The organism is Streptomyces sp. NPDC004609 (assembly GCF_042873655.1).
GTDB lineage: Bacteria > Actinomycetota > Actinomycetes > Streptomycetales > Streptomycetaceae > Streptomyces.
The window spans coordinates 105,940-154,965 of sequence record NZ_JBIALS010000020.1 but is presented as its reverse complement, the minus strand read 5'-3'; the positions used below and the strand labels follow the sequence as shown (position 1 = coordinate 154,965).

Annotated in this window: 42 protein-coding genes, 1 tRNA gene, 3 pseudogenes and 1 riboswitch (2 of these 47 cut by a window edge); of the genes and pseudogenes, 22 read left to right on the top strand and 24 right to left on the bottom strand. The window is 72.2% G+C overall.

Going from position 1 to position 49,026, the window contains the following annotated elements; translation table 11 throughout:
• From ACFYT4_RS21075 to ACFYT4_RS21055, 5 genes are all read left to right on the top strand, one after another.
• On the top strand, positions 1 to 270 hold a 270-nt coding region (locus ACFYT4_RS21075), incomplete at its 5' end, for a flavodoxin-dependent (E)-4-hydroxy-3-methylbut-2-enyl-diphosphate synthase (protein ID WP_389270895.1).
• Positions 271 to 299: 29 nt separating this feature from the next.
• On the top strand, positions 300 to 2,174 hold the full coding sequence (dxs, locus tag ACFYT4_RS21070; protein ID WP_389270892.1) for a 1-deoxy-D-xylulose-5-phosphate synthase: 1,875 nt from the start codon (positions 300 to 302) through the stop codon (positions 2,172 to 2,174).
• 3 nt (positions 2,175 to 2,177) lie between these two features.
• Positions 2,178 to 3,602, top strand: a complete 1,425-nt coding sequence (locus tag ACFYT4_RS21065; protein ID WP_389270889.1) for an aspartate aminotransferase family protein — start codon at positions 2,178 to 2,180, stop codon at positions 3,600 to 3,602.
• A gap of 86 nt (positions 3,603 to 3,688) precedes the next feature.
• Positions 3,689 to 4,309 (top strand): helix-turn-helix domain-containing protein, encoded by a 621-nt coding sequence (locus ACFYT4_RS21060; protein WP_389270886.1) that lies wholly within the window; start codon positions 3,689 to 3,691, stop codon positions 4,307 to 4,309.
• A gap of 151 nt (positions 4,310 to 4,460) precedes the next feature.
• Positions 4,461 to 4,643: a DUF6126 family protein gene (locus tag ACFYT4_RS21055; protein WP_389270883.1), complete on the top strand. Its 183-nt coding sequence runs from the start codon at positions 4,461 to 4,463 to the stop codon at positions 4,641 to 4,643.
• Positions 4,644 to 4,658: 15 nt separating this feature from the next.
• On the opposite strand, the gene ACFYT4_RS21050 is transcribed toward ACFYT4_RS21055, so the two are convergent.
• Positions 4,659 to 5,471: a tyrosine-protein phosphatase gene (locus ACFYT4_RS21050; RefSeq protein ID WP_389270880.1), complete on the bottom strand. Its 813-nt coding sequence runs from the start codon at positions 5,469 to 5,471 to the stop codon at positions 4,659 to 4,661.
• 1,074 nt (positions 5,472 to 6,545) lie between these two features.
• Positions 6,546 to 6,700: riboswitch (cyclic di-AMP (ydaO/yuaA leader) on the top strand.
• Between the two features lie 4 nt (positions 6,701 to 6,704).
• Here ACFYT4_RS21050 and ACFYT4_RS21045 point away from each other — a divergent pair.
• Both ACFYT4_RS21045 and ACFYT4_RS21040 read left to right on the top strand, forming a co-directional pair.
• The gene (locus tag ACFYT4_RS21045) at positions 6,705 to 7,688 is read left to right on the top strand and encodes a LysM peptidoglycan-binding domain-containing M23 family metallopeptidase (protein WP_389270877.1); all 984 of its coding nucleotides are present in this window, start codon (positions 6,705 to 6,707) and stop codon (positions 7,686 to 7,688) included.
• 163 nt (positions 7,689 to 7,851) lie between these two features.
• Entirely contained in the window at positions 7,852 to 8,685 is an 834-nt protein-coding gene (locus ACFYT4_RS21040; protein ID WP_389270874.1) for an SGNH/GDSL hydrolase family protein, read from the top strand.
• Between the two features lie 295 nt (positions 8,686 to 8,980).
• Here the strand turns inward: ACFYT4_RS21040 and ACFYT4_RS21035 are convergent, their stop codons facing one another.
• The 5 genes and pseudogenes from ACFYT4_RS21035 to ACFYT4_RS21015 form a co-directional block, all read right to left on the bottom strand.
• Positions 8,981 to 9,892, bottom strand: a complete 912-nt coding sequence (locus tag ACFYT4_RS21035) for an STM4011 family radical SAM protein (protein ID WP_389270871.1) — start codon at positions 9,890 to 9,892, stop codon at positions 8,981 to 8,983.
• A 10-nt stretch (positions 9,893 to 9,902) separates the two neighbouring features.
• Positions 9,903 to 11,345, bottom strand: coding sequence for an STM4012 family radical SAM protein (locus ACFYT4_RS21030; RefSeq protein ID WP_389270868.1), 1,443 nt, complete (start codon positions 11,343 to 11,345; stop codon positions 9,903 to 9,905).
• Positions 11,346 to 11,497: 152 nt separating this feature from the next.
• A pseudogene (locus tag ACFYT4_RS21025) lies at positions 11,498 to 12,292 on the bottom strand (STM4013/SEN3800 family hydrolase); the annotation flags it as partial.
• A 112-nt stretch (positions 12,293 to 12,404) separates the two neighbouring features.
• Positions 12,405 to 13,580, bottom strand: a complete 1,176-nt coding sequence (locus ACFYT4_RS21020; protein ID WP_389270865.1) for an STM4014 family protein — start codon at positions 13,578 to 13,580, stop codon at positions 12,405 to 12,407.
• A 4-nt stretch (positions 13,581 to 13,584) separates the two neighbouring features.
• A complete protein-coding gene (locus ACFYT4_RS21015) occupies positions 13,585 to 14,538 on the bottom strand; it encodes an STM4015 family protein (RefSeq protein WP_389270862.1) in 954 nt (317 codons plus the stop codon).
• Positions 14,539 to 14,715: 177 nt separating this feature from the next.
• Between ACFYT4_RS21015 and ACFYT4_RS21010 the strand changes: the two genes are divergently transcribed.
• Both ACFYT4_RS21010 and ACFYT4_RS21005 read left to right on the top strand, forming a co-directional pair.
• Positions 14,716 to 15,042, top strand: coding sequence for a hypothetical protein (locus ACFYT4_RS21010; protein ID WP_389270859.1), 327 nt, complete (start codon positions 14,716 to 14,718; stop codon positions 15,040 to 15,042).
• 175 nt (positions 15,043 to 15,217) lie between these two features.
• Complete coding sequence (locus ACFYT4_RS21005; RefSeq protein ID WP_389270856.1) at positions 15,218 to 16,330, top strand: DUF6745 domain-containing protein; 1,113 nt, start codon at positions 15,218 to 15,220, stop codon at positions 16,328 to 16,330.
• A 28-nt stretch (positions 16,331 to 16,358) separates the two neighbouring features.
• On the opposite strand, the gene ACFYT4_RS21000 is transcribed toward ACFYT4_RS21005, so the two are convergent.
• The 6 genes and pseudogenes from ACFYT4_RS21000 to ACFYT4_RS20975 all read right to left on the bottom strand — a co-directional run.
• Positions 16,359 to 17,240, bottom strand: a complete 882-nt coding sequence (locus ACFYT4_RS21000) for a carbohydrate kinase family protein (protein ID WP_389270921.1) — start codon at positions 17,238 to 17,240, stop codon at positions 16,359 to 16,361.
• A gap of 159 nt (positions 17,241 to 17,399) precedes the next feature.
• Complete coding sequence (locus ACFYT4_RS20995; RefSeq protein WP_389270853.1) at positions 17,400 to 18,032, bottom strand: TetR/AcrR family transcriptional regulator; 633 nt, start codon at positions 18,030 to 18,032, stop codon at positions 17,400 to 17,402.
• On the bottom strand, positions 18,029 to 18,721 hold the full coding sequence (locus ACFYT4_RS20990; RefSeq protein ID WP_389270850.1) for a DUF4166 domain-containing protein: 693 nt from the start codon (positions 18,719 to 18,721) through the stop codon (positions 18,029 to 18,031). Before ACFYT4_RS20990 ends, ACFYT4_RS20995 begins: the two co-directional genes overlap by 4 nt.
• Complete coding sequence (locus ACFYT4_RS20985) at positions 18,718 to 19,410, bottom strand: hypothetical protein (protein ID WP_389270847.1); 693 nt, start codon at positions 19,408 to 19,410, stop codon at positions 18,718 to 18,720. Before ACFYT4_RS20985 ends, ACFYT4_RS20990 begins: the two co-directional genes overlap by 4 nt.
• 563 nt (positions 19,411 to 19,973) lie before the next feature.
• Entirely contained in the window at positions 19,974 to 20,594 is a 621-nt protein-coding gene (locus ACFYT4_RS20980) for a TetR/AcrR family transcriptional regulator (RefSeq protein WP_389270844.1), read from the bottom strand.
• Between the two features lie 313 nt (positions 20,595 to 20,907).
• Positions 20,908 to 21,111: pseudogene (locus ACFYT4_RS20975) on the bottom strand (glutamate dehydrogenase); the annotation flags it as partial.
• A 1,171-nt stretch (positions 21,112 to 22,282) separates the two neighbouring features.
• Between ACFYT4_RS20975 and ACFYT4_RS20970 the strand changes: the two are divergent.
• The 8 genes from ACFYT4_RS20970 to ACFYT4_RS20935 all read left to right on the top strand — a co-directional run bounded on the left by ACFYT4_RS20970 (position 22,283) and on the right by ACFYT4_RS20935 (position 29,111).
• Entirely contained in the window at positions 22,283 to 23,518 is a 1,236-nt protein-coding gene (locus tag ACFYT4_RS20970; protein ID WP_389270841.1) for an MBL fold metallo-hydrolase, read from the top strand.
• An 812-nt stretch (positions 23,519 to 24,330) separates the two neighbouring features.
• Positions 24,331 to 26,163, top strand: a complete 1,833-nt coding sequence (locus ACFYT4_RS20965) for a sensor histidine kinase (protein ID WP_389270838.1) — start codon at positions 24,331 to 24,333, stop codon at positions 26,161 to 26,163.
• A 7-nt stretch (positions 26,164 to 26,170) separates the two neighbouring features.
• A complete protein-coding gene (locus ACFYT4_RS20960; RefSeq protein ID WP_389270835.1) occupies positions 26,171 to 26,605 on the top strand; it encodes a roadblock/LC7 domain-containing protein in 435 nt (144 codons plus the stop codon).
• A 2-nt stretch (positions 26,606 to 26,607) separates the two neighbouring features.
• Positions 26,608 to 26,979, top strand: a complete 372-nt coding sequence (locus ACFYT4_RS20955; RefSeq protein WP_389270918.1) for a DUF742 domain-containing protein — start codon at positions 26,608 to 26,610, stop codon at positions 26,977 to 26,979.
• Between the two features lie 79 nt (positions 26,980 to 27,058).
• The gene (locus ACFYT4_RS20950) at positions 27,059 to 27,745 is read left to right on the top strand and encodes an ATP/GTP-binding protein (RefSeq protein ID WP_389270915.1); all 687 of its coding nucleotides are present in this window, start codon (positions 27,059 to 27,061) and stop codon (positions 27,743 to 27,745) included.
• 10 nt (positions 27,746 to 27,755) lie between these two features.
• Complete coding sequence (locus ACFYT4_RS20945) at positions 27,756 to 28,334, top strand: GAF domain-containing protein (protein ID WP_389270832.1); 579 nt, start codon at positions 27,756 to 27,758, stop codon at positions 28,332 to 28,334.
• Between the two features lie 190 nt (positions 28,335 to 28,524).
• Positions 28,525 to 28,887 (top strand): MmcQ/YjbR family DNA-binding protein, encoded by a 363-nt coding sequence (locus tag ACFYT4_RS20940; protein WP_389270829.1) that lies wholly within the window; start codon positions 28,525 to 28,527, stop codon positions 28,885 to 28,887.
• 147 nt (positions 28,888 to 29,034) lie between these two features.
• Positions 29,035 to 29,111, top strand: a tRNA-Pro gene (locus tag ACFYT4_RS20935).
• A gap of 449 nt (positions 29,112 to 29,560) precedes the next feature.
• Here ACFYT4_RS20935 and ACFYT4_RS20930 read toward each other — a convergent pair.
• A complete protein-coding gene (locus ACFYT4_RS20930) occupies positions 29,561 to 30,322 on the bottom strand; it encodes a 3-hydroxyacyl-CoA dehydrogenase (RefSeq protein ID WP_389270912.1) in 762 nt (253 codons plus the stop codon).
• A 297-nt stretch (positions 30,323 to 30,619) separates the two neighbouring features.
• Complete coding sequence (locus ACFYT4_RS20925; protein WP_389270826.1) at positions 30,620 to 30,823, bottom strand: hypothetical protein; 204 nt, start codon at positions 30,821 to 30,823, stop codon at positions 30,620 to 30,622.
• Between ACFYT4_RS20925 and ACFYT4_RS20920 the strand changes: the two are divergent.
• Positions 30,819 to 31,613 (top strand): annotated as a pseudogene (locus ACFYT4_RS20920) (ISL3 family transposase); the annotation flags it as partial. The gene ACFYT4_RS20925 and the pseudogene ACFYT4_RS20920 sit on opposite strands and share 5 nt — an antisense overlap.
• A 137-nt stretch (positions 31,614 to 31,750) precedes the next feature.
• Here ACFYT4_RS20920 and ACFYT4_RS20915 read toward each other — a convergent pair.
• From ACFYT4_RS20915 to ACFYT4_RS20875, 9 genes are all read right to left on the bottom strand, one after another.
• On the bottom strand, positions 31,751 to 32,509 hold the full coding sequence (locus ACFYT4_RS20915; protein ID WP_389270823.1) for an ABC transporter ATP-binding protein: 759 nt from the start codon (positions 32,507 to 32,509) through the stop codon (positions 31,751 to 31,753).
• Positions 32,506 to 33,552: an iron chelate uptake ABC transporter family permease subunit gene (locus tag ACFYT4_RS20910; protein ID WP_389270820.1), complete on the bottom strand. Its 1,047-nt coding sequence runs from the start codon at positions 33,550 to 33,552 to the stop codon at positions 32,506 to 32,508. Before ACFYT4_RS20910 ends, ACFYT4_RS20915 begins: the two co-directional genes overlap by 4 nt.
• Entirely contained in the window at positions 33,545 to 34,507 is a 963-nt protein-coding gene (locus ACFYT4_RS20905; protein WP_389270818.1) for an iron chelate uptake ABC transporter family permease subunit, read from the bottom strand. The genes ACFYT4_RS20910 and ACFYT4_RS20905 overlap by 8 nt, the downstream gene beginning before the upstream one ends.
• Before the next feature lie 67 nt (positions 34,508 to 34,574).
• Positions 34,575 to 35,561, bottom strand: coding sequence for a siderophore ABC transporter substrate-binding protein (locus ACFYT4_RS20900; protein ID WP_389270815.1), 987 nt, complete (start codon positions 35,559 to 35,561; stop codon positions 34,575 to 34,577).
• A gap of 218 nt (positions 35,562 to 35,779) precedes the next feature.
• The gene (locus ACFYT4_RS20895) at positions 35,780 to 36,085 is read right to left on the bottom strand and encodes a hypothetical protein (protein ID WP_389270812.1); all 306 of its coding nucleotides are present in this window, start codon (positions 36,083 to 36,085) and stop codon (positions 35,780 to 35,782) included.
• Positions 36,086 to 36,216: 131 nt separating this feature from the next.
• Positions 36,217 to 39,078, bottom strand: coding sequence for a DUF6056 family protein (locus ACFYT4_RS20890; RefSeq protein ID WP_389270809.1), 2,862 nt, complete (start codon positions 39,076 to 39,078; stop codon positions 36,217 to 36,219).
• 740 nt (positions 39,079 to 39,818) lie between these two features.
• Positions 39,819 to 41,426 carry a gamma-glutamyltransferase family protein gene (locus ACFYT4_RS20885; RefSeq protein WP_389270806.1) on the bottom strand — a complete coding sequence of 536 codons (1,608 nt, stop codon included), beginning with the start codon at positions 41,424 to 41,426 and terminating at the stop codon, positions 39,819 to 39,821.
• Positions 41,427 to 41,723: 297 nt separating this feature from the next.
• Positions 41,724 to 42,467 carry a FadR/GntR family transcriptional regulator gene (locus tag ACFYT4_RS20880; protein ID WP_389270803.1) on the bottom strand — a complete coding sequence of 248 codons (744 nt, stop codon included), beginning with the start codon at positions 42,465 to 42,467 and terminating at the stop codon, positions 41,724 to 41,726.
• Between the two features lie 96 nt (positions 42,468 to 42,563).
• Positions 42,564 to 43,058: a RidA family protein gene (locus ACFYT4_RS20875; protein WP_389270801.1), complete on the bottom strand. Its 495-nt coding sequence runs from the start codon at positions 43,056 to 43,058 to the stop codon at positions 42,564 to 42,566.
• Between the two features lie 161 nt (positions 43,059 to 43,219).
• On the opposite strand from ACFYT4_RS20875, the gene ACFYT4_RS20870 reads away from it, so the two are divergent.
• The 4 genes from ACFYT4_RS20870 to ACFYT4_RS20855 form a co-directional block, all read left to right on the top strand.
• Positions 43,220 to 44,263 (top strand): DUF1275 family protein, encoded by a 1,044-nt coding sequence (locus ACFYT4_RS20870; RefSeq protein WP_389270798.1) that lies wholly within the window; start codon positions 43,220 to 43,222, stop codon positions 44,261 to 44,263.
• Between the two features lie 207 nt (positions 44,264 to 44,470).
• Positions 44,471 to 46,153, top strand: a complete 1,683-nt coding sequence (locus tag ACFYT4_RS20865) for a purine-cytosine permease family protein (RefSeq protein WP_389270795.1) — start codon at positions 44,471 to 44,473, stop codon at positions 46,151 to 46,153.
• 1,458 nt (positions 46,154 to 47,611) lie between these two features.
• Positions 47,612 to 48,274, top strand: a complete 663-nt coding sequence (locus ACFYT4_RS20860; protein ID WP_389270909.1) for a GntR family transcriptional regulator — start codon at positions 47,612 to 47,614, stop codon at positions 48,272 to 48,274.
• A 10-nt stretch (positions 48,275 to 48,284) separates the two neighbouring features.
• Positions 48,285 to 49,026: the 5' portion of a cobalt-precorrin-6A reductase gene (locus ACFYT4_RS20855; RefSeq protein ID WP_389270792.1), read on the top strand. The gene runs 23 nt beyond the window's last position; the window shows 742 of its 765 coding nt (coding positions 1–742); the start codon lies at positions 48,285 to 48,287; its stop codon lies off the right edge, out of view.
• Positions 49,018 to 49,026, bottom strand: the 3' end of a protein-coding gene (gene cobF / locus ACFYT4_RS20850) for a precorrin-6A synthase (deacetylating) (RefSeq protein ID WP_389270789.1). It continues 747 nt past the right edge of the window; only the last 9 of its 756 coding nucleotides appear in the window; its start codon lies beyond the right edge, outside the window — the gene reads right to left on this strand; its stop codon occupies positions 49,018 to 49,020. The genes ACFYT4_RS20855 and cobF overlap by 32 nt on opposite strands.

The following is a 49,026-nucleotide window of genomic DNA, read 5'->3' as shown; positions in this document are numbered from 1 at the left end:
GAGGTGACGGCGGGTCTGGAGGGGATGGAGGTTCCGTTGCGGGTGGCGGTGATGGGGTGTGTGGTGAACGGTCCGGGTGAGGCGCGTGAGGCGGATCTGGGTGTGGCGTCGGGGAATGGGAAGGGTCAGATTTTTGTGAAGGGTGAGGTGATCAAGACGGTGCCGGAGTCGAAGATCGTCGAGACCCTGATCGACGAGGCCATGAAGATCGCCGAACAGATGCAGAAGGACGGGGTGACATCGGGTCCGCCCGCCGTCACCGTGAGCTGAACCGCAGGGCAAGCGAAGGGGGACTGACCGTGACGATTCTGGAGACCATCCGGGGCCCGCGCGACCTCAAGGCGCTGACCGGCCCCGAACTCGGCGAACTCGCCGAGGAGATCAGACAGTTCCTGATCCACGCGGTGGCCAGGACAGGTGGCCATCTGGGCCCCAATCTGGGCGTGGTCGAGCTGACCATCGCCCTGCACCGCGCCTTCGACTCACCCGATGACCGCATCCTGTGGGACACGGGTCACCAGAGCTATGTGCACAAGCTGCTCACCGGCCGCCAGGACTTCTCCAAACTGCGGGGCAAGGGCGGGCTCTCCGGCTATCCGTCCCGTGAGGAGTCCGAGCACGACGTCATCGAGAACTCCCACGCCTCCACCGTCCTCGGCTGGGCCGACGGCATCGCCAAGGCGAACGAGGTCCTGAAGAAGGACGACCACGTCGTCGCGGTCATCGGCGACGGCGCGCTCACGGGCGGTATGGCCTGGGAGGCGCTGAACAACATCGCCGCCGCCAAGGACCGCCCGCTGGTGATCGTCGTCAACGACAACGAGCGCTCCTACGCCCCGACCATCGGCGGTCTCGCCAACCACCTCGCCACCCTGCGCACCACCGACGGCTACGAGCAGTTCCTCGCCTGGGGGAAGGACATCCTCGGCCGTACCCCCGTCGTCGGAAAGCCGCTGTACGAATCCCTCCACGGCGCGAAGAAGGGCTTCAAGGACGCCTTCGCGCCCCAGGGCATGTTCGAGGACCTGGGCCTCAAGTACGTGGGCCCGATCGACGGACACGACACCGCCGCCGTCGAGTCCGCGCTGCGCCGGGCCAAGCGGTTCCACGGCCCCGTCGTGGTCCACTGCCTCACCGAGAAGGGCCGCGGCTATCCGCCCGCCCTCCAGGACGAGGCCGACCGCTTCCACACCGTCGGGGTGATGGACCCGCTGACCTGCGCACCACTGGTCCCGGCGGGCAGCCCCTCGTGGACGGCCGTGTTCGGGGACGAGATCGCCGACATCGGAGCGGAGCGGCCCGACGTCGTCGCCATCACCGCCGCCATGCTGCACCCCGTCGGCCTCACCCGGTTCGCCGAACGCTTCCCCGACCGCGTCTGGGACGTCGGCATCGCCGAGCAGCACGCCGCGGTCTGTGCCGCCGGGCTCGCCACCGCCGGACTCCATCCGGTCGTCGCCGTCTACGCGACCTTCCTCAACCGTGCCTTCGACCAGCTGCTGATGGATGTCGCCCTCCACGGGTGCGGAGTGACCTTCGTCCTGGACCGCGCGGGCGTCACCGGCACCGACGGCGCCTCCCACAACGGCATGTGGGATATGTCGATCCTCCAGGTCGTCCCCGGGCTGCGCATCGCCGCACCGCGCGACGCCGAGCGGCTGCGCGAGGAACTGCGGGAAGCGGTCGACGTCGACGACGCGCCGACCGTGCTGCGCTTCCCCAAGGAGTCCGTGGGGCCGCCGATCGACGCCGTCGGCCGGATCGGCGGGATGGACGTCCTGCACCGCACCCCCGACCCCGAGGTCCTGCTGGTGTCGGTCGGCGCGCTGGCGCCGGTCTGCCTCCAGACCGCGGGTCTCCTGGAGGCGCGCGGAATCCGCTGCACCGTCGTCGACCCCCGCTGGGTCAAACCGGTCGACGAACAGCTTCCGCCGCTCGCCGCCCACCACCGTCTGGTCGCGGTGGTCGAGGACAACAGCCGTAACGGAGGCGTCGGTTCGGCCGTCGCCCTCGCCCTGCGCGACGCGGGCGTCGATGTGCCGCTGCGGACGTTCGGCATCCCCGAGCAGTTCCTCGCGCACGCCAAACGCGGTGAGGTGCTCGCCGACATCGGTCTCACCCCGGTGGAGATCGCGGGACGGATCAGTGCCGCCATGGCAGCCAAGGAGAACTGAGGAATGACCGAGCCGCCCCCGGACCCGTCGGGGAACCAGGAACCGCAGAAGGGCTTCGATCTGGCGGGACTGCTCGCCGCGCGCGGGGCCGAGCGCTATGAGCTGCACGCCCGGTATCTGAACCACCAGCTGCCGCGCATGCTGCACACGATCGGCTTCGACAAGGTCTACGAGCGGGCCGAGGGCGCCTACTTCTGGGACGCGGACGGCAACGATCATCTCGACATGCTCGCGGGCTTCGGGGTGATGGGCCTGGGCCGGCACCACCCCGTCGTACGCAAGGCGCTGCACGATGTCCTCGACGCCTCACTCGCCGACCTCACCCGCTTCGACTGCCAGCCCCTGCCGGGGCTGCTCGCGGAGAAGCTGCTCGCGTACAGCCCGCACCTCGACCGGGTGTTCTTCGGCAACAGCGGTACGGAAGCCGTCGAGACCGCGCTGAAGTTCGCCCGGTACGCCACCGGCAGGCCGAGGGTCCTCTACTGCGACCACGCCTTCCACGGCCTGACCACCGGATCGCTCTCCGTCAACGGCGAGCAGGGCTTCCGGGACGGGTTCGCCCCGCTGCTGCCCGACACCGCCATCGCCCTCGGCGATCTCGCGGCCCTGGAGCGGGAGCTGGGGCGCGGTGATGTGGCGGCCCTGGTGGTGGAGCCGATCCAGGGCAAGGGCGTCCACGAGTCCCCACCCGGCTTTCTGCGCGCCGCCCAGGAACTGCTGCACCGCCACAAGGCCCTGCTGATCGCCGACGAGGTGCAGACCGGCCTCGGCAGGACCGGTGACTTCTACGCGTACCAGCACGAGGACGGCGTGGAACCCGACCTGGTCTGTGTGGCGAAGGCACTGTCGGGCGGCTATGTGCCCGTGGGGGCGACCCTCGGCAGGGACTGGATCTTCAAGAAGGTCTACTCGTCCATGGACCGGGTCCTCGTCCACTCGGCGAGCTTCGGCTCCAACGCCCAGGCGATGGCCGCCGGGCTCGCGGTGCTCTCCGTGATCGAGGACGAACAGATCGTCGCCGGCGCCCGGGCGACGGGCGAGCTGCTGCGCGCCCGGCTGGCCGCACTCGTCGACCGCTACGAGTTCCTCCGCGAGGTACGGGGGCGCGGCCTGATGATCGGCATCGAGTTCGGGCGGCCCGAATCGCTCCGGCTGCGGAGCCGGTGGGCCATGCTCCAGGCCGCCCGGAAGGGACTCTTCGCGCAGATGGTCGTGGTGCCGCTGCTGGAGAAGCACCGGATCCTCACCCAGGTCTCCGGCGACCATCTGGAAGTGATCAAGCTGATTCCGCCGCTGACGATCGGTGAGCGCGAGGTGGACCGGTTCGTCTCCGCCTTCACCGCGGTCATGGACGACGCCCACGCCGGTGGCGGACTGATGTGGGACTTCGGCAGGACGCTGGTCAAACAGGCCGTCGCTCACCGCTGAGGGACCGCTGGACGGATTGCGTCCGCAAAAATTGCCTCTGGGGTAAGAAATTTGCCTCAGGGGCATTTTCCTGGCGCAATGGTCTTATGCAGAGTCCTCCCGGGGGCCACCCCCCGGACCCCCGTTCTCCTGCCGGAGAAGCGCCCGTGGAGCTGCCCGACGTGGCGCCCCGGCTGCGCGATCTGCGCCGCCGCCGCGGCCTCACGCTGGAAGCCGCCGCACTGCGCGCCGGTCTTTCACCCGCGCATCTCTCCCGGCTGGAGACCGGACGCCGGCAGCCGTCGCTGCCGATGCTGCTCAGTCTCGCCAGGATCTACGGTACGACAGTCGCCGAGCTGCTGGGCGAGCTGGCACCCGAGCACGACCCCGTGATCCGGGCCGGCAGCCGTGAGCCCTCCGAGGCGGACGGCTGGACCTACCACCAGGTCGGCGGCCCCGGCCGGGCCATGCAGGCGCTCCGGCTGATCGTCCCGTACGGCGCCCAGGGCGATCTCGTCCGGGTCCACCCCGGTGAGGAATGGCTCCACGTCCTCGACGGAAGGATCCGGCTCAGCCTGGGGGAGGCCGTGCACGAGCTCGGTCCCGGGGACAGCGCGCACTACGACTCGCTCACCCCGCACCGCATCGCGGCGGCCACGCGCGACGGCGCCGAGATGCTGTTCGTCCACACCCTGATCCAGAGCCCCGACATCCATCCGCACTTCTGACCCCGGCCCCGTCCCCATGTCCGGCCCCGCCCGCGCCGCCGGGGGAACCGTGTCCGCCGCACGGTTCCCCCGGCCGGCCGGGGGAGGTCCGGGCGCGGGCCGTCCGCCGTATCCCACAGCCGCAGACCGACGAAGGAAAGAGAGGCCGACGATGTCGGAGACACCCGCCGTATCCGAAGGATCCGCCCTGCCCGAGCAGCAGGGACAGACAGCCGCCGGGAAGGAGAACGGAAGGTTCCCCCGGGGAATCTGGGTCCGTCTCTTCGCCTATCTGATCGCGGGCCACGTGTTCGCCGGATTCCTCTACCTGCTGTTCGAGGTCGGCTCCAAGTAGCGGTCCCCCCCCGCCTCACCCCTCGTCGAGGAGGCGCGCCCGCAGCCGCTCGCGCGTCTCGGGGCCCACCCGCAGCCCGTCGGTGAGATACCGCTCGGTGGTGCCCCAGGTCGCCTCGATCGCGTCGAAGGCGGAGTGCAGATACTCCCGGCGCGCGTCGAAGAGAGGGCTCAGCAGCTCCATCACCTCGGGCGACATCCCGGCCGGGGAGTTGTCCTCGCGCCGGACGAGATAGCGGCGGTGAGGATCGTTGGACTTCAGATAGTCCGCCTCGATCGCCTCCCGCTCCACGCCGACCGCGAGCAGCGAGACGGCGATGGACAGCCCCGCGCGGTCCTTGCCCGCGGCGCAGTGCATCAGCGCCGGCACACTGTCCTCGGCCAGCGCGTGCAGAATCCGGCTGTGCTCGCCGGTGCGCTGCGTGATGATCACGCGGTACGACGCGGACATCCGGTCGGCCGCCTTCCCGTCCGCCAGGATCGACCGCAGCTGGCCGAGATCGCCCCTGCGGACCATCTTCCAGAACTCCGCGCCGTCGGCCGGATCGCTGAGCGGCAGATTCAGATTCCGTACACCCGGCAGTGCCACGTCCGGGCCCTCCAGCCGCATGTCGGCGGCATTGCGGAAGTCGAAGATCGTGTGCAGACCCAGCCCGGCGAGGAAGGACGCGTCGCTCTCCGTCGCGTGGGCGAGATGACCGCTGCGGAAGAGCCGTCCGTGCCGCACCGTCCTGCCGTCCACGGTCGGCAGCCCGCCCACATCGCGGAAATTGCGTACTCCGGTCAGTTCCGGCTCGGTCGGCGGGACCAGCGGCAGCTGCTGCGTCACGAAGGCTCCTGAGGGTCACTGCCGTCGGCGCCGCTCGCCGACTGTGGCGTGTTCTCGACGATACGACATCGATTCCTCGGGAAATCACCTTGTCCTTTCCCGGTGAGGCCGTCGCCGGGTGGCTCGCCTTCTGATGATTTATGTGTGATTTTGCTCTATTTTGTTGGCTGCCGTGCCCATGGGGAGCTGTATGAGGTCGGGGTGACGGGGTGGGCGGGCCTGCCGGAGGTGATGGGGAGGTGGTCACGGGCCCGTCCGAGCCGGCACTCCGGCGGGTGTCGCGGTGGCCGCCGGATGACCGTGCCGTCGTCGGCCGGTCAGAGGGCGGGTCGCGGCGGGGTCCGGGGCGTGTGGGTCCGGAGTGGCGGTGGACGCCCTCTCCCGAGCCCGGAGGTCTTCCCGGAATGCCCGTGGCCGGCTCATGTCCGAAGTGCCCGTACCGCCATGGGAGTTCGGATCACAGGCCGGACCGGGAGCTCCGGAAGCGGGTGAAAGGCCCCCCCGATCGGCTTCTCCGCCGGATGCGACATTGCCTTCATGTGCTTTTACGTATACGCCGGATGGCTCGGTGCCGGAAGCGTTCGCGGCGATCGCATGCGACGCCTCGACCGGAACCCGGGTCGCGACCGTCGGCGCGGTCGGAACTTCTGCGGGCGCGTTCCCCGGGCAGGGGTGGGTCATATTGTCTCGGTGAACGGCAAATGACTCGACGTCGACGATATCGCCCGAAAAGTGATGGGAAGTTGAACTGCCCGGTGCGGTATGCGTGACCTATAGGGCCTTCTGGTCTTTCTGTCCTAATTGAACCCTTAGGTATAACGTGCCCTGTCTCTAGGGGAGATGGTTCCCGCTCGTGAGCAGGATCATATTCGTGACGGTGTGTGGCCGTGCCGGAAAGAGGAATTCGGCCGCCCACCGGGAGTTGGCGGAGCCGGGTCGACGGAGGGTGACCGGGTATTCGTCGCCGGAAAGATCCGGGTCACCGATCGGGAAAAGGTCGGCTTGTTCCCCTCGGCGCGACCGGTCTACGGTCACGGCAGTTCGGACGGAACGCCTAGTCCTGCCGCCGTCCGGAATTCCCACCCACCCACGCGTGGCAGGAGCGGGGGACCCAGGTAGTACGCCGATTCCGGAGTTCCGGACGGCTTGGGGTGAAGTCGCGCTGCCGCGCGGCCGGGCATCTCCAGCCCTAACCCGACAGCTCACCTCGCAGGCGCCGGAGAGGAATGCGTCATGCCCAAAAAGGGTAAGCACCGCCGTATTACGTCCAGCCCCCTCACCCGTGGCTTCGTCGCCGCGGGTACGGGTGGCGCGGCCATCGCCCTTCCGCTGATGGGCGCGAGCGGCGCCCACGCGGCGGAGCAGTCGGCTCCCGTCACGGCCGCCTCGGCGGCCGTCCCCGCCCAGGCGGCCGCCGTCCCGGCGGCCCAGCAGCCCGCCGCCCCGGTGACCTACCGCGTCGTGGCGGGCGACTATCTGTCCAAGATCGCCGCGGACCACCACCTCAGCGGCGGCTGGCAGAAGCTCTACGCCGACAACCGCGAAGCCGTCGGCGACAACCCCTCGCTGATCCACCCCGGCCTGGAGCTGACGCTCGGCGCCAAGGCCAAGGCCAAGGGCGACGCCCCGGCCAAGGCCGAGACCCGCTCGGAGCCCCGCGCCTCGCGGGACGACGCCCGTGAGAGCGCCCCCGCCCCGGCCGCGCGGACGGAGGCCGCCCCCGACACCTCCGCGTCGGCGGGCTCGGTCGAGGCCACCGGCGACGACGCCGCGCAGAGTGCCCCCGAGCAGAGCGCTCCGCAGGCCGGCGGCGGCTACACCGCCCCGGTCGCGTCCGCCAACATCAGCACCCCGTACCGCGCTTCGGGCTCCATGTGGTCCAGCGGCTACCACACCGGTGTCGACTTCACGGCCTCCACCGGCACCAGCATCCGGTCCGTCGGCCCCGGCACCGTCGTCTCCGCCGGCTGGAGCGGCTCGTACGGCAACGAGGTCGTCATCAAGCACACCGACGGCACCTACTCCCAGTACGCCCACCTCTCCTCGCTCTCCGTCTCCTCGGGCCAGAGCGTGAGCGGCGGACAGCAGATCGGGCTCGCCGGCTCCACCGGCAACTCCACCGGTCCGCACCTGCACTTCGAGGTGCGCACCGGCCCCGGCTACGGCTCGGACATCGACCCGGTGGCGTATCTGCGCCAGCACGGTGTCTCTCTCTGACGCAACGCACAACGGCCCGTATCCCCTCGTACCGCCCCGCGGCGGCACGGGGGGATACGTCGTATTCCCGGTCCGGCGAACGGTTTCGGTGGGATGGATCACCACCCGTCAACCCTTCCCTACGGTCGCGTAAGTCACATCCGGAAGGGGAGGATGGGCCCTTGTGGGAGACGATTCGAGAAGAGAGAAAGAGAACAGGAACGGATACGGGTCGTACGCGGCGATCGGTGACAGCTTCACCGAGGGCGTGGGGGACCCCGGACCCGACGGGACCTACATCGGGTGGGCGGACCGGCTCGCGGTGCTGCTGGGCGAGCGCATGCCGGAACCCACCTTCCGCTACGCCAATCTCGCGGTACGCGGCCGGCTCCTCGACCAGATCGTCGACGAACAGGTGCCGAGGGCGAAAGAGCTCGCCCCGGATCTGGTGTCGTTCTGCGCCGGGGGCAATGACATCATCCGGCCCGGCACCGACCCCGACGATGTTGCCGAGCGCTTCGAACGTGCGGTCGCCGATCTCACCCGGGCCGTCGGCACGGTCATGGTGACCACCGGGTTCGACACCCGTGGAGTGCCCGTGCTGCGCCGGCTGCGCGGCAAGGTCGCGACGTACACCGCACATGTACGGGCCATCGCCGACCGTTACGACTGTCCGGTGCTCGACCTCTGGTCGCTCAAGTCGGTGCAGGACAGGCGTGCCTGGGATCCCGACCGGCTGCATCTGTCCCCCGAGGGACACTCCCGGGTCGCCCTGCGCGCCGCCCAGGTGCTGGGACTCGACGTGCCGTCCGACCCCGACGAGGAGTGGCCTCCGGTTCCCGTCAGGGGCGCGCTGGAGGTCCGGCGCGACGACCTCCAGTGGGCGCGGGAGTATCTGGCCCCGTGGATCGGGCGCCGCCTGCGCGGCGAGAGCTCGGGCGACCATGTCGCGGCCAAACGCCCCCACCTGCTGCCCCTGCGCGGGAGCGCGGAACCGACGGGGTGCCGGGGACGCTGAGGGCTGTCCCGCAACGGGCGGGGGCGGGGTCCGCTCACTCGTGAGCGGCTCGGGACGGCCTCCGCACCGGGAAGCCGCCCGCGCGGGGCGACCGTCAGGAACGGCGGGACCGCGTGCGCCGTGCGGCGCGACCTCGCGCGGGCCGTCGCGGTCCGGCACGACGGCGCCACCGGACACGTTTCCCCCGGTTGTCGACCGCCCGTGATCACGGGGCCGCGCCGGGCCGATCTGTACGGGGCACCCGTGTCAACGCCGACACGGCGGTGTACGGGTGCGGCCGGCGGTGTGCCTCCGGTCAGGACGGTGGCCGGGGGAGGGCCCGAGCCGTCGCGGGCCGGGTGGAGCCTGACGGCACAGTCCGAGGGCGGGTGGCGGGAACGCGTTCCAGGACGCCGCCCGCGAACACGTCGTACAGCGGAAGCGATTCCAGGTGCACATAGCCGATGTGGCAGTCGCAGACGGCGAGCGGGCAGGCGCGCGGGCGGAGTGCGGTCCGATACGAGCCGTCGTACAGGTTTCCCAGTTCGGCGGGGACGAAGTGGCAGCGGCGCACGGTCCCGTCGCCGTCCACCGACACGACCGACTCGCCCGTCCGGCAGGGGAGCCCGGTCGAGCGGTGCGGATGGCGGCTGTACGGGAAAAGGGGATCGAGCCCGGTCCACTCGGCGGCTTCCGCGTCCGTGTAGTGATGGCCCTCCGCCGCGTTCACCCAGAGGTAGACATGAGGAGGAAGGGCGGCGCGGAGCCGGCGGGCGTGCTCCAGATGCCCGGGCAGGCCGACCACTCCGACGCTGAAGCGGATTCCGAGCCGGGTCAGCTCGCGGCACTTGCCGAGGAACCTCTCGTAGGGAGTCTGCCCGGGGTGGTAGGTGCACCAGAGCGCGAGCGTCGCGGGATCGGCGTCCGCGAGCCAGTCCGTGCGGCAGCTCAGATTGGTCTGGATCGCCACCCGCCGCACCTGCGGCAGCCGGGACATTTCGACCAGGGTGCGGCGGTACCAGGAGCGGACCAGGCCCTCGCCCCAGGGGGTGAACAGCACCGAGAGCCGGTCGTCGGTCCCCGCCGACACCCATGCGGCGAACCGCTCCAGGGCCGCCCGGTCCGCGCGCAGCTGTGCGGGGGAGTCGCGCCGCTTGGCGAACGGACAGTACGGACAGTCGTAGTCGCAGGAGGCCAGCGGCCCCCGGTACAGAACGGTCAGATCCACGGTGCCGTCCTCACTTCGGCTCGTACGCGGCCATCGCGGCCCGCACGGCGGGGGAGAACAACTCCGGTCCCAGCGCGTCCGAGTACGCCAGCCCCTCGGCGCTGAGCCTCAGCATGCCGGGCGGTGCGCCCGCGTCGAGCCAGCCCAGCGCGGCGAACCGCGCGAGCTCGGGCCCGAAGTCGTCACCGGGGCCGGCGCCGAACCGCTCGCGGTAGCCCGCCGTGTCCATCCCCTCGGCCTGGAGCAGCGACTGGAGCAGATGGCGACGGCGTGCCTCGCCCTCGTCCACCGCGAGCCCGACCTCGGCGTGGCCGAAGTCCTCGGTCTGGGTGTAGGTGTCGATGATGGTGCGTATCCCGGGCATCCGGACGGCGTAGTCGAAGGAGTAGTGGAGGCGCGAGGTGTAGGAGCGGGCGCCGCAGCCGAGGCCGATCATGCCGTCGGTCTGACAGGCGTAGTCGTCGGCGCCACCGGGTCCCGCGACCGCCGACCCTCCGGTCCCGGCGACCGGCCCAGTGGTACCCGCGACCGGGGCGCCGCTCGTCGCGACCGTGCCGTCCGCACCGCCGATGCCGGTGTCCCCGATGGTACGGCGGCGGAACATCCGCATCGACACCTGCTCGTAGCCTTGGGCCAGCAGATGGTCGCGCCCCAGGCGGTACAGCCGCAGCCGCATGGCGTCCCAGGCCGCGTCACTGTCCGGTCCGGTCCGGCCGAGACCCGTCAGCGGCCGGATGTAGAGCGGGTAGAGATACAGCTCCTCTGGCTCCCAGGCCAGCGCGGCGTCCAGGGAGTACCGCCAGCTCTGTGGGGTCTGACCGTCGATCCCGTAGATCAGGTCGATGTTCAGGACGGGGATCCTCGCCGCGCGGATGCGGTCGAGGGCCGAGTCGACCTCGGACCGCCGCTGAGGGCGGACCGCCGCCTTGGCCTCGTCACCGACGAAGCTCTGCACACCGATGCTGATCCGGGTGGTGCCGCGCTCGGCGAGCACCGCGAGCCGGTCCGCCGTCGCGGTGGACGGCGAGGTCTCGACGGAGAGCGGGACGGCCGTGAGATCGGCGCCCATCCGCTTCTCGGCGATGTCGCAGAGCCGGTCGAGTTCGTCGGCCGTCAGAAAGGTGGGTGTGCCGCCGCCGAAGGCCGCCGCGGCGAAGCGCACCGGTTCGCCGTCGCCGAGCGCGTCCCGTACCGCCGTCGCCTGCCGGTCGAGCGCGTCGAGATAGCGGGTGGTCAGCTCCCCGGGCGCGCCGATCCTGGTGAAGAGATTGCAGAAACCGCAGCGGACCTCGCAGAACGGGATGTGCAGATAGAGCGAGAGCGCGTCCTTGGGCTCCGGCGCCCACAGCTCGCGCAGGGCGGGGCGCCCCGGGAGCGGACGGTAGGCCGTCTTGTGCGGGTAGGCGTAGACATAGCTCTGGTACGGGCGCGGGTGGTTCGCTGCGGTGCTCATCGGTGCGCCTCATAGGGCTCGGGTGACACAGGTGGCTGATGCTGCTGGGGCGGTGTGGTCGACGCCGGTGCTTGCTGTGGCTCGGGTGGTGGGGTTGGTCCCTCTGGCCCCTGTTGTTCGGGTGGTGCGGCGGACGCGGGTGTGCCCGCCGCCTCCAGGAAGAAGTGTGCGTACGGGACCGTCCATACGGACTCGTGGCCCAGCCGGTGACCGGTGTAGCCGTCGTCGCCGTACGCGGTGCCGTGGTCGGAGCAGACGATCGCGAAGCAGCGCCGGCGGCTGCGGGCCGCGTCGAACAGCCGCCCGATATGGCGGTCGACGTACTCCAGCGCGGCGGCATGGGTCTCCCGCGAGTCCCCGGCCTCACGGGTCGCGCCCGGGAGATGGAACCAGTTGGGCTGGTGCAGCGAGGGCACATTGACGAACAGGAACAGCCGGCGGTCGCGGGGGAGCGCGGCGACGACCTGTTCGGCGCGGGTCACCTGTGCCTCGAACGACGTGGGGGAGGTGACCCCGAACCCGGGCTCCCAGTGGCTCTCCTGGAACAGGCCCGGCAGTACGGAACCGAGCGCTCCCTGCTTGTTGAAGAAGCCCACCCCGCCGATGCACACCGTGTGGTAGCCCGCCGCCGCGAGACCCGAGACCAGATCGGGGGTGTCGAAGACGAAGGTCCGGCCCGCGGTCGTCTCGCTGCCCGCGAAGCGCGCGGCGAACAGCCTGGGATGGGGGCCCGGCGCGGCGGGCGTCGGCAGAAAGCCCGCGAAGACGGCCTGGTGGGAGGCGTAGGTGAAGCTGCCGGGCGCATGCCGCTTCTGCCAGGCGCCGCCGGGGAGACGGCGGGCGAGGTGAGGGATCCGGCCGGCCGCGGCCAGCTCGGCGGCGACGTCGTACCGCAGGGTGTCCAGCGTGACGAGCAGCAGGTCGTCGCTGCCCACGACCTCGTTCATGTCCGGGTCGTCAGCGGCGCCGGGAACACGCTCGCTCAGGTCCCGGGCATCCCGGTCGTCCCCGGTCTCCCGGTCCCGGTCGTCCCGGCCCGGGGCGGGACGGGTGAAGGTGTCAGGCGTCTGCACGGTGGTTCCCTGTTCTGTGCGGTGCGACGGCGGTGTCCTGCCCCGTGGTTCGTGCGCGTACGGCGTCGATCTGGGCCGCATAGGTGTCCCGGCCCTCCGCAGCACTGCCCGGCAGGCCGGTGAGCCCGGGCAGCAGATCGCCGAAGGCGTTGACCTCGCCGACGGCCAGGCGCCGCCAGCCGGTGCCGGGCAGCAGATCGACGCCCACCCGCAGGGATCCCGGGAAGCAGGCCGCGGCCCGCTCACAGATTCGCGGCACCTCGGCCCAGCCCACGCCCGCCGCGTCGAGCGCGCCGCGCGCCGCGGCCAGATCGCCGCGCGCACCGCCGAGATGGAGATTGGTCATGGGGGAGCGGCTCGTCCTGACGACCGCGTGGGTGGCCCGGCCTGCGGTGACCACGACACGCAGATCGGCTGTCCGTCCGCCCTGGGACGCCTTCGGCAGCCAGCGCTCGATGTGCAGACCGTCCGGGGCGAGGGTGTCCACGATCGACGCCACCTCGCGCTCGGTCGTATAGCGGCGGACCCGCAGCGAGTTGAACAGCCTGCCGTACGCGTCGCGCTCGACCGAGGTGGTCGCCTGCACCCGTCCACGGCTCGCGGTCTCGACGGCGAGCACCCCCGAGGCCGAGGAGCCGTGCGCGAGTTTGACGAACATCCGGCGCAGCCCGGTGGCCTCCTGGATCGCGCGGACGTCGTCCCAGCCGCGCACCACCGGCGCTCCGGCGCCCGACGTCGGTGAATCGGGCACCGGAACCCCGGCCCGGCGCAGCACGTCATGACAGAGCCGCTTGTCGAACAGCACCGCCAGTTCGTCCGGGTCGTCCAGCGGCACCGCCCCTGCCGCGGCGACGGCCGCCGACACCTCCCGTACGGCCGAGGTGAACCTCTCGTACCAGCGAGCCGTCCCCTCGACCCTGGCCGGATCGCCGACGCCCCGCAGCTCCCGGTCGACCTCGGGGTCCTCGCCCGGGGAGTCGAGGCGCACCCGCTCACCGGGACGGAACTCCGCCCGGCCCCGCAGCACCTCGATCCAGGGGACCACGCGCACGGCGGGCAGCCCGGCCGCGCGGGCGGCGTCCTGGAAGAGGGTGACGCGGCGGTTGGCCGGAATGCCGACCACCGCGAGTCCGGGGCCGGTGGAGGAGCGCGTCCCGGTCATGGCGTCACTCCGCCACGGCGGTGTAGCGGTGGTCCCACTCGTCGTCCGGGTCCCTCTCGCCGAGCTGCTCGTCGAGGTCGAGCTCCACGTCCGTCCCCTTGAAGGCGGCCGTCAGCCGCTCCACCATCGGCTCGCCCATGAAGTGGTGGTGCAGGTCCAGCTTCCGCAGATGCGTCAGCGGCTGCCCGTTCAGCAGTGCCTCGGCGCCCTCGTCGCTCAGGGTGCCCATCGACAGATCGAGCGTTTCGAGGCGGGCGACGACGGGCGCGCCGGAGACCGCTTCGGCGATCCGGTCCTGGATGTCGCTGTTGCACAGGCCCAGATACGTCAGACCCGGCAGCCGGGTGCCGGTCAGAATCGGCTCCAGGTCGGACACCTCGGCATCGGCGCCGTACCCCGACGAGCCCAGCCAGATGTCCAGATGCTCCAGCGCGGGCAGATCGCTCGCGGCGATACCCCGGACGACCGCGGCACCGAGCCCGCCCGTCTGGACGAGCAGGGAGCGCAGCTTCCCGTGGCGCACGGGCTCGAAGACGAGGCCCTGCCCACCGCGCACCCCGAACTCCTCCAGCTCGGGGAAGGCGTCGAGGAGCGGCGACACGAGCCCCTGGTTGATCCAGGAGATCTCGCACTCGTCGCAGGTGATGTCGCCGATGAACAGGGCCCGCAGCGCGGGCAGCCGGTCACGGGCGGCGGTGATCGCCGATACGACGGGCTCCGGCCCGTTGTCGTACGCGTCGCTCCAGGCACCGACGATCAGTGCCCGCACCCCGGAGGTGTCCACCGCGGCGAGGAAGCGGGCGAAGGCCTCCTCCCACTGCTCGTCGCTGTCGTACGACTCGACGGCGATGCGCCAGGCCACGGACGCCGGGGCGGGCAGCTCGACCGGCTTGCCGGTATCGGGAAAGTCGAACACGGGCAGGTCGCACAGCTCCTGCAGATGGTCCGAGACGGTCATGGGAGGGCTCCTGACACCGGGCGGCGTTGATCGGCTGATTGCCAGAAGTTGTACCAAGCCCCACTGACAACGCCCGCCGCGGGGCCCCGCCGGTCCGGTCGGCGCGGCGTTGTCAGACCCTCCCGTTAGCGTCGATATCAGCTCGGCGCACTCGGTGCCGGCTTCGAGGGGAGAGCTATGTACCGGCAGGGAGACGTGCTGATCGTGCCCGTCGCGGAGGAGTCCGTGCCGTCGCACATCCCGGACGCGCAGGCCGAACCGCGCGACGGCCGGGGGCGGCTGGTCCTCGCGCTCGGCGAGGTCACCGGACACGCCCACGCGGTGACGGGGCCCGGGAGGCTGGTGCGCGAGCCCGGCGCGTTCGGCCCGATGGTCCTCCACCTGCCGGCGGGCGGGCGGGTCGTCCACGAGGAGCACGCGGCCATCGACCTCCCCCGGGGCTGGTACCGGGTCGTGCGCCAGCGTGAGTATCTGCCGGGCGCGGTCCGCCTCGTCGCCGACTGACCGTGCGCCGGATCCGTCCGGTACCCGTACGGCACAGAACATGAGCCGCACACACGGCAGATGCACTGTCTGCGACACCCAGGGCACCTACGAACATCTACCGACACCGATGAGACCGAGCAGGACAACAGCCGCCACGGCCGACGGCCGGGCCGCAGGGGAGACGGGGAATCACATGCAGCACGTGGACAAGTGGCGGGCCGTCGCGGCGGCGACCGGACCGGCGGACCGGGCGGCGGCCGAGGACGGCGTACGCCAGGCCTACCGGACGGCGGGGCTCGCCGAGCCGCGGCGGATCATCTGGGCGGGCTCGCCCCGGGCGGCCGTGCTCGCCGTCCGGACGCTGGGGGAGGAGGCCGGTCCCTCGGTCCGTGAGCAGGTCCGCACCCGCCCCTGGGCTCAGGAGCGCCGACGGGTCCATGACGAACTGGGGCCCGGGGGCTGGACCGAGCTGTGGACCGCGACCGGCGCCCGGCTCTGGGACAGCACCCGGGCGCTCGCCGAGCGGATCAGAAGCGGCGTCGTGGACGATCTGTCGGGCGGCAGGACGCGGGACGAGCCGGGGACGGACGGTGTGTCCGCGACGGCCGCCCGGCTGGGGACGGCCGGTCCGGGCGCGGGGGCGGACGGGGGCCGGCCCGGTGCCGAGGCCGGGATCACGGCGTCGGAGGTCCGCCTCGTCCTGCTCGACGCGGTGCTCGGGCAGCACGACGCCGCCTGGCTCGCCGCCTTCGACGGAAGCAGCGAGCGCCTGGAGGGCCTCGCCCGTGTCGCGGCCCACGCGGGCTGGTGGTGGCCGTACGAGAACGCCGTGGTGATGTGCGAGCGCCCGGTCGAACTGCACCGCGACGAGGCCGGGCGCCTCGACAACGGCGAGGGGCCCGCCCTCGCCTTCCCCGACGGCTTCGCGCTGTACGCCTGGCGCGGTATGCCGGTTCCCGCCGAGTTCCTCAAGGAGCTGTCGTCCCTCACCGCCGAGCGCATACGCAACGAGGAGAACGCGGAACTGCGCCGCGTGATGCTGGAGTTCCACGGTTATGACCGCTACCTCGCCGAGTCCGGTGCGCGGCCCGTGCACCAGGACGAGACCGGCACGCTGTGGCGGATCGGGCTGCCCGACGACGAGGACGTGGTGATGGTCGAGGTGCTCAACTCCACCCCGGAGCCCGACGGCACCCACCGCACGTACTGGCTGCGGGTGCCGCCCGTCACCCGGACCGCGAGGGAGGGAGTGGCCTGGACCTTCGGTCTGGCGGCGGAGACGTACGCACCGCTGCGCCAGACCTGAGCGGTACGGGCCGGGCGGAAGCGGAGCGTCAGGCCCCGGTGGCCGCCAGCATCGCCGCGCGGCCGATCAGGGCCGTACTGCCCTCGCCCGTGCAGGCATGGGCCCCGGCCAGGGCTCCCAGCCGGGCACTGTCCTCCAGGTCGCGGCCGGACAGCCGGCCGTAGAGAAAGCCGCAGACATAGGCGTCACCGGCGCCGTTCGAGTCCACCACCGGGGCGGGCGGGGCGACGGCGGGGACCGGGCGCGGGGTGCTGCCCCCGTCCCGGGTGAGCAGATAGGAGCCGCCGGCGCCCGCGAAGGCGACCACCGCCTGGGCCCGCCCGTCGCGCAGGATCTCCCGCATCACCGACGCTATGCGCTCACGCGCACCCGCCGAGCTGAGGAAGACGAGGTCCGAGCGGAGGGCGAACTCGCGATGGTGTTCGTCCTGCCCGTCCCAGTCGTGGAGATCGGTGGAGACGGGGACGCCCAGGGCCTCGATGTCGTCGAGGAGGAAGCGGGCGAAGTTCACGGTCGACAGATGGACATGACGTGTCCGCCGCAGATGAGGGAGGTAGAAGTCGCGCGGCATCCGCAGCTCACCGGGATCGCCCGCCTCGTACAACGACATCCGGTGCCCCGAGGGATCGATCAGATTGACGGCGCGGCGGGTACCGGCGGGGGAGATCAGCGGTTCGAAGGCGACATCACCGGCCGCGAGCCGTTCGCGTACCTGCCGGCCGGGCCAGTCGTCGCCGATGAAGTCGAGGAGGGTGACGTTCAGCCCGAGGGCCCGGCAGCCCAGGGCGACGTTTCCCCCGGTGCGGCCCGGCCATTCACGGATCGGTCCCACACCGAGGGAGTCGGCGAGCGGGACGGGCAGCGAGTCGACACGGACCACCGTGTCCACGCCGCTGCCGCCGACAACCAGGACATCATGGGGCGGTTGGGGCGGAAGAGGGGGACGGGGTTCGGGCTGCTGCTGCGACAGGTGCGACACAGTTGCTCAGTATGGAGGCTGGGACCGCCCCGGGGGCGGGATTCGCGTGCTTGCCCCGGCCGGCCCGGGCGGGCGGCGGCCGGGACGGTGTCACCCGCTGCTCCGGCGCTTCAGGCGGTGACGCACCGCACGCCGGCCCAGCGGTCCGAGTTCGTCGAGGGCGGCCGCCAGCATCCCGAGCTGTTCCAGGGCGTTCAGGGCGCGCTCCGCGCCGTCCGTGTCCACGCCCTCGTACAGTTCCAGGCCCACGAAGGACGCGGCCACGGCACGGGCCAGCCCCGCCGGGTCGGTGAACTCCCCGATGGGCGTGCCCTTGAGGACCCGGACGAGCACCTTCTCGACCTCGTTGATCCACAGTTCCAGACCGGCGGCGGTGGCGAGCGCCAGACGGGGCTGGGTCTGTGCCCCCGCGAGCAGCTGGCCGAGGACGGCGACGTTCCCGCCCTCCCGTTCCTCGCGATGCACCTCCCGGCCCAGCGTGAGGAGTTCGACGAGGGTGGAGACCCGGTCCAGCCGTGCGCGATAGCGGGCGACGCGCTGCTCCGCACCGTAACGGCAGGCCGCCGCGAGGAGTGCGTCGACCGAGCCGAAGTGGTAGAAGACCAGCGCCTGATTGACTCCGGCCGAGGCGGCGACGGCGCGCGCCGAGGTCTTGGCGATCCCCTGCTCCGTGAGGGTGCGCAGCGCCCCCTCCAGGAGCTTGTGCCTGGTCTCCTGGCTCACGCCCGTATCTCCTCGCGTACCGGGCGCAGCCCGGCGCGCACCCCGCACGAGCGTACGTCCAGGTACTCGGCGGTGAACGACCCCTCGTACCCGAAGAGCGGTCCGAAGCGGCGGTTGGTGACCCGTACCCGGATACGGAAGCGGCCGGCCGTCTCGTCGTACCACTCGCGTACCTCGGCGTCGCCGCCGATCAGTTCCGGCACCCGGACGTCCACGGGCCCTTCCCGGAAGCGGTGTTCGCCGGAGCGGATGAGCAGTGAGCCGTCGGGCTCCGCGGTCGGATGGAGGTCGCTGGCGAGGTGCTGGTGGGTGCCGAGATAGTCGAGGACGCGGTCACCGCGGGGGCCGACGACCATCGTGGCGTCGAAGCGCCGACTCCCCTCCGGAAAGCCGAAGGTGCGCACGAAGGTGACGGTCTCTCGGCCGAAGCCGTCGGTGTAGGGAACGTTCTCGATGGTGAAGGGGATCCGGCGGCCCGTGCGCGGGACGAGGATGTTCCGGCTGCCGCCGAGCGCGAAGAAGGGCTTGAGGAGCGGTGCGGTACGGCCGTGCCCGTGCCAGATCCGGTCCATCACACCGCGTCCCACACAGGCTTCGCCGCTGTCGAGCCCGACGGAGAACCGGCGCTGCAACTGAGGATGGAGCAGGTCGAAGCTCTCCCCCATGACGGTGCGGAAGATCGAGCTCACGCCTGCTCCAGAGTGGCGAGAAGGGCGGGTTCCGCGGTCCGAGCGGGCGGACGGCGCAGACAGCGGCGGGCGGCCGGGGTCCACGGGGCGGGCGGCAGCAGCACCGCGCCGACCGCGACGGCCGGCACGACGACCGGAGTGAGCCAGAGCGCAACGGCGACGACGGCGAGCAGCCGCACGGCCACCTCGGCCAGAGCCGAGGCGAGCGTCCGCTCGGGGCTGATGTCCCTCTCGCACCACAGCCGGAGCCGGTCGAACGACCACGCCGTGGCCCAGCCCATCAGCGGCCGGAACACCAGACGGTCCGCGGCCCGGCCGAACCGTCCCCAGCGGACCCGGTAGTCATAGCCGGTGAAGAACCGGATCTCCTGCCCCGCCGGCTCGTACCGCCAGTAGCCGCTGCCCTCCGCGATCAGTGAGAGCGGATGCCGGGAGGCGAACCGGAGCGCGGACACCCGGCCGCCGTCGGCCCGGTGGCGCTCCCCCGCGGAGACACCGGTGCCGGTGACGGTCAGGAAGGGCAGCACCCGGGTCGCGTACCGGAACCGCCGCGGCTCGTCCGACTCTCCCGGCAGACGGTCGATCTCGGTGAAGCGGAGATCCCAACGCTGGTGCCGGGACGGTTCCTGCGTGCGCTCCCACAGCGTCTCGATGTCGGTGCGCACCCGTGTCTCGATGTAGAGACCCATTCCATCCCCCCCCGCCGACTGTTGTTTGAGCGACTGCTCAAACAGAAGCTAACCAGTTTTGAGCAGTCGCTCAAGAGGGGGGGTGGCCGAGGCAGGGTGATCCGCACCACGGTGAACGGAGGGGGTCGTTGAGCGGGAGGCGCGCGGTCCGGTGGTCTGCGAGGGCTGTCACCGGGTCCCGTCGAAGGCGGCGTACCCATCGGACGGGCGCGGCTGCTCCCGCCCTGCCCGCGCGGATGTCCCCCGGTCACAAGGGCGGGAGTCGGCGCGGCGCGTCGAGCCCGGACCCTGAGCCGGGCCCGGGTGGTCTCCCCCGAGGAGCCCGGGGATCGAAGCCGGGGGAGTGGACCTGAGGGAACCGTGAGGTCGGGAAGGGAGCCGGGCGACGGGTTCGGTCCACCATCCGATCCTGGGTCCGTCCGTTCCGGGATTCCCCGGCTCGGGCACTCCGCGGCTCAGGCACTGCCCGGTCCGGGCCCCTCCGCTGCGTATCCGTCCGTGCCGGCAGCCTTCCCGGGCGCCGTCCTGCGGGGCGGTTCACGGGGTCGTACGCGGTCGGAGCGTCAGGTGGTCGCGGCGGTGAGGGCCTTCCGGTCCAGGCCGAGTTCGCGGGCGAGGGCCTCCTCCGCCCACTCCAGCATCGCCGCGCGTGAGAGCGACCCCGCGTACGAGGTCATCTGCACGGCCAGCCCGTCCAGGAACGCGGTCAGCCGCCAGGCGGTGGCCGCGGGATCCACACACGGAAACTCGCCGTTGGCCGCGCCTTCGGCGATCACCTCGGTCAGCGCGGCCTTCCACTGCTGGTCGAGATCGCGGGCGACCTCCCGCAGCGCCGGTTCCCGCAGGGCGGCGGCCCACCCCTCGATCCACAGCCGCCAGCCCTTGGCCGTCCCGGTCGGGGCGTACCACCGGACGGCGGCCCGCAGCCGGCGTACGGCGGAGGTACGGCGGCCGAGCAGCTTGCGCAGATGGGCGAGATCACCGTCCGCGGCATGGGCGAACGCGGCTGCGACGAGCTTCTCCTTGGTCGAGAAGTGGTACAGGACCAGGGCGTTGCTCACCCCGAGTGCCGCGGCGACATCGGCGATCCGCACAGCCGCGACACCGCGCTGCTCGATCTGCTCGACTGCGGCCCCGAGCAGTTCCTCGCGCCGCTCCGCCACGCTCAACCGGACTCTTGCCACGGCCTCACCCTACACAGCCGATCTTGGCCGCAGGCGGGAACGGGGATTCACTCGAGCCCCACGGCTCACGGGCCGTCGCCTCTCCCGGCCGGGCGTGGCGCGCCCGCACCGGCGGCCCACGACCGGCACGGGACTCACCCGCCGAGTGCCCCGAGCACGACGAGTATCGCCGACCGGCAGGTAGCCGGGTTTCCCGCGGCCGACGGGCTGTGGGCCGTCGGCCGGCACCGCACGTTGCCGGCCGTCGTCGGCCGACCGCTGGCGCCTGCCGATGTGCGGACCGCCGGGTCCCGCTGATGTTCGCCGGTGACGGTCAGGCGTACCGGCCGAAGCGTTCGGCAATGAGCGGCAGCCGGTCGGCGACGATCGCGTGGGCGGCGGCGCGCGGCGTCGTACCGTCGGCCTCGGCCCGCGCCAGCATCCGGCCGGTCAGTTCCCGCATCGACCGGCGGGTGTGGGCGAATGCCTCGTCCGCGTCCGCTCCGATGTCGCCGAAGAGGGTCCACCACCACCGCGCGTGGGCCGCCCGCCCGAAAGTAAATCCCGGCGGTGGCGCGAGCGGGCGTCGAGTGGTGCGTACGGTGTGACGGGCTCCGGGCCCCGCGGTTCGCCACAGCCGGAATTCGCTGGGCCGGAACGCCCGCACGGCCCCGGTCGCTCCCCGGCCGCGTGCTCCGCCTGGTGTCCCAGGGGGCGGCGTCACACACGGCGTCGTCCGGAACGGGCGGCTCGCCGAGACCGGGGAGCGCGCCCGCGAGAGGGACGGCGGACATGTCGCACGCTCCTCGCCGGGATCGTGTGGGGATCCCACAGGTGCCGTCCCCGGGCGACGCGCGGAGTGCCCCGGCCGGTCGTCCTGTGCCGCATGGCCCGTTGACCCGTGGGCGGGGAGCAGTTGGCCCGGTCCGGCACAGCGCCCCGTGAACCCGGTGTCCCGGGCACGTGTCCGGTCCGGGCGGAGGCGGTGTGGGCCCCGGTTCCGCGCGTGCCGCGGATCGATGTGTTCCGGCCATCCGGGCGGAAGCCGCCGCCCCGGCGGGCCCCGGTCGCTCCGGATGACCGGGGCGGAGGGCCGTCATGGAGGGAAGCGCTGGTCGGATCAGGAGTGCCGGATGCCGCGGCGGCCGGTGCCCCGGGCTCGACGGGGAGCTCGGACATACGGCCCCCGGACACGCGGGCGGAACCATCAACTGAATCGTCGTTCAGTATCGAGATCGGGTGAACCACGTGTCAACATGATCGCCACCGTGCCCTTTTCACACGTCCGCCGACGGACCCGATTCCGGATGCCCGTGTGGTCCCTCACGGTTGCGTGCCGATGAACCGGGGGCCTCGGCGCCTCCCGCACGGAAACCGGTGACGGCACGCAGGAACATCGGTACCGGTGGGGGCGTTGTGAGGGTCATGGCGGAATCCGGCACCCGTGAAACAGACACCCGGCAGCGTGCTGCCCGCGGCGACGGTGTCCGTATCACCGGCGGTGGCCGCGAGCCCGCCGCCCGGGCGGGCGGGGCATCGGCCGTCCCGGTGATGACGAGGCCGCGGGACGGCGATGAGTCCGGGGCGGCGGCGTTGCGGGCGTCCCCGCGGGGTGGACGGGCAGGGCCCGTGTCCCGGGCGGCCGATCTTCGCCGGGCGTTGTCGTACCCCGCGCACATAATGAGAAGACCCCGACACCAGGAGGTGCCGTGACCGGAGCTGGCTCCCCCCACCCGCTGAGATCCCGGCTGCGCTCACTGCGCCCCGCGGCCTTCGGCGCAGACCCCGCCGGAGCGCGGATGGAGCGGATCCGACGCTCGCCGAATTTCTCGGACGGGTCGTTCCAGAACCCCGTGGGGGCCAGGACCAGACCCTCCGGCGCCTCCATGGTCGAATTCGCCAAGATCTACTTCCAGAAGGAGGCACGTGCCCGCCGGTCGCCGATCGGGCGTGTGCCCTTGCATCCGACCACGCTCCGCGACCTCGGCGAACCGCCCTCGTCCGGCCTCCGGCTCACCTGGATGGGGCACTCCAGCGTCCTCGCCGAGATCGACGGGCGGCGGGTGCTCTTCGACCCGGTGTGGGGCGAGCGCTGCTCGCCCTTCTCCTTTGCCGGGCCGAAGCGGCTGCACCCCGTGCCCGTGCCGCTCGCGGCCCTCGGCGCGGTCGACGCGGTCGTGATCTCCCACGATCACTACGACCACCTGGATCTGCCCACCATCAGGGCCCTGGCCTCCACGGACACGGTCTTCGCCGTCCCGCTCGGCGTCGGCGCCCATCTCGAACGGTGGGGGGTCGCTCCCGGCCGGTTGCGCGAGCTGGACTGGAACGAATCGACGGAGGTGGTCGGAATCCGGCTCACCGCCACCCCCGCCCGCCACTTCTGCGGGCGCGGGCTGCGCAATCAGCAGCACACCCTCTGGGCGTCCTGGACGGTCGTGGGTCCCGAGCACCGCGTCTTCCACAGCGGGGACACGGGCTACTTCCCCGGTTTCCGGGACATCGGCGCCGAACACGGCCCCTTCGACGCCACCATGATCCAGATCGGCGCGTACAGCGAGTACTGGCCGGACATCCATATGACCCCCGCCGAGGGCATGCTGGCCCATCTCGACCTCCAGCGAGGTGAACCGGCGGGTGTGATGATGCCGATCCACTGGGGCACGTTCAATCTCGCACCGCATCCCTGGGCCGAGCCCGGTGAGGACACGGTCACGGCGGCGCAGGAGGCGGGCGCCCGGGTCGCCCTGCCGAAACCGGGCGAGCCCTTCGAGCCGACGGCCCGGTCGGTGCCGGGCGAGCTGTGGTGGCGCTCGGTTGCGACCGCGCCCGCGGGAGGGTGGGGCACGGTGACCGCCCCGCCCGGCAGCGAGGGCTCCGGGCCCGGCGCGGACCGGGGGAAGGGCGCCGGTACGGGCAGCCCGGAGGTCGCCCCCACCGGCTGACCGGGGTGCGGGCGGACCACGGCACGGGTGGCCGGCCGGATCCGGCGCGGACCGAAACCCCCTCCGGCGGGGGTGCCTTCCCGTCGGCGCGGCCCCGCGGCTCCCGTCCCGTCGCCCGCGTCGGTTCGGGATCCGGCGCCCGTACGGCGGCCCCTGTGCGGCGCCGGGCGGTGGAACACCCCGCGCGGGGACGCGGGGGGCCCGCGGCCCCTGACGGCCCCGCGAGGGTTCCGCGCCGCCGTGCGGAGGTCATGTGATCCCGCGCCGCCGGACACGGCTCCGTTCACCCCGTACGGCCACACGCGCCCCGTATCCGGAGACCCCGTGGCCCACCGGCGTCCCGGTGCGGTGGTGCTGCGGGCCTGCCGTCCGGCATGTCGAGCGTGCCGCCGGAGTCCGGCGTGTGTCTGGTGGCCGGTGACCCGGCGCCCTCATGCGCCGGCACCCCCGCCGACGGACGGCGGTCCTACCGCCTGCGGCCCCATGACTCCGGCCTTTTCGGCCGTCCTTCCCCCGATCGCGTGCACATTCCCATGGGTTGTGCATGTACCCGGCGGTAACCCGGCCTATCGCGCAGGAGTGCGAAGCCTCATACCAGAGCGGGACGAATGGCGGGCAAGTTTGTCAACTGCCCGTCGCACGTACCTTCGTGGCGACTACCGTGTGTGGCCAGTGATCAACAACGGGCTCATCTCCCCAGTGCCGGACCGACCTCGGGCGAGGGGCCGGGCCCGGGACCGACTCGCACGCGCTGTACGCCGTACGTCATACGCCGTACGCCGAACCCGGGACCACCCGTACCAAGGACGCCGATGTCTCACCTACGCCCATCCGCCCCACGGCCGAACCGTCGTGAAGGCGGGCGGCACGGCCGGCCGGGCACCCGCCCCACCGCGCCGGCGGGCAGACCGTGCCCCGTGCCGCCGCCGGACCCACGTTTACGACCGCAACTGCTGCGCGCGACCGTCCTGCCCACCCTGGTCGTCGCGCTCAGCGGTGCCGTCGCGGTGATCTTGACCGTACGGGCGGCGGCTCCCCGGCCGTCCGCGGCCCTGTGGGCCGTGCTCACGGGGTCGGCGGCGCTGGGTGTGGCGGCCGTCGCCGCCGCCGCGATGGGCGCCGACCGGCTCGCCACCTCGGTCCTCAACCGGTGCGCCGCGCTCCGCCGTTCCAGCGAACGGGACCGGGCCGAACTGCTCGCGACGGTCGAACGGCTCCGGCGCGGCGAGGGCCCGCCCACCGCCCGTACGCCCTTCACGGCGCCACCGGACGGAGACGAATTCGACCTGCTGGCCCAGGAACTGGGGTGCTCGCACGCATCGGCGGTCACCGCCGTCGTCGAGGCGTCACGGCTCTCCAGCGCCGCCGGCGACGAGCAGAAGGTCGAGGTCTTCGTCAATCTGGCCCGGCGGCTCCAGTCGCTGGTCCACCGGGAGATCCAGCTCCTCGACGAGCTGGAGAACCAGGTCGAGGACCCCGACCTGCTCAAGGGCCTCTTCCACGTGGACCATCTCGCCACCCGTATCCGCCGCCACGCCGAGAACCTCGCCGTGCTCGGCGGCGCGGTCTCCCGGCGGCAGTGGTCCAACCCGGTCAGCATGACCGAGGTGCTGCGCTCGGCGATCGCCGAGGTCGAGCAGTACCCGAGGGTCAAACTCGTACCGCCCATCGCCGGTACCCTGCGCGGCCACGCCGTCGCCGATGTGATCCATCTGCTCGCGGAACTCGTCGAGAACGCCACCCTGTTCTCCGCCCCGCACACCCAAGTGCTGCTGCGTGCCCAGCACGTCACGGCCGGGCTCGCCGTCGAGGTCGAGGACCGCGGTCTCGGCATGCCCCTCGGCGAACAGACCAGAATGAACGCCCTGCTCGCCGACCCCGACCAGGTCAACGTCACCCAGATGCTCCAGGACGGCCGCATCGGACTCTTCGTCGTCTCGGCGCTCGCCCGCAGACACGGGATCGCGGTCCGGCTCCAGTCGAACATCTACGGCGGTGTCCAGGCCATCCTCGTACTGCCGCAGACCCTGCTCGGCACCGAGACGGGCGGATTCCAGCACGACATCACGCCCGCCTCCGGACGCACCCGCAGGGCACGGACCTCGATCGGGCAGACACCCCTCGCGCCCCCGCCCCGCACCAGGGCGCCCGCGCCGCAGCCGATACCCCGGCGGTACCAGCCGCCGCCCCAGGCCCCGCACCCCGGGCAGCAGCGGACGGCACACACGCCACAGACCACTCACACCCCGCACACCACTCACAGCACCACCGCCGCCCCGGGCCCGCTGCCCGTACGCGCCGAGCACACCGACCGCGCCCATCCGGCGCCCGCGGGCCCCGGCGGGCCGCCGCGCGCGGAGAGCCGCCCCACCGGGCACCCGCAGCCACCGGAGCCACCCACCGGGCCCGTACGAGGCCCGGCGGGCCGCCCCCAACTCCCCAGGCGACGCAGCCAGGAACACATCGTTCCGCAGCTCAGGGAACGCCCGGGTCCCCGCAGGACCGACGAGTACACGGCTCACGACCCCGGTCTGATGGCGGCCTTCCAGCGGGGTATCGGCCTGGCCGAGGCCGCCCAGCCGCGCGGGGAGACCGCCCATCCGCAACCCGAACCGCACCGCCACGACAACCCCACCGAGGAGTAAACACCCCATGGCGAGCGATGCCCCGAACGGCCATGTCCCGGACCTCGACTGGCTGCTCAGCGGCCTGGTCCAGCGCGTGCCGTACACCCGGAACGCGGTACTGCTCTCCTCCGACGGCCTGGTGAGATCCGTCCACGGCCTGGAGGCCGACGCCGCCGACCACATGGCGGCACTGGCCTCCGGGCTGTACTCGCTCGGCCGCAGCGCCGGAGCGCGCTTCGGCGACGGCGGGGAGGTGCGCCAGGTCGTCGTCGAACTGGACACCACCCTGCTGTTCGTCTCCACCGCCGGCTCCGGCACCTGTCTCGCCGTGCTGGCCGGCCGGGAAGCGGACGCCTCCGTCCTGGGCTACGAGATGGCGATGCTGGTCAAGAGCGTACGGCCGTATCTGGCCACCCCGGCCAGGCTGGGAACCGGGGCGGCGGGCGTCATGGGGCAGTGACCGTGCCGGCCTCCCTCGACGGGCCGCTGCTCGACGACGCGGCGGGCCGCCTGGTCCGCCCCTACACGGTGAGCGGCGGCCGGACCCGCCCGACGGCCGAACTGGATCTGCTCACCCTGGTGATGGCCACCGGAAGCGCGCCCCGGACGCAGCTCGGACCCGAGCACGCACATGCGCTGACGCTCTGCGCGGGGCCGACCTCGGTCGCCGAGCTCTCGGCGCATCTGAGGCTCCCCGCCGTGGTCACCAAGGTGCTGCTCTCCGACCTCCTGGACTGCGGCGCGGTCACGGCACGCGCTCCCCGCCCCCCTGACACTCCGACCGATCGCTCCCTGCTGGAGGCAGTGCTCGATGGCCTACGACGACGGCTCTGAAGACGGCGCGGACGACGCCTTCCCCGTGAACGGCACACCGGCGAGTACCCCCGTGAACGGCCCGGCGGCGATCGGTCCGATGGGCGGCGGCCCGGACGTGAACACCTCCGTGACCGGCGCTCCCGTGGTGACGGGCTCCGTGGTGAACCGCTCCCCGGCGAGCGGCCCCGCGGCGAGCGGCCCCGCGTTACGCGCCGATCCCTTTCCCACCGCGCTGAAGATCCTGATCGCCGGCGGTTTCGGCGTGGGCAAGACCACCTTCGTGGGGGCCGTCAGCGAGATCGAGCCGCTGAGCACCGAGGAGCTGCTGACCCGGGCGAGCGTGGGAACGGACCGACTGGACGGCGTCGAGTACAAGACCACCACCACGGTCGCCATGGACTTCGGCCGGATCACCCTCGACGAGCATCACGTCCTCTATCTCTTCGGCACCCCCGGACAGGAACGCTTCTGGTTCCTGTGGGACGAACTGTGCGAAGGAGCTCTCGGCGCGATCGTCCTCGCCGACACCCGGCGCCTGGAGGACTCCTTCTCCGCCGTGGACTTCTTCGAGGGGCGGGGCATCGGATTCGCCGTCGCGGTCAACGAGTTCGACGGCGCCTACCACTACGAGCCGGAGGAGGTCCGGGCGGCCATAGACCTCCGGCCCGAGGTGCCGGTGGTGCTGTGCGACGCCCGGATCGCGAGTTCCGGCATCAGAACCCTGGTCACACTCGTCCAGCATCTGCTCACCACCGCCGTGGCCCCGGCTCCGGCGCCCAGTTGAGGAGCGTCGCATGAGATACGGCCCGGCCGGCAGACTGCTGCTGACCCCTGTCGACGGGGAGGCGCCGGAGCGGGTCAGACGGCTGCGGGAACTCGGCTTCGGGGACCGCCCGGACCCCGTCTTCGACGAGTTCGCGCACCGGGCCGCCCGGGCGACCCGGGCTCCGTACGGCATGGTCAACTTCATCGACGAGAACCGGCAGTTCTTCGCGGGGCTGCACACCCCGGCCGGAACGCACAGCGGCAGCGATCTGAGCACCTCCGCCGCCGCGGCGGCGGCCCGCGGCACGGGCCGGGTCCTGAGCCGTGACCGCGGCTTCTGCCCGCATGTGATCGTGCGGCGCAAGGCGCTGGTGCTGGAGGACGTCTGCGACTATCCGCGGTTCGCCGGGAACCCGGTCGTCGACGAGATCGGCGTCCGTTCCTACCTCGGGGCGCCGCTCATCGACCGTGCGGGCATCGCACTCGGCACCATCTGCGTCGTCGACACGGAACCCCGGCCGTGGGGCAGGGCGGGCCTGGAGACCATCAAGTCGCTCGCGGGGGAACTGGTCGAGCGGATCCACCGGCGGGAGGACGGCGCCATCTGAGCTCCTTCGCACACGGCCGTCCGCCCGCCGGGAGGCCCGGACCCGTGGGCCGTGCCCTCCGGTCCCGGGCGGGAGAAAGGGCACGGATCGCGGTCACCGGCTCATCCGGACGCGGCGGTACGGCACGGGCGAGGCACCCCGTGCCGGCGGATCGCGGGCGAGTGTCAGTGCCACGTCGTACCGTCGTCCCATGGCCACCGCCGACGATGTCCGCAGACTCGCGCTCTCACTGCCCGGCGCCCTGGAGAAGCTCTCCTGGGGCATGCCCACCTTCCGTGTGGACGGCGGGCGCATCTTCGCCTCCCTCGACGACGAGGACCGGGTCATGGGGGTGAAGTGCCCCAAGGAGGAGCGTGCCGAGCTGATCGCCGCCGAGCCGGAGAAGTTCTTCCTGCGCCCCGGCCACGACGACAACTACGCCTGGCTGAGAGTCCGGCTCTCCGCCGTGGACGACGACGAGGAACTCCTCGCGATCCTCCTCGACTCCTGGCGCCAGGCGGCCCCGCGCAGGCTGCTGACGGCGCATCCCGACCTCGCGACACCGCCCGGCTGAGGCCCCGCCGCCTCTCCCTCGGCCCGGGTGCCGTCCGCCCGGGCCGCCGGTGAGCCGCGCCCGGAAAGCGGTTCGTGACCATCGCTCCGAGTGCGGTATTGTTCTTATGCGCGTTCAGCCCGGGGAAACCCCAGGTCAGACGGGCACCGGGACGTGGCGCAGCTTGGTAGCGCACTTGACTGGGGGTCAAGGGGTCGCAGGTTCAAATCCTGTCGTCCCGACCAGCGTTTTCGCAGGTCGGAGGCGGTATCGGAACAATCCGGTACCGCCTTTCCGTCGTTCTTGGGGACCAGTTGGGGACCGCCCGGTCCAGCGGCGCCTTCCGGGGACGGTCTGGACGGCGAGACTGAGGGGCGCGCCGACGGGATCGAGGTGAGCGGTCCCGGCGTTGGTGATCTGGGACATGTCGGGGTGGAGGTGACGCTGGGCGGTGAGCAGTGAGCCGTGTCCGGCGATCTTGCGGAGGACATGAGCGGAGACTCCTGCGTCGGCGAACCAGGTGAGTCCGCCGCGCGCGGGGGTGGTCCGGCGGCGGACGGTCCAGATCCAGTTCTCGGTGTCGATGTCGGCGACGCGGACGCCGGAGACCTCGCCGATACGGTCGGCGGTCGCGGCGAAGACGACGACCTCACCCCATCCCCGGTAGTAGACAGACCCCGCCGACAGAGCCGGGTCAGCGCGGTGCCATACGGATGGCGCCGTCCAGTCTGATGGTCTCGCCGTTGAGCATGGGGTTTTCCACGATGTGTGCGGCCAGCGCGGCGTATTCGGCCGGATCGCCGAGTCGGGAGGGGTGCGGGACCTGCTGTCCGAGTGATGCTTGGGCCGCTTCCGGCAGACCGGCCAGCAGTGGTGTGCTGAACAGCCCCGGTGCGATGGTGACGACGCGGATCTTCAGTTGGGCCAGGTCCCGGGCCACCGGCAGTGTCATCCCCACGATGCCCCCCTTGGACGCGGCGTAGGCGGCCTGCCCGATCTGCCCGTCAAAGGCGGCCACGGATGCGGTGTTGATGATCACGCCTCGCTCCCCTGCGATCTCCTCCGTCCGTGCGATGCGCTCCGCAGCCAGTCTGATGACGTTGAAGGTGCCGACCAGATTGACGGTCACGACCCGGGTGAAGTCCGGGAGCGGGAAGGCACCGTGCTTGCCGAGTGTTTTGACCGCGCTACCGATCCCGGCGCAGTTGACCACGACCCGCAGGGGGGCCAGCTTTTCGGCGGTATCCAGCGCCGTCGCCACCTCCTGCTCGCTCGTGACGTCAGCGGGGGCGAACACCGCTCCCTCGCCCAGTTCAGCAGCGACGGTCTCGCCTGGCGAGGTCGGCAGGTCGGCGATGACGACATGGGCTCCCAAGGCGGTCAGTCGTCCGGCGGTGGCCAACCCCAGTCCCGAGGCGCCACCCGTGACGATTGCGGAGCTACCGGTGATGTCCATGTCCAAGTCCTTTACTGTGTGTTCCGCGGGCGGAGGGTGCTCCGAATGTGGGTCAGAGGCGTTCGATGATGGTGACGTCGGCCATCCCACCGCCCTCGCACAGGGTCTGCAGGCCATGGCGACCGTCGGTGGTCTCCACGTGGTTGGCCAGGGTTGAGGTCACCACTGCTCCCTTGTATTCCGTCGCGTCAGTCCTCGGCTGCGTAGGGCCGCGTAGCGCGGCCGATCGGCACATGCGAGGGAGAGCCCGTGGGTTCAGGGTCTCGGCAACCGCCAGATCGCTGACTCAGTGGGCGGTCAGAAGGTGACGACGACCTCGCCGCCGACACCACCCTCGTCGAGCAGCCGGTACGCCTTCTCCGCCGATGCGTAGGGCAGTAGACGCCCGCGTCGGAACGACGACGGGGGTCGGCGCTGCCGACCGGGCGAAGACCATCCGGCTGCCATCACATGGCCGGGGAGGACGAAGCCGTGCGGAGCTGCTCGTTCATCCGCGATCACGGTCCTCCGGTACCGGTGCGCGGAGTGCGCTCACGTGTGGCGCCAGGACACCACCACCGCCGCCGAGGCGCGGGCGAGGATCTCCCTCGGAGGCCTGGCCTGGGCCCTGGTCGGGATCGTCTGCCAGCACGTGTCCATGGCCCGCGTCGCCGAGGGCTTGGGGGTGTCCTGGCACACCGCCGACAACGCCGTGCCGGCGGAGGGCAGGCGGGTCCTGAACGAGGACCCGGCTCGCCTCGACGGGGTGGCCGTTCTCGGGGTCGACGAACACCGCCGGCGGCACACGCGCCACGGCGACAAGTACGTCACCGTCATCATCGACCTCACCCCGGTCCGCGACGGCACCGGTCCGGCGCGGCTGCTCGACATGGCCGAAGGACGGTCGAAGAAGGCGTTCAAGACCTGGCTGGACAAGCGGGACCAGGCCTGGCGCGACGGTGTCCAGGTCGTCGCCATGGACGGGTTCGCGGGGTTCGGGACCGCCACCACCGAGGGGCTGCCCGAGGCGGTCAGCGTCATGGATCCGTTCCACGTGGTGCAGCTGGCCGGGGAGACGATGGACGACTGCCGCCGCCGGATCCAGCAGGAGACCCTCGGACACCGGGGCCACAAGGGCGCCCCCTTGTACTCCGCCCGCCGCACCCTGCACACCGGCGCCGACCTGCTCACCGACAAACAGCAGGCGCGACTGAAGGAACTCTTCGCGGCCGAGGAGCACGTCGCGGTCGAGGCGACCTGGGGCATCTGCCAGCGGATGGTCGCCGCCTACCGCGAACCCGACCGCGCGGCCCGGTTTCTTCGCCGTCGACCGCCGGGAGTTCGGCGGCCCAGGGACACGGTGCGATATCCGGGCCCGGGCCGAGGCGAGGCAGCGGGCTGCGCCCGCGGTCACCGGGTGAAGGGGCGACCCGGCGGTGTGTCCCGGCCTCACCGGTAGTAGACGGCGGTCCGCTGCCCGTCGACCTCGTGGATCTGGACGGGAGTGTCGAACACCTCGCTGAGGACCTCGGCGCGCATCATCGCCTCCACGCTGTCGGAGGCCGTGATGCGCCCGTCGCGGAGGGCGATGATCCGGTCGGAGTAGGTGGCGGCGAAGTTGATGTCGTGCACGATCAGGACGACGGTCTTGCCGAGTTCGTCGGCGGCGCGGCGCAGTTGGCTCATCATCCGGACGGAGTGCTTCATGTCGAGGTTGTTGAGGGGCTCGTCGAGCAGGACGTACCGGGTGTCCTGCGCCAGCACCATCGCCACATAGGCGCGCTGCCGCTGGCCGCCGGAGAGCTGATCGAGGAAGCGGTGCTGGAGGTCGCCGAGGTGGAGGAAGTCGAGTGCGTCGTCGACGTGGGTGATGTCCTGCCGCGTCAGCCGCCCCCGGCTGTGCGGGAAACGCCCGAAGGAGACCAGCTCGCGCACCGTCACCCGGGCGGTGAAGTGGTTCTCCTGGCGGAGGATGGACAGCGTCCGCGCCACGTCCTGCGACTTTGCCCGGTGCACATCGAGGCCGTCGACGGTCACGGTGCCCGAGGTCGGCTCGGCGAGCCGGCCGATGATGGTCAGCAGGGTGGATTTCCCGGCGCCGTTGGGGCCGACGAGCGAGGTGACGCCGCCCGCCGGAATCCGCCCGGACACCGGGCCGAGCACGGTGTCGTCGCCGTAGGCCTTGCTGACGTCGGTGAACTCGATCACAGGGTGCCCTTCCGGAGGAGGTGGACGAGGAAGACCGCCCCGCCGAGGAACTCGATGACGACGGTGAGCATGCCGGAGGCGTAGAACACGTGCTCCATGATGAACTGCCCGCCCACCAGGGTGATCAGCCCGATGAGGAACGCCATCGGCAGGACGACGACGTGCCGGTGGGTGCCGGACATCTGGTAGGCGAGCATCGCGGTGACGAACCCGAAGAAGGTCATGGGGCCCGCGAGGGCGGTCGACATCGCGATCAGCAAGGAGATCAGCAGGAGCATCACCGTCAGCTCGCGCTTGTGGGCGATGCCCAGGTTCGTGGCGGTATCCCGGCCGAGGAGCAGGGTGTCGAGGCGGTAGCGGCGCTGCCAGACGACGACGCCGACGATCAGGCACACGATGCCCGCCAGGGGCAGGTACCCCGGCTCGGCGCTGCTGAGCCGCCCGAACAGCCGTGCCGACAGCACGTCGTACTCGGCGGGTGAGAGCAACCGCTGGAGGAAGTCCGACACGCTGCGGAAGGCCAGCCCCAGCACCACACCGACCAGCAGCAGTACATGGATGCTGCCCTTGCGGCCGTTGAACAGCCAGCCGAACAGCAGCATGGTGAAGCCGGCCATCAGCAGCGTCTGGACGACGAGTTTCGGCAGCCCGTCCGTCACGGCGAGCACGCTGCCGCCGAAGACGGACACCATGAGCGTCTGCATCAGGATGTAGACGGAGTCGAACCCCATGATCGACGGGGTGAGGATCCGGTTGTGGGTGATGGTCTGGAACACCACCGTTCCCACCGCCTGGGCGAAGGCGACCACCGTCATCGTCCCCAGGACGGTCAGGCGCCGCTCGACGGCGAACTCGAAGGATCCCTCGACGAACAGGAAGAGGAAGCAGACCACGGAGACGGCGGCGAGCGCGCCCGCCACGGCGATCCGGGCGGCTGCCGGAAGCCCCCGGCGGACGGGGGTTTCCCGCACCACCGGGCCCGCGCCGTCGCCCTTCGGTACGGCGCCGGACGGGGGCGCTGCCGGCAGCTGACTCTCAGACATGGGCCTTCCCTCGCTGACGCAGGATCATCGCGACGAACACGACCGCCCCGACGGCCCCGAGCACCACCGTCGCCGGAATCTCCAGCGGGAAGACGACGAGCCGCCCGACGAGATCGCAGGCGATCATCAGGGCGGCACTGGTGAGCACGACCCACGGCAGATTCCCGCGGACGTCGTCGCCGCGCGCCATCGAGACGAGGTTCGGCACGATCAGACCCAGAAAGGGGATGAATCCGACCACGACGGTGGTCACGCCCGTGGCCAGGGCGACCATGGTGAGTCCGATGAACAGGACGCGCCGGTAGGGCAGCCCCAGACTGGTGGCCGTGTCCCGCCCGAGCCCGGCGATGGTGAAGCGGTCGGCCGCCAGATACAGCCCGGCGACGATGGCGCCCACCACCCACAGCGGCTCGTAGGTGCCGCGCACCACCGAGCTGAATCCGCCCGAACGCCAGGTGGCGAGCATCTGCAGCAGATTCGTGGTCGAGGCGATGTACAGGGTCACCGCGCTCACCATGGCGCCCAGCATGATGCCCACGATCGGCACGATGACCTGCGACTTGAGCGCGATCCGCCCGAGGACGACCAGGAAGACGAGCGCGCCGGCGAACGCGAAGGCACTGGCGGCGCCCATCTTCACCAGCGGCGACGCCGCCGGTACGAGGAGCGTGAGCAGCAGCACGCCCAGCGACGCCCACTCGCTGGTGCCCGTGGTGGTCGGCTCGACGAATCGATTCTGCACAAGCATCTGCATGATCACGCCGGAGACGGCCATCGCGGCCGCGGCGAAGACCAGGGCGAGCGTGCGCGGCACCCGGGAGATGAGGAACATGCGCCGGGCTTCGGGATCCGTGAACAGGGTGTGCAGGTCGATGTCGTATCCGCCGATGAACAGCGAGGCGGTGATCAGGGCCAGCACACAGAGTGTGGCGAGCAGGAGAGGGAGTCGGCGCATCAGGCTTCCGGGGCGGAGGTGGGGTGAGCGGCCCACGGCGAGGCCGGGGCCGCACCGGCGTGGGGTGTCAGCCGGCCGCGTTGAACGCGGTCGCCACCTTGTCGAAGGCCTCCGTGTAGGCCTGGGCGCCCTCGGTCACATAGAAGTCGCTCTGCAGGTAGACGATCTGGTCCTTCGTGCGGAACGTCGTCCTGTCCCACGCCTCCATGCCGTCCACGAGCTTCTTCGCCGCGACGGACTCCGTGCCCTCGCCACCCACGGCCGCGTCCCGGTCCATCATGATCATCCAGTCGGGGTTGAGCTTGGCGACCGTCTCGGGGGCGAGCCCCGAGTTGTCGTGCACGGAGGTGCTGTCCTCCCCCTCGGCGCCGAGTACGTTCTTCAGCTTCAGCGGCTCGATGAGCCGCCCGATCCGGCTGGCCCCGTTGTCGATCTTTCCGGCGCTGGACACCGCGAGGAACACGCTCTCGCCCTTGGTGGCGTCGACGGCCGACTGCCGGGACTTCTCCAGGGCGGCGACGATCTCCTTGGCCTTGTCCTCCTCGCCGAAGATCTTCCCGAGGGCCTCGGTCTGCGCCGTCAGCGCATTGACGTATCCGCCCTTGGCCTCGTCGGACGGGGCGACGTCGACCGTCGTGGCGATCTTGGACAGCTTGTCGTGGTGATCGGTGAACCGGTAGCCGCCGATGATCAGGTCGGGCTCACTCGCGTTGAGCGCCTCGAACTTGGGCTCGCGATGGGTGCCCACGTCCTTGATGGACGCGTCGTTCTTCCAGTCCTCGAAGCCCTGCTGCGGCAGGAGGGCCTTGGGCACCGCGACGGGCTTGACGCCGAACGCCTTGAGCGTCGCGAACGACGTGTTGTCGAGCGCGGCGACCCGGGCGGGCTTTCGCGGAACTTCGAGATCACCCTTGGCGGTCGCGACGGTGACGTTGCCCTGGCTCTTGCCCGAAGCCGAAGCCTTGCCGGATTCCCCGCAGGCGCTCAGCGCCATACCCGCGCACAGAACCGTACTGGTCACAACGATGGACTTGCGGAAGCGAACGGAACGCACGGCGGATGACTCCTAGCACTGAACGGGCAGCCGGCATCGCCGGAGCGATGGGCCGCGAAGAACCTTCAACTTTGCTTAGCCTAACCTAACTTTTGACTCGCTCATGGCCCGGCCCCGGTCGGAGGCCCGCCGCGGCCTGCGATGACAGGCGGAAGTCCCCACCGCGGGCGGGGTGGAGGCCGGGCGGGGGCACGGCCCCGCCGGACCGGCGGTCGCCGTCAGGGGGAGTGCCCGCTCCCGCTGGGCGTGCCCGTTGTCGGAGGGGCGGGCCGGGCAGGCAGGTTGACCACATGGCCGGGTGTCACGATGCGCGTGATCGCCTGGCCGAAGAGGGTGCTGGGCTCCACGTTGTCGTGCAGGATGCCCGTGTCGAGGAGGACGGCCATCGTCGCCTGTGCCTCGGGGAGACAGACGGTCGGGGACTCGTAGCCGGGCAGGGAACCGTGGTGGCCGATCCAGCGCTGGACGTTGAAGACGCCCAGACCGTAGCCCGCGCCCGGAAGGGGCGTCGGTCCGGCCCGCACCCCTCGGGCGCCGTGGGCGGAAGCCGGGCCGGATCACCGAGCCGCCTTTCAGCGGCGGTTCCCGCGCAGAACAACACCGCGGGAACCGGGCGGCGGCCGGTGTGTCCGGGCTCGTGGGCCGGGCCCCCCGGTCAGGGAAGCCGGTTCGCCCGGGTGACCTTGTCGATGTGGTAGTAGTCGGCGACGCAGTCAGCCGGCCAGCTTCCGTGTTTGCCGAACGGTTCTCCCATGCGGCTCACCGACAGCGGTTTGTACGGAAGCACGCGGGCGCCGTGCGCCGCCTGGGCGCGGAGCCACCGGTCCTGGTGGTCCCAGGCGCGGGCCCGTGTGCTCATGTCCTGCGCCAGTCGGCCGAGGGAGACCGCGAAGGCGAGGCAGCAGACGGCACAGACGGCCGCGCCCGTCACCCTCGCGGCGCCGACGGGCCCGGCGCGCAGCCGCAGCGTACGGCCGAGGAGCGCGCCGGCGCCGACGAGCAGGACGGTGTACAGCAGGAGGTAGTCGTTCCACGCCCGGGAGACCGTCGCCACCCCGGTGCCGAACACGGGGTAGGCGACCACACAGCACAGAGTGCCGGACACGAGGAAGGAGACGACGCCCGCCCCGGCGAGGAGCCGCCGGTTGGCCAGGACGACCGGTGCGGGCCGTGTTCCGGTGTGCCGGCACAGCAGGCCCAGCAGCAGCCCGGCCGCCACCGCACCCGCGTACTGCCATGTGGTGAGGAGGGTGATCAGGATGTGCCGGAAGGAGCGCAGTGAGTCGACGAGTACGTCGGGGGAGAGCATGGAGGCGTTGGCCCCGTACCGCTCACGGCGGTTCTGTGAGCCGGGCGAGGTGAGCAGCACGAGTGTCCCCGTCACCACCCCCGCGACTCCGGTGAGGCACCACCGGCGCGCGTAGGGACGCACGCGGCCGGTGAAGATCCTGCCGCTGAGCACAAGGACGCACGACACGACGACCAGGGCGACGACCGACGCCTGTTCGGACAGGGTTCCCAGGAAGCAGCCCGCCCCGAAGACCGCGACCAGGGCCGCTCTCCGTCCTTGGTCCGTTCTGGCGAGGAGGAGGGGGATGGCGGCGGCGCAGGCGAGTACGGGGGCGAGGGTGTGGGAGACGGAGGAGGCGGGCCAGTAGAACGTCTTGTAGGTGTTGGGTGTGGCGAAGAGGAAGACGGCGGTGAGCATGGACGCCACCAGGAGGGGGATTCCGCGGGGGGCTGTCAGGGTGGCTCTGCGCAGTGCGAGGGCGGTGACCGTCCACAGGACGCCCAGCATGACGAGGGCGCTGACGAGGGCGAACCACTGGTGTCCCGCGACCCCGAACCTCGCGTACAGCCCCACCAGCAGAGCGTTGGCCACCCGCCCGTTGTCCTGGAGGTAGAACTTGGCGATCATCCCGCTCACACCGTCGTCCCGCGCGGCGGGCAGGAAGCACCAGTCGTCCGCACCGGGCCGCACGTGCCGCCCGAACCAGGCCGCCGCGGCGAGCAGGCCGAGGGGCGGCAGACAGAGCGTCACCGCCCAGAGCGCCGGACGTGCGGAGGGGGCGCCGTCCCGTACCGCCCGGGGGAGCGGCGCGGCCCTACCGGAGGTGATGGCCCATCGGGCGAGCAGGAACGACAGGGGAGTGACCAGGACTCCCGCGGCCAGGGCGGCGGTGTTCTTGTCCATCCCGAGGACGCCGACACCGAGGTGGAGGAGACCTCCGGCGGCCACCAGGCCGGCCACACTCGACAGGGGATACCGGGCGAAGGAACGCCACGTCGGCGCCGTCCGGCAGGTGACGTACGAGTTCAGCAGGAACGAGCCCACCACACTCACCGTGTATCCCACGGCATGGGCCACCAGATACGGAACGCGTGTGTTGAGCGAGGCGTAGACGGCCAGATAGACCGCCGTGTTGACCACACCGACCGCCGCGAAGACCAGGAACTGGCGAAGGGGCCGCGGGCGGGCCGGACCGGCCGCCGCCGCGGGGACCGCATCCGCGCCCGGCGCGTCCGAAGGTATCCCCTCCGCGACGCTTGCCGGTCGCACGGTCGGACCGGAATCGTCGGTCTCGCGGACCACGTAGTGGGGACGGCCCTTCGTCTCGTGATGGATGCGCCCCACGTATTCGCCGATGACGCCGAGGGTGGCCAGCTGTATTCCGCTGAGTGCCACGACGGTCATCAGGAGGGTGGCGTAGCCGGGTACGACGACTCCGTACAGTACGGCGTGCAGCACCACCCAGAGGGCGTATCCGAGGGCCCCCAGAAAGAGCAGCAGCCCGGCGTGGACAGCGAGGCGCAGGGGACGGCTGTTGAAGGAGATCACTCCGTCGAGTCCCCGGTCGAGCGCTCTCCGGAGGGTCCGCGGGCCCCGTGCGCCCCGCTTCGGCAGGGCTTCCCCGCGTCGGACGCCTTCGTACGCGAAGCTCGCGGTGTCGAATCCGACCCAGGAGAAGATGCCTCGGGAGAAACGATTCCTCTCGGGCAGGGACAGCACACTGTCCACCGCACGCCGTGACAGCAGCCGGACGCCGACCGGCCCCTCGGCGATGTCGACGTCCATGCAGTGCCCGAGGGCCCGGTGGGAGGCCGCGCCGAGGGCGGCACGCAGACGGCGTCCGCCGGTGTGGTCCGGCCGCGCCACCACCTGGTCGTACCCCCGCCGGCGCAGATCCAGCATCCGGGGCAGCACCGTGCCGGGCAGGCACCGTGGACCGGCCTCCAGGAGGAACACGGCATCGCCCCGCGCCATCCGCAGTCCGGCGAGTACGGCGGCCTCGCTGCCGAAGCGACGGCTGAACGAGGTGTAGCGGACCCGGCCGTCCGCTCCGGTCAGAGCGGCCAGCCGCTCCCTGGTCCGATCGCGGCTGCCGTCGTCGACGTAGCAGATCTCGAAGGAGTGACGAGTCGACACAAGGGATTGGAGAAGCGCCACATGGAAGGCGTCGAGTGCCTCGGAGTCGTCGCGGCACGGAACGACGACCGAGATCTGGCAGGCCGTCATCTCGGCCGGCCTGCCCGAGTCCCGGCGGTGGATTCCCCGAGGGCGAGGCCGTTCATGCGCATGCTCCTTTCCGGTCCGGCGGGAGCGGTCCGCGCGGGGTGCGGGGAGATCGCGCACCTCGTTCTTCCCGGAACGGGAACGGCATACGGGAACCGGTGCCGGTGAAACGGCGGGGGAGAGGCGGGAACGCCGGAGTTCTCCCGCGCCATTGTCCTTCCCGGTCGACGCGGTCGGCCAGGTGAAAGGCGACGCGGTGCGCCGTTGGGGTGGGGGCGCGTACGCGGCTCCGGCGGACGCGGCGGCGGAAGGCATCCCCTCCCGCCGGGACCCGGACGGCCGGGGCGAAGGGGCTCATGGCGGACCGGGCTCCCCGGCTCCACAGGCCGTACCGGGGATTCCGGTACGGCCCGGGGAGCCCTTCCCGAACACCCGGTCGGATAGCGTGGAAGGCCGGCCCCCGCATGAACGCCCGGGGTCGCCGCTGTACAGGGACCCGGAGGGGGAGATCGTGGAAGAACTGGGTGGGCTCGCGTGGCGGGTCCTGCGGGGGATCGGCAGCGGTATCGGCGTGCTCCTGGATCTCGCCGATCTCCGTGACGGAACCCGGAAGGCCCGGCGCGCCGCACGACGTCGGCAGCGAAGGGCCCGCTGACACCTCCGGCCGACGAGCACCCCGGGCCCGGGGGACGCACCGGGCCGGAGGGACGACCGGGAAGGCCGGCGGCTGAGCGCCGTGGCGGTCAGAGGCCGACGGCCGTGGCCGCGCCGTCACTGCGGGGGTCGGTCGCCGCGCTGAAACCCCCTTCCGGGGTACGGCGGACGAGCTGGCCGTGGCCCACCTGTTCGTCCAGGTCGGCGCAGACCCGGGTGCGATAGCCGCCGCCGCGCAGCGCGGCCACCGCGTCACCGGGGACACTGCCCTCCACGGACGCCACTCCCGCGGGCTCGTCGACACCGAGCCCGCCGATCACCCAGCGGGGACGGGCCAGCGCGGTGGCGGGGTCGTCGCCCGCGTGGAGGCGCAGGGCCAGATGGGTGTGGATCTGCGGCTGCGCCTTGCCCCCCATCGTGCCGTGGGCGCCGGTGACGAAGCCGTCCCGGCGGGTGAGGACCGGCATCAGGGTGTGGGCGGGGCGACGGCCGCCGGCGAGCCGGTTGGGGGATCCGGGCGCGAGATCGAAGAACGAGCCGCGGTTGTGCAGGACGATGCCGCTGCCCGGGTCCAGGATGCCGGAGCCGAAGCTGTGGAACAGGCTCTGGATGAGCGAGACCGCGCAGCCGTCGTCGTCCGCGGCGACCACGGCGACGGTGTCCCCGCTGGGCCGGGCCGCACCCGCCCGGGGCGCCGGGCCCGCCTGCGGCGCGGAGCCGCGGCCTTCGAGGACCGTGGCGGCGAGCGCGTCCAGGTGGGAGTCGCCGAGGAGTTCGCCGACCGGGACGGGGACATGGCGGGGGTCCGCGAGATACCGGTCGCGGTCATGGGTGATCGCGTCGAAGATCCGGGCCGTGAGATGCGCGTCGGCGCCGAGCAGATCGGCCTGCTCCGGCATGCGCTCGATCAGCCGGAGCGCCTGGAGCAGATGGATGCCCTGGGAGTTGGGCGGCGCGGTCAGATACTCCTCACCCCGGAAGGAGGCCGACAGCGGTTCCGCGGTCTCCGTGGCGTGGGCCGCGAGGTCGTCCGGGGAGAGCGGCGAGCCGAGTCCGCGCAGCCGCTCGACGAGACCCGCGCCGAGGGACCCCGCGTACAGCGCCTTCGGCCCCTCCTCGGCGATCAGCGCCAGGGAGTCCGCGAGCGCGGGCTGGCGCAGCGGAGCCCCGGCGTCGAGGGGACGTCCCCCGGGGTAGAAGACGGCACGCATCCCCTCGTCGGCCATCAGGGCGCCGGCCTCCTCCCGCAGCGCGGTGGCGACGCCTGGCGCGGTGGGCACCCCGTCCCGGGCGAAGGCGACGGCGTCGGCGAAGAGCCGCCGCCAGGGGAGGCGGCCCGCGAGTTCCGAGAGGGTGGCCCAGCCCGCGACCACACCGGGGACCGTGACCGTGAGCGGGCCCGTCACCGGCATACGGGTGCCGGACAGGGCGCCGGGGTCGGCGGCCCGCGCGGCGGCGCCGCTGCCGTTGACGGCGACGACCCGCCCGTCCGGCAGGGCGACCAGGGCGATGAGGTCGCCGCCGACGGCGCACTGATGCGGGTAGACGACCGTGAGGGCGACGGCCGCCGCCAGGGCCGCGTCGACGGCGTTGCCTCCTTCGCGCCGTACGGCGTCACCCGCGCCGGTGGCCAGGGCGTGCGGGGTGGCCAGGCCGTAGGGCCGGGTGGTGGCGGGCGGCGGGGGTGTTGCGGGCATGGTGATGGGCTTTCCTGGGTGCGGGTGCGGGTGCGGGTGCGGGTGCGGGTGTCGGTTCCGCCGTGGAGGCGGGATGCGGGTACGGGCCGGTCACGGGCCCGTGACCGGCAGGCGGTACGGCGCCGTGGGTACGGAGGTGCGGCGGGTGTCACCGTCCGGCCGGGTGCCGCGGGGGAGCCGCGGTGGTCCGCTGCGGCGGTGTGCGTCCCGGGTTCCGCACCGCCGTCCGGTCCGTACCGGATCCGTACGGAACCCGGGCCGCGCGGGCGCTCGGACCGGGACACCGCCGTGCCCGGATCAGGACGGCTCGGCGGGGTCGTGCACCCCGCGGCCGAGGGTGTCGATGATCATGCCCTGCACCTCGCTGAGGTGGTCGGCCATCGCCTCGGCCGCGGCGTCGCTGTCGTGGCCGATGAGGGCCGCGAGGATACGGCGGTGCCCGCGCAGTGAGGCGACCAGGCGTTCGGTGGTCTGGTACTGGGGGTCCCGTGAGGGGCCGACCCACTCGTTGGTGGCTTCGAGCAGACGGGTGAGCATCGGGTTGTGGGCCGCCCTGGCGACGGCGACGTGGAACGCGCCGTCCAGCTCGATCAGCGCGGCCAGATTCTCCCGGTCCCGCTCCAGTTCGGCCTGCGACAGCAGGTCGGCGAGATGCTGGAGGTCGCTCTCGGTGGCGCGTACGGCCGCGCGGGCGGCGACCGGGGGTTCCACGGCCGAGCGGAGGTCCATCACCTCGTGCACCAGGCGCGCGGCGTCGTTCATGTCGCCGAGCTGACGGGGGTGCAGGTCCGGGCGGGTGGTGCCGGTGACGATGGTGCCCCGGCCGGGCTTGCGGTTCACGAGCCCGCGCAGTTCCAGTTCCCGCAGTGCCTCGCGTACCGAGGCACGGGAGATCCGGAGCCGCTCGGCCAGTTCGCGTTCGGCCGGGATGCGTTCGCCGGGAGCCAGCCGCCCCTCCTCGATCAGCCCTTGGAGACGCCCGGCGAGCCGGTGCGGGCCGAGGGTGGCCTCGGGAGCGAGCAGGGTCCAGTCGACGGGCACCGGATGCCTTTCCTGTCGTTCGGTTGAGCGGTGGTACCGCACCGCACGGCCGCGCGCCCGCCGGTGCGGGACGCGGCGGCCGTGGCCGCGGAGGTGTCAGTCGTCGATCTCGACGGTGAGCCAGTTCTCGAAGCAGCTGCGCCGGGCGAGGCTCATCACGCCGATGGTGGCACGGCCGCCGAGCCCCGCCTCGGGACCGAACACATCCCGGAACAGGTCGGTGGCGCCCGACGACACCTTGTGGACGTCCTCGAACTCCGGGGTGCTGACGACGAAGCACAGTGAGCGTACAAGGGAGCGCACCCGGTTGAGCGAGCCGAGGGCGAGCCGGATGCCGCCGAGGCAGTTGAGGGCGGTCAGCCGCGCGGCCTCGTAGCCCTCCTCGATGGTGACATCCGCCCCCAGCCGGCCCGGGTTGCGGACGTTGCCGTCCGCGTCGTCCGCGGTGTGGCCGCCGAGGAACAGGAGGTTGCCGGTGATGTGGTGCGGCTTCATCGACCCGTACTCGGTGCCGTAGTACGGCCGGGCGGAGAAGTCGGGGATGACGAGGCCGAGTTCACGGACGCGGGTCTCGGGATCAGTGTGAGCCATTGTGCGGTGCCTTCGGTTGATCGCGTGGGCCCTGCCGGTGGGCCAAGATAGTCAGATGGTCCGACCAAGTGGGCTTATTGTTGGTTCGCGATTTCCCCCATGTCAACCCCCGCCCCCGCGGCACCGCCGCGTGTCGGGCCCCAACGCCAAGGATCAGCGCCGTGTCCCTTCAGCCAGGTCACACCCCCGCCGCCTCCGCCGCGCCCGGCGGTACCCGTGACGGCCACGCGGCCGCGTCCCCCGCCGGACCCCGGGCCGATCCGGGTGCCGGGCGCCGATCGGGCCCCGGCTCCGGGGACGGGCCGTGCCCGGACGCCACGGCCGCTCCCGCCCCCGGGCATGCGACGCGCTCCGGCGCCAGGGGTGAACCGCGCCCGGACACCGCGGCCGGCCCCGCCCTCGGTACGGCGGCCGGGCCGGACCCCGCCGCCCCGGCTCCCGTCACCGGTGGTGAGCCGCGGCCGGGCGCCCCGTGTGACGTTCCGCCGGCCGGGCGGGACGGGACGGCGGGGACCGCCCGGCGCCCGGCCGGTGCCTCCGAGCGGCGGCTCGCCGACCTCCTCCCGCTGCTGCTCACCGTGGCCGCGGGCGCCACCGACGCCGTGGCCTACCTCGGCCTCGGGGGCGTGTTCACCGCGAACATGACCGGCAATCTCGTGCTGCTCGGCATCGCCGGGGCGCAGGGCCTCGACCTGCACATAGCCCGTGCGGCGGCGGCGACGCTGGCCTTCACCGCCGGTCTGGTCCTCGCCTTCCGGTTCACCCGCACGCTCGACACGGGCGCGGTCTGGCCCCGCCGTATCACCGGGGTCCTCGCCGTCAGCCTGGGGTGTCAGTTGGTGTTCCTCGCGGGCTGGACCGCCGTCGGCGGGCGGCCGGGCGGGGTGGCGGACGTGGCGCTCGTGTCGGTCTCGGCGCTCGCGATGGGTGTGCAGACCGCCTGCGCGCGACGGGTCGCCCTCGCCGGCATCACCACGACGTTCGTCACCGGAACGCTGACCTCCATGGCGGAGTCGGCCGCCGCCGGGTCCGCCCGCCACCTCATGCGGCGGCTCGGCGTCCTGCTCGCCCTGGTGGCCGGAGCCCTGGGCGGCGCCCTCGCGCTGAGCCGGCACCCGGCCGCCGCGGCGGCCATCGCTCCCGCCCTGGTCGCGGTGACCTTGATGCTGGCGCCCCGCCTCCATGGCGTACAACGAAATTCGTAGCTAAGTGGCCATGTCAATGATGTTTTTCGTCGTTATCAGCCAGATTTTGTGTGAGGCCGTTGACAAGCGGAGCGGTGGCACTTCAACTTGGGCCGCACGAGGCCACCGTGCCGGAAAGCCTCGGGTCGGACCAAGCCGCCCCCGCGCCGCCCTCCGTGCGACGCTCCTTCTCCGCTGTCCCCAGGCGGCCTTCACCAAGGACTCCCCGTGACTTCACCACGCCCGGATGTCTCTGCCCGCGGCCAACTAGCACCTCTGGACGTCTCCTTCTCCGACGACCCGCGCGTCGTCAAGGAGGCCGCGAACGAGGACTACTCGACGCATATCGTCCCGCTGACCTGGCGCAGCGGCCGGCTCTCGCTGACCATGACCTGGTACGCGCTCGTCAGCGGCATGTTCTACCTGGTCACGGCCGCGACCCTGGCCGTGACGGTGGGCACCGTCAACACCCTGGTCGGCATCCTGCTCGCGGTCGTCTGCTTCGGCACGGTCAACTACTTCTTCTCCGCCTACGCGGCCCGCACCGGCCTCACCGTCGCCCTGATCTCCCAGCGGGTCTTCGGCTACGTCGGCTCCGTGCTCGCCCCCCTCGTCCTGGCGGCGACGGCCATCTACTACGCCGTCTTCGAGGGCTCCGTCATCGCGCACGCCCTGCACGCGTACACCGGGGCCCTGAACATCGAGATGTGGTACGCGATCTCGATCCTCAGCAACGTCCCGATGGCGATCGGCGGCGTACGGCGCTGGCTGGACAAGTTCAACGGCGCGCTGCTCCCGCTCTACTGGACCGGCCTGATGATCGTGATCATCCTGGCTGTGCGGGAGTACGAGCCCTCCGGCTGGCTCACCCACACCCCCGATGTCACCCCTGACCTCGGCGCGCCGGGATGGCTGTACGCGTTCTTCGTCTACATGGGTGTGTTCGTGTTCATGATGTACACGATCGACTTCGGGCGCTTCGGTGCCCCGAAGGACGCCCGCTACCACGGTGTCGTCACCTTCGGCCCGGTCTTCTATCTGTTCTGCTACTTCGTCAACGGGCTCATCGGCATCTTCCTGGTCCTGGTCGCCGACACCGTGGGCGCACCGACCGAGACGGCCATCGGTGACACCGTCGTGGCGCTGATGGGGGTCTGGGGACTGGGCGTGGTCTGGCTGACGCAGTCGCGTATCAACACCGCCAACTACTACGTCGCCTCCACCAATCTGGAGGCCACGGTCGCCCGGCTGTTCCACATCCGCGTACCGCGCGTGGCCGCACTCGCGCTGGCCAGCGTCGTCACGTACCTGATCATGCTCACGGACGTGCTGAGCTATGTGCTCACCGCACTGGCGTGGCAGGGCGCGTTCGTCGTCGGCTGGGTCGGCATCATGCTCACGCATCTGATCGTGCACCGGGGCGGCGACCGCGGCGGCCTGCCGGAGTTCAGGCCCGGACGCGTCGCCACGATCGCGCCGGGGGCGGTGGTGTGGCTGATCTCCTCACTCACCGGCATCATGCTCCTCGAATTCACCGGCACCTTCGGCACCACCTGGTCCTCGCCGGTGACCTTCGCCCTCAGCGTCGTGCTCTATCTGGTGGCCCTGCGCGTCGCCGGTTCCCCGCTGCTGCGCCGGGGACACGACCCGAGGGACGAGGTCGACGACATCTGGGAGGCCCGGGTGCGCTGCCACCGCTGCGACCACTCCTACATCGCCGCGGAGATGGACCGCGATCCCTCGGCCGAGGGCAGCCCGGCGATCTGCGCCGACTGCGCGGGCCGCAGCCGTGGCTTCCGCCGCGCGGTCCTCGCCCAGGCCAGGGAGGCCGGCGGTACGCGCCCGGCCGGCGGTCCCGGTGACCCGGGCGCGTCCGGCACCACGGAACCGGCAACCGTCGGGGCGCCGTAACCCCGCGCATCGGGGCGTGTGGCGCGGTGGGGTGTGCCTCCGCCGCGACCTCCCGTGCACGGCCCCGGACGCCCGGCCCGCCCGGGCCCGCCCCCGCCCGGCCGACCGTCGGCTCCGTCTCCCCGGCGCAACGGTCCGCTCCGCCCGGTAGGTGATCCCTCCCGCGGCCCGGCGCAGCTCCCTCAGCCCGTACGCGAATCGCGCGACGGGCCCGCTCTCCGGGTTCAGCGGCCGTTCTCGACGCCCCGTCACCGATCCCCGTCCGGTCCGTCCGCAGGGCGGCCACAACGTATGCCGCTCCGGGGCGCGTCGGCACAGGGTGGTCGCGGTGGGCGTGTCCCCCGTTATCCGGCGGATCGGTGGCGGGGGACGGCCCGGCCCACCACGGGAGTACGGCATTCCGGGCCCGGTGGGGAGCGCGCCGGCCGGGGAGGGGGCCGGGCCGCCTCAACGGGGGCAGGCCCGCCGCCCACCGGCCCGCCACCCACCGGCCCGGCGCCGGTCCCGCCCGGCTTCCCGGCCCGCACCGGCCGGACCCCGCTCACCCGGCGAGCGCGCGGGTCCCGCCCACCGTCCCCACGCCGTTCCACCCTCGGGCGGCCGGTGCCGCGAGCGCGCGGCACCGCTTCACGCGGGCGTCCCGGTCACCCTCCGCGCCCCGGGCCGCGCCGTACCTCCGGCCGCAGAGGAGCCCGGCGTCCGGGGGCGGGTGCCCGCTCCCGAGCCTCTCCGGCGTCCGGGGAGCGGCGCCCCGCGAGGGCCCGCCCGGCAGGCACGGTGAACGGTGGGACTCCTCGGCCGCGCCGCGCCTCTCCGGCCACCGCCCCCTCGAAATCGCCCGCCCCGACGGCCGGTATCCCCCTACCGGCACCCCCTCGCCCTGGTGAACCATGGCCGCACGAACGCCCGGCCGTACTCCGCCCGTACATCCGCCCGTCCACCGGCCCGGTCGCCCGTGGAGACCGTGTGACCCGACCCGACCCGACCCGACCCGACCCGACACCGCACCGCACGGCAGGGCCGACCGCACCCCCCGCACCCACCCGCACACGACCCGGACCCGCCCGGAGGCGCCGCGTGCCGAGCAGAGATCACGCCAGGCTCGACGAGCTGTACCGCGATCCGTATCCGCTCTACGCACGGGCACGCCGCACGAAGGGGCTCTTCGTCCCCGAGTTCGACGCCTGGCTCGTGGCCCGGGACGCCGACGTGCGCGAAGTCCTGTGCCGCTCCGACGACTTCTCTTCCCAACACGCGCTGCTCCCCGACGTCATCCCCTCACCCGAGGCGATGGCCGTGCTGGCGAAGGGCTTCGGCCGACGGCCCACGGTCGTGTCCACCGACGGCGCCGCCCACCGGCGCCACCGCGGACTGTCCGCCCCGCCCGGCCGCGACGAGCGCCCCGCGGCGCACGGTGTCCGCCCGACGTCCCCGAACCGTTCCGGGAGGGTTTCTGCTGTGACCGGTCTGCCTCCGTCACTGACGGCCATCGGCGGCCGTACGAACTTCCGCGAACGGGTCGCCGACGCACTGCGCGCGGCCCTGGTCTCCGGGCTGCTGCTGCCCGGCGAGGTCTACTCCGCCCCCGCGCTCGCCGCCCGCTTCGGCGTCTCCGCGACACCCGTGCGGGAGGCGATGCTGGACCTGGTCAAGGAGGGCCTGGTCGCGGCCGTGCCCAACAAGGGGTTCCGCGTCACCGAGGTCACCGAGCGGCAGCTCGACGAGTATCTGCACCTCCGCGCGCTGATCGAGATCCCCACGGTCACCGCGCTGGCCCGGACCGCGGACCCGGCGGCCGTGGAGGCCCTGCGCCCGGTGGCCGCCGAGACCGTCGCCACGGCGGCCACCGGCGACCTCGCCGCCTATGCGGCGGCCGACCGGCGCTTCCATCTGGACCTGCTCGCCCTCGCCGGAAACGCCCATCTGGTCGAGGTCGCCGGCGATCTCCGCACCCGGTCCCGGCTCCACGGCCTGGCCGCACTGGCCGAGCACGGCCTGCTGGAGGCGTCCGCCGGAGAACACCACGCACTCCTCGACGCCCTGCGCGCCGGGGACGAGAAGGCCGTGCGCAGGCTCATGACCGGGCACCTCGGCCACATGCGCCGCCGACGGGCGAAGTAGCCTCACCCCCATGCGCCCCGGTACGCACATCCTGATCCTCGGCGGCACCGCCGAGGCCAGGCGGCTGGCCACCGCACTGGCGGAGCGCCCCGGACTCAGGGTCACCACCTCCCTCGCCGGCCGGGTCACGAACCCCCGGCTGCCCCCGGGCGAACTGCGCACCGGGGGCTTCGGCGGCCCCGGCGGGCTCGCCGCCTGGCTGCGCGAGCACCGGGTGGCCGCCGTCGTCGACGCCACCCACCCCTTCGCCACCGCCATCAGCGCCAACGCCGCCGAGGCGGCCGGCGCCACGGGCACCCCCCTGTGCCTGCTGCGCCGCCCCGGCTGGACCGCCGGCCCCGGCGACCGCTGGCACGACGCACACTCCCTCGCCGACGCGGCCGGCCGACTGCCCGCACTGGGCCGGCGGGTCTTCCTCACCACCGGACGGCTCGGCCTCGCCGCCTTCGCTCACCTCGACGGGCTCACCTTCCTCATACGGTCCGTCGAGCCGCCGGAACCCCCGTTGCCGCGCCGCACCGTGACCGTCACAGCCCGGGGCCCCTTCACCGTCGAGGGCGAGCGCGAGCTGCTGCGTACGCACCGCGTCGACGTGCTCGTCACCAAGGACAGCGGGGGACCGGCCACCGCCGCGAAGCTCACCGCCGCACGGGAGGCGGGACTGCCCGTCGTGGTGGTCCGGCGGCCCCCCGCGCCCACGGGCGTGCCCACCGCCGGTGACGTCCCCGGGGTCCTCGCCCTGCTCAGCCGCG

What these genes read in the sequence shown, in the direction of transcription:
- ACFYT4_RS21065 (WP_389270889.1), top strand. Translation starts at nt 2,178, where the DNA reads ATGACCGAGCCGCCCCCGGACCCGTCGGGGAACCAGGAACCGCAGAAG.
- ACFYT4_RS21060 (WP_389270886.1), top strand. Translation starts at nt 3,689, where the DNA reads ATGCAGAGTCCTCCCGGGGGCCACCCCCCGGACCCCCGTTCTCCTGCC.
- ACFYT4_RS21055 (WP_389270883.1), top strand. Translation starts at nt 4,461, where the DNA reads ATGTCGGAGACACCCGCCGTATCCGAAGGATCCGCCCTGCCCGAGCAG.
- ACFYT4_RS21045 (WP_389270877.1), top strand. Translation starts at nt 6,705, where the DNA reads ATGCCCAAAAAGGGTAAGCACCGCCGTATTACGTCCAGCCCCCTCACC.
- ACFYT4_RS21030 (WP_389270868.1), bottom strand. Translation starts at nt 11,345, where the DNA reads ATGAGCACCGCAGCGAACCACCCGCGCCCGTACCAGAGCTATGTCTAC.
- ACFYT4_RS21020 (WP_389270865.1), bottom strand. Translation starts at nt 13,580, where the DNA reads ATGACCGGGACGCGCTCCTCCACCGGCCCCGGACTCGCGGTGGTCGGC.
- ACFYT4_RS21015 (WP_389270862.1), bottom strand. Translation starts at nt 14,538, where the DNA reads ATGACCGTCTCGGACCATCTGCAGGAGCTGTGCGACCTGCCCGTGTTC.
- ACFYT4_RS21010 (WP_389270859.1), top strand. Translation starts at nt 14,716, where the DNA reads ATGTACCGGCAGGGAGACGTGCTGATCGTGCCCGTCGCGGAGGAGTCC.
- ACFYT4_RS21005 (WP_389270856.1), top strand. Translation starts at nt 15,218, where the DNA reads ATGCAGCACGTGGACAAGTGGCGGGCCGTCGCGGCGGCGACCGGACCG.
- ACFYT4_RS20985 (WP_389270847.1), bottom strand. Translation starts at nt 19,410, where the DNA reads ATGGGTCTCTACATCGAGACACGGGTGCGCACCGACATCGAGACGCTG.
- ACFYT4_RS20965 (WP_389270838.1), top strand. Translation starts at nt 24,331, where the DNA reads ATGTCTCACCTACGCCCATCCGCCCCACGGCCGAACCGTCGTGAAGGC.
- ACFYT4_RS20960 (WP_389270835.1), top strand. Translation starts at nt 26,171, where the DNA reads ATGGCGAGCGATGCCCCGAACGGCCATGTCCCGGACCTCGACTGGCTG.
- ACFYT4_RS20950 (WP_389270915.1), top strand. Translation starts at nt 27,059, where the DNA reads ATGGGCGGCGGCCCGGACGTGAACACCTCCGTGACCGGCGCTCCCGTG.
- ACFYT4_RS20945 (WP_389270832.1), top strand. Translation starts at nt 27,756, where the DNA reads ATGAGATACGGCCCGGCCGGCAGACTGCTGCTGACCCCTGTCGACGGG.
- ACFYT4_RS20940 (WP_389270829.1), top strand. Translation starts at nt 28,525, where the DNA reads ATGGCCACCGCCGACGATGTCCGCAGACTCGCGCTCTCACTGCCCGGC.
- ACFYT4_RS20930 (WP_389270912.1), bottom strand. Translation starts at nt 30,322, where the DNA reads ATGGACATCACCGGTAGCTCCGCAATCGTCACGGGTGGCGCCTCGGGA.
- ACFYT4_RS20910 (WP_389270820.1), bottom strand. Translation starts at nt 33,552, where the DNA reads ATGTCTGAGAGTCAGCTGCCGGCAGCGCCCCCGTCCGGCGCCGTACCG.
- ACFYT4_RS20905 (WP_389270818.1), bottom strand. Translation starts at nt 34,507, where the DNA reads ATGCGCCGACTCCCTCTCCTGCTCGCCACACTCTGTGTGCTGGCCCTG.
- ACFYT4_RS20890 (WP_389270809.1), bottom strand. Translation starts at nt 39,078, where the DNA reads ATGACGGCCTGCCAGATCTCGGTCGTCGTTCCGTGCCGCGACGACTCC.
- ACFYT4_RS20885 (WP_389270806.1), bottom strand. Translation starts at nt 41,426, where the DNA reads ATGCCCGCAACACCCCCGCCGCCCGCCACCACCCGGCCCTACGGCCTG.
- ACFYT4_RS20875 (WP_389270801.1), bottom strand. Translation starts at nt 43,058, where the DNA reads ATGGCTCACACTGATCCCGAGACCCGCGTCCGTGAACTCGGCCTCGTC.